General features: G+C 27.3%; 54 protein-coding genes, 3 tRNA genes and 2 pseudogenes (1 of these 59 running past the window's edge). 28 read left to right on the plus strand and 31 right to left on the minus strand.

Features of this window, described 5'->3' with window-relative positions:
* From DB318_RS03380 to DB318_RS03395, 4 genes and pseudogenes are all read right to left on the minus strand, one after another.
* Positions 1 to 1,292: pseudogene (locus DB318_RS03380) on the minus strand (tetratricopeptide repeat protein); the annotation flags it as partial.
* Positions 1,285 to 2,055: a tetratricopeptide repeat protein gene (locus DB318_RS03385; protein WP_151060507.1), complete on the minus strand. Its 771-nt coding sequence runs from the start codon at positions 2,053 to 2,055 to the stop codon at positions 1,285 to 1,287. The pseudogene DB318_RS03380 and the gene DB318_RS03385, both read right to left, overlap by 8 nt.
* Positions 2,056 to 2,080: 25 nt before the next feature.
* A pseudogene (locus DB318_RS03390) lies at positions 2,081 to 3,830 on the minus strand (BB_0208 family protein).
* Positions 3,817 to 4,653, minus strand: a complete 837-nt coding sequence (locus DB318_RS03395) for a UTP--glucose-1-phosphate uridylyltransferase (RefSeq protein WP_151060509.1) — start codon at positions 4,651 to 4,653, stop codon at positions 3,817 to 3,819. The pseudogene DB318_RS03390 and the gene DB318_RS03395 overlap by 14 nt, the downstream one beginning before the upstream one ends.
* A gap of 52 nt (positions 4,654 to 4,705) precedes the next feature.
* On the opposite strand from DB318_RS03395, the gene rsmD reads away from it, so the two are divergent.
* Positions 4,706 to 5,275, plus strand: coding sequence for a 16S rRNA (guanine(966)-N(2))-methyltransferase RsmD (gene rsmD, locus DB318_RS03400; protein WP_151060510.1), 570 nt, complete (start codon positions 4,706 to 4,708; stop codon positions 5,273 to 5,275).
* Here the strand turns inward: rsmD and DB318_RS03405 are convergent.
* The 7 genes from DB318_RS03405 to DB318_RS03435 form a co-directional block, all read right to left on the minus strand.
* Positions 5,253 to 6,830 carry an HD domain-containing phosphohydrolase gene (locus DB318_RS03405; protein WP_151074312.1) on the minus strand — a complete coding sequence of 526 codons (1,578 nt, stop codon included), beginning with the start codon at positions 6,828 to 6,830 and terminating at the stop codon, positions 5,253 to 5,255. The genes rsmD and DB318_RS03405 overlap by 23 nt on opposite strands.
* Before the next feature lie 28 nt (positions 6,831 to 6,858).
* A tRNA-Phe gene (locus tag DB318_RS03410) sits at positions 6,859 to 6,931 on the minus strand.
* A 19-nt stretch (positions 6,932 to 6,950) separates the two neighbouring features.
* Positions 6,951 to 7,023: transfer RNA gene (locus tag DB318_RS03415), tRNA-Phe, on the minus strand.
* A 135-nt stretch (positions 7,024 to 7,158) separates the two neighbouring features.
* A complete protein-coding gene (gene hflC, locus DB318_RS03420; RefSeq protein ID WP_151060512.1) occupies positions 7,159 to 8,130 on the minus strand; it encodes a protease modulator HflC in 972 nt (323 codons plus the stop codon).
* Positions 8,131 to 9,066 (minus strand): FtsH protease activity modulator HflK, encoded by a 936-nt coding sequence (gene hflK, locus DB318_RS03425; RefSeq protein ID WP_151060513.1) that lies wholly within the window; start codon positions 9,064 to 9,066, stop codon positions 8,131 to 8,133.
* 41 nt (positions 9,067 to 9,107) lie between these two features.
* Positions 9,108 to 10,346, minus strand: a complete 1,239-nt coding sequence (locus DB318_RS03430) for a hemolysin family protein (protein ID WP_151060514.1) — start codon at positions 10,344 to 10,346, stop codon at positions 9,108 to 9,110.
* Between the two features lie 86 nt (positions 10,347 to 10,432).
* Positions 10,433 to 10,505, minus strand: a tRNA-Cys gene (locus tag DB318_RS03435).
* A gap of 114 nt (positions 10,506 to 10,619) precedes the next feature.
* On the opposite strand from DB318_RS03435, the gene DB318_RS03440 reads away from it, so the two are divergent.
* Together DB318_RS03440 and DB318_RS03445 are read left to right on the plus strand one after the other, a co-directional pair.
* On the plus strand, positions 10,620 to 12,146 hold the full coding sequence (locus DB318_RS03440) for a UDP-N-acetylmuramoyl-L-alanyl-D-glutamate--2,6-diaminopimelate ligase (RefSeq protein WP_151074313.1): 1,527 nt from the start codon (positions 10,620 to 10,622) through the stop codon (positions 12,144 to 12,146).
* Position 12,147: 1 nt separating this feature from the next.
* Positions 12,148 to 13,233 (plus strand): D-alanine--D-alanine ligase, encoded by a 1,086-nt coding sequence (locus DB318_RS03445; protein WP_151060516.1) that lies wholly within the window; start codon positions 12,148 to 12,150, stop codon positions 13,231 to 13,233.
* Here DB318_RS03445 and DB318_RS03450 read toward each other — a convergent pair.
* From DB318_RS03450 to prfA, 4 genes are read right to left on the minus strand one after another with little or no spacing between them, the layout of a single operon-like run.
* Positions 13,230 to 15,494, minus strand: a complete 2,265-nt coding sequence (locus DB318_RS03450; RefSeq protein ID WP_151073728.1) for a ligand-binding sensor domain-containing protein — start codon at positions 15,492 to 15,494, stop codon at positions 13,230 to 13,232. The two genes, DB318_RS03445 and DB318_RS03450, sit on opposite strands and share 4 nt — an antisense overlap.
* The gene (spoT, locus tag DB318_RS03455; RefSeq protein ID WP_151060518.1) at positions 15,484 to 17,487 is read right to left on the minus strand and encodes a guanosine-3',5'-bis(diphosphate) 3'-pyrophosphohydrolase; all 2,004 of its coding nucleotides are present in this window, start codon (positions 17,485 to 17,487) and stop codon (positions 15,484 to 15,486) included. The genes DB318_RS03450 and spoT overlap by 11 nt, the downstream gene beginning before the upstream one ends.
* Positions 17,471 to 18,304 carry a peptide chain release factor N(5)-glutamine methyltransferase gene (gene prmC, locus DB318_RS03460; RefSeq protein WP_151060519.1) on the minus strand — a complete coding sequence of 278 codons (834 nt, stop codon included), beginning with the start codon at positions 18,302 to 18,304 and terminating at the stop codon, positions 17,471 to 17,473. The genes spoT and prmC overlap by 17 nt, the downstream gene beginning before the upstream one ends.
* Positions 18,304 to 19,380: a peptide chain release factor 1 gene (gene prfA, locus DB318_RS03465; RefSeq protein WP_151060520.1), complete on the minus strand. Its 1,077-nt coding sequence runs from the start codon at positions 19,378 to 19,380 to the stop codon at positions 18,304 to 18,306. Before prfA ends, prmC begins: the two co-directional genes overlap by 1 nt.
* A gap of 339 nt (positions 19,381 to 19,719) precedes the next feature.
* Here prfA and DB318_RS03470 point away from each other — a divergent pair, with 339 nt between their 5' ends.
* Both DB318_RS03470 and DB318_RS03475 read left to right on the plus strand, forming a co-directional pair.
* The gene (locus tag DB318_RS03470) at positions 19,720 to 20,859 is read left to right on the plus strand and encodes a tetratricopeptide repeat protein (protein WP_151073729.1); all 1,140 of its coding nucleotides are present in this window, start codon (positions 19,720 to 19,722) and stop codon (positions 20,857 to 20,859) included.
* Positions 20,856 to 21,665 carry a TatD family hydrolase gene (locus tag DB318_RS03475; RefSeq protein ID WP_151073731.1) on the plus strand — a complete coding sequence of 270 codons (810 nt, stop codon included), beginning with the start codon at positions 20,856 to 20,858 and terminating at the stop codon, positions 21,663 to 21,665. The genes DB318_RS03470 and DB318_RS03475 overlap by 4 nt, the downstream gene beginning before the upstream one ends.
* Before the next feature lie 78 nt (positions 21,666 to 21,743).
* Here DB318_RS03475 and DB318_RS03480 read toward each other — a convergent pair whose 3' ends face one another.
* Both DB318_RS03480 and DB318_RS03485 read right to left on the minus strand, forming a co-directional pair.
* Complete coding sequence (locus tag DB318_RS03480) at positions 21,744 to 22,484, minus strand: hypothetical protein (RefSeq protein WP_151060693.1); 741 nt, start codon at positions 22,482 to 22,484, stop codon at positions 21,744 to 21,746.
* Between the two features lies 1 nt (position 22,485).
* Positions 22,486 to 23,139 (minus strand): hypothetical protein, encoded by a 654-nt coding sequence (locus DB318_RS03485; protein ID WP_172964711.1) that lies wholly within the window; start codon positions 23,137 to 23,139, stop codon positions 22,486 to 22,488.
* A 152-nt stretch (positions 23,140 to 23,291) separates the two neighbouring features.
* Between DB318_RS03485 and infC the strand changes: the two genes are divergently transcribed.
* The 6 genes from infC (at position 23,292) to tsaB (ending at position 25,974) form a co-directional block, all read left to right on the plus strand.
* Positions 23,292 to 23,852 carry a translation initiation factor IF-3 gene (gene infC, locus DB318_RS03490; protein ID WP_151060523.1) on the plus strand — a complete coding sequence of 187 codons (561 nt, stop codon included), beginning with the start codon at positions 23,292 to 23,294 and terminating at the stop codon, positions 23,850 to 23,852.
* A 22-nt stretch (positions 23,853 to 23,874) separates the two neighbouring features.
* Positions 23,875 to 24,075 (plus strand): 50S ribosomal protein L35, encoded by a 201-nt coding sequence (rpmI, locus tag DB318_RS03495; protein ID WP_151060524.1) that lies wholly within the window; start codon positions 23,875 to 23,877, stop codon positions 24,073 to 24,075.
* Positions 24,076 to 24,095: 20 nt separating this feature from the next.
* Positions 24,096 to 24,443, plus strand: coding sequence for a 50S ribosomal protein L20 (rplT, locus tag DB318_RS03500; protein ID WP_151060525.1), 348 nt, complete (start codon positions 24,096 to 24,098; stop codon positions 24,441 to 24,443).
* A gap of 214 nt (positions 24,444 to 24,657) precedes the next feature.
* Complete coding sequence (locus tag DB318_RS03505; RefSeq protein ID WP_151060526.1) at positions 24,658 to 24,918, plus strand: hypothetical protein; 261 nt, start codon at positions 24,658 to 24,660, stop codon at positions 24,916 to 24,918.
* Positions 24,915 to 25,328 carry a tRNA (adenosine(37)-N6)-threonylcarbamoyltransferase complex ATPase subunit type 1 TsaE gene (gene tsaE / locus DB318_RS03510; RefSeq protein WP_151060527.1) on the plus strand — a complete coding sequence of 138 codons (414 nt, stop codon included), beginning with the start codon at positions 24,915 to 24,917 and terminating at the stop codon, positions 25,326 to 25,328. The genes DB318_RS03505 and tsaE overlap by 4 nt, the downstream gene beginning before the upstream one ends.
* Positions 25,321 to 25,974 carry a tRNA (adenosine(37)-N6)-threonylcarbamoyltransferase complex dimerization subunit type 1 TsaB gene (tsaB, locus tag DB318_RS03515; protein ID WP_151073733.1) on the plus strand — a complete coding sequence of 218 codons (654 nt, stop codon included), beginning with the start codon at positions 25,321 to 25,323 and terminating at the stop codon, positions 25,972 to 25,974. The genes tsaE and tsaB overlap by 8 nt, the downstream gene beginning before the upstream one ends.
* Here the strand turns inward: tsaB and csrA are convergent.
* The 5 genes from csrA to DB318_RS03540 are packed head-to-tail and all read right to left on the minus strand — an operon-like array spanning position 25,958 to position 30,266.
* Positions 25,958 to 26,203 (minus strand): carbon storage regulator CsrA, encoded by a 246-nt coding sequence (csrA, locus tag DB318_RS03520; protein ID WP_151060529.1) that lies wholly within the window; start codon positions 26,201 to 26,203, stop codon positions 25,958 to 25,960. The two genes, tsaB and csrA, sit on opposite strands and share 17 nt — an antisense overlap.
* A gap of 2 nt (positions 26,204 to 26,205) precedes the next feature.
* Positions 26,206 to 26,598, minus strand: a complete 393-nt coding sequence (gene fliW, locus DB318_RS03525; protein ID WP_151073735.1) for a flagellar assembly protein FliW — start codon at positions 26,596 to 26,598, stop codon at positions 26,206 to 26,208.
* 1 nt (position 26,599) lies between these two features.
* Positions 26,600 to 27,874, minus strand: a complete 1,275-nt coding sequence (locus tag DB318_RS03530) for a flagellar hook-associated protein 3 (RefSeq protein ID WP_151060531.1) — start codon at positions 27,872 to 27,874, stop codon at positions 26,600 to 26,602.
* Between the two features lie 2 nt (positions 27,875 to 27,876).
* Complete coding sequence (gene flgK / locus DB318_RS03535; RefSeq protein WP_151074314.1) at positions 27,877 to 29,760, minus strand: flagellar hook-associated protein FlgK; 1,884 nt, start codon at positions 29,758 to 29,760, stop codon at positions 27,877 to 27,879.
* A gap of 11 nt (positions 29,761 to 29,771) precedes the next feature.
* Positions 29,772 to 30,266 (minus strand): flagellar protein FlbF, encoded by a 495-nt coding sequence (locus DB318_RS03540; RefSeq protein WP_151060533.1) that lies wholly within the window; start codon positions 30,264 to 30,266, stop codon positions 29,772 to 29,774.
* 82 nt (positions 30,267 to 30,348) lie between these two features.
* On the opposite strand from DB318_RS03540, the gene mnmE reads away from it, so the two are divergent.
* From mnmE to DB318_RS03590, 10 genes are all read left to right on the plus strand, one after another.
* Entirely contained in the window at positions 30,349 to 31,743 is a 1,395-nt protein-coding gene (mnmE, locus tag DB318_RS03545) for a tRNA uridine-5-carboxymethylaminomethyl(34) synthesis GTPase MnmE (protein WP_151074315.1), read from the plus strand.
* A gap of 2 nt (positions 31,744 to 31,745) precedes the next feature.
* A complete protein-coding gene (mnmG, locus tag DB318_RS03550) occupies positions 31,746 to 33,611 on the plus strand; it encodes a tRNA uridine-5-carboxymethylaminomethyl(34) synthesis enzyme MnmG (RefSeq protein ID WP_151074316.1) in 1,866 nt (621 codons plus the stop codon).
* Positions 33,608 to 34,234, plus strand: coding sequence for a 16S rRNA (guanine(527)-N(7))-methyltransferase RsmG (gene rsmG / locus DB318_RS03555; protein ID WP_151060536.1), 627 nt, complete (start codon positions 33,608 to 33,610; stop codon positions 34,232 to 34,234). The genes mnmG and rsmG overlap by 4 nt, the downstream gene beginning before the upstream one ends.
* 65 nt (positions 34,235 to 34,299) lie before the next feature.
* Positions 34,300 to 35,292 carry an AAA family ATPase gene (locus DB318_RS03560; RefSeq protein ID WP_151060537.1) on the plus strand — a complete coding sequence of 331 codons (993 nt, stop codon included), beginning with the start codon at positions 34,300 to 34,302 and terminating at the stop codon, positions 35,290 to 35,292.
* 14 nt (positions 35,293 to 35,306) lie between these two features.
* Entirely contained in the window at positions 35,307 to 36,179 is an 873-nt protein-coding gene (locus DB318_RS03565) for a DUF58 domain-containing protein (protein ID WP_151060538.1), read from the plus strand.
* Between the two features lie 6 nt (positions 36,180 to 36,185).
* On the plus strand, positions 36,186 to 37,085 hold the full coding sequence (locus tag DB318_RS03570) for a hypothetical protein (protein WP_151074317.1): 900 nt from the start codon (positions 36,186 to 36,188) through the stop codon (positions 37,083 to 37,085).
* Complete coding sequence (locus DB318_RS03575; protein WP_151060540.1) at positions 37,072 to 38,073, plus strand: vWA domain-containing protein; 1,002 nt, start codon at positions 37,072 to 37,074, stop codon at positions 38,071 to 38,073. The genes DB318_RS03570 and DB318_RS03575 overlap by 14 nt, the downstream gene beginning before the upstream one ends.
* Entirely contained in the window at positions 38,070 to 39,056 is a 987-nt protein-coding gene (locus tag DB318_RS03580) for a VWA domain-containing protein (RefSeq protein WP_172964866.1), read from the plus strand. The genes DB318_RS03575 and DB318_RS03580 overlap by 4 nt, the downstream gene beginning before the upstream one ends.
* Positions 39,038 to 39,625, plus strand: a complete 588-nt coding sequence (locus DB318_RS03585; protein ID WP_151073746.1) for a tetratricopeptide repeat protein — start codon at positions 39,038 to 39,040, stop codon at positions 39,623 to 39,625. The genes DB318_RS03580 and DB318_RS03585 overlap by 19 nt, the downstream gene beginning before the upstream one ends.
* Positions 39,619 to 41,625, plus strand: a complete 2,007-nt coding sequence (locus DB318_RS03590; protein ID WP_151060694.1) for an SH3 domain-containing protein — start codon at positions 39,619 to 39,621, stop codon at positions 41,623 to 41,625. The genes DB318_RS03585 and DB318_RS03590 overlap by 7 nt, the downstream gene beginning before the upstream one ends.
* Before the next feature lie 45 nt (positions 41,626 to 41,670).
* On the opposite strand, the gene infA is transcribed toward DB318_RS03590, so the two are convergent.
* On the minus strand, positions 41,671 to 41,892 hold the full coding sequence (gene infA, locus DB318_RS03595) for a translation initiation factor IF-1 (RefSeq protein ID WP_006433515.1): 222 nt from the start codon (positions 41,890 to 41,892) through the stop codon (positions 41,671 to 41,673).
* Positions 41,893 to 42,056: 164 nt separating this feature from the next.
* Here infA and DB318_RS03600 point away from each other — a divergent pair, with 164 nt between their 5' ends.
* Entirely contained in the window at positions 42,057 to 42,434 is a 378-nt protein-coding gene (locus tag DB318_RS03600) for a TraR/DksA family transcriptional regulator (RefSeq protein ID WP_151073748.1), read from the plus strand.
* 11 nt (positions 42,435 to 42,445) lie between these two features.
* On the opposite strand, the gene DB318_RS03605 is transcribed toward DB318_RS03600, so the two are convergent.
* Positions 42,446 to 43,615 carry an OmpA family protein gene (locus DB318_RS03605; protein WP_172964707.1) on the minus strand — a complete coding sequence of 390 codons (1,170 nt, stop codon included), beginning with the start codon at positions 43,613 to 43,615 and terminating at the stop codon, positions 42,446 to 42,448.
* 140 nt (positions 43,616 to 43,755) lie between these two features.
* Between DB318_RS03605 and malQ the strand changes: the two genes are divergently transcribed.
* The 4 genes from malQ to DB318_RS03625 all read left to right on the plus strand — a co-directional run bounded on the left by malQ (position 43,756) and on the right by DB318_RS03625 (position 50,092).
* Complete coding sequence (malQ, locus tag DB318_RS03610; RefSeq protein ID WP_151060544.1) at positions 43,756 to 45,276, plus strand: 4-alpha-glucanotransferase; 1,521 nt, start codon at positions 43,756 to 43,758, stop codon at positions 45,274 to 45,276.
* A 125-nt stretch (positions 45,277 to 45,401) separates the two neighbouring features.
* Entirely contained in the window at positions 45,402 to 47,246 is a 1,845-nt protein-coding gene (locus DB318_RS03615; protein WP_151060545.1) for a putative glycoside hydrolase, read from the plus strand.
* Positions 47,247 to 47,273: 27 nt separating this feature from the next.
* Positions 47,274 to 48,260: a calcium/sodium antiporter gene (locus DB318_RS03620; RefSeq protein WP_151074319.1), complete on the plus strand. Its 987-nt coding sequence runs from the start codon at positions 47,274 to 47,276 to the stop codon at positions 48,258 to 48,260.
* Positions 48,261 to 48,340: 80 nt separating this feature from the next.
* Complete coding sequence (locus DB318_RS03625) at positions 48,341 to 50,092, plus strand: hypothetical protein (protein ID WP_151074320.1); 1,752 nt, start codon at positions 48,341 to 48,343, stop codon at positions 50,090 to 50,092.
* 25 nt (positions 50,093 to 50,117) lie between these two features.
* On the opposite strand, the gene DB318_RS03630 is transcribed toward DB318_RS03625, so the two are convergent.
* Positions 50,118 to 50,285: a hypothetical protein gene (locus tag DB318_RS03630; RefSeq protein WP_004791995.1), complete on the minus strand. Its 168-nt coding sequence runs from the start codon at positions 50,283 to 50,285 to the stop codon at positions 50,118 to 50,120.
* A gap of 75 nt (positions 50,286 to 50,360) precedes the next feature.
* Between DB318_RS03630 and DB318_RS03635 the strand changes: the two genes are divergently transcribed.
* Positions 50,361 to 51,962, plus strand: a complete 1,602-nt coding sequence (locus DB318_RS03635; protein ID WP_151074321.1) for a hypothetical protein — start codon at positions 50,361 to 50,363, stop codon at positions 51,960 to 51,962.
* Here DB318_RS03635 and alr read toward each other — a convergent pair.
* The 6 genes from alr to DB318_RS03665 all read right to left on the minus strand — a co-directional run bounded on the left by alr (position 51,954) and on the right by DB318_RS03665 (position 56,769).
* A complete protein-coding gene (gene alr, locus DB318_RS03640) occupies positions 51,954 to 53,072 on the minus strand; it encodes an alanine racemase (RefSeq protein ID WP_151073750.1) in 1,119 nt (372 codons plus the stop codon). The two genes, DB318_RS03635 and alr, sit on opposite strands and share 9 nt — an antisense overlap.
* A 47-nt stretch (positions 53,073 to 53,119) precedes the next feature.
* Positions 53,120 to 53,794: a BB0158 famile outer surface lipoprotein gene (locus tag DB318_RS03645; RefSeq protein ID WP_151060550.1), complete on the minus strand. Its 675-nt coding sequence runs from the start codon at positions 53,792 to 53,794 to the stop codon at positions 53,120 to 53,122.
* 26 nt (positions 53,795 to 53,820) lie between these two features.
* Positions 53,821 to 54,624, minus strand: a complete 804-nt coding sequence (locus tag DB318_RS03650; protein WP_151074322.1) for a S2/P23 family protein — start codon at positions 54,622 to 54,624, stop codon at positions 53,821 to 53,823.
* A gap of 131 nt (positions 54,625 to 54,755) precedes the next feature.
* Complete coding sequence (locus DB318_RS03655; RefSeq protein ID WP_172964375.1) at positions 54,756 to 55,172, minus strand: hypothetical protein; 417 nt, start codon at positions 55,170 to 55,172, stop codon at positions 54,756 to 54,758.
* Positions 55,173 to 55,175: 3 nt separating this feature from the next.
* Positions 55,176 to 55,604, minus strand: a complete 429-nt coding sequence (locus DB318_RS03660; protein ID WP_151073752.1) for a hypothetical protein — start codon at positions 55,602 to 55,604, stop codon at positions 55,176 to 55,178.
* Positions 55,605 to 55,635: 31 nt separating this feature from the next.
* Positions 55,636 to 56,769 (minus strand): LIC_12708 family protein, encoded by a 1,134-nt coding sequence (locus DB318_RS03665; RefSeq protein WP_151073753.1) that lies wholly within the window; start codon positions 56,767 to 56,769, stop codon positions 55,636 to 55,638.
* A 68-nt stretch (positions 56,770 to 56,837) separates the two neighbouring features.
* Between DB318_RS03665 and secA the strand changes: the two genes are divergently transcribed.
* Positions 56,838 to 57,671, plus strand: partial view of a preprotein translocase subunit SecA gene (secA, locus tag DB318_RS03670; RefSeq protein WP_151073754.1) — the start only. It continues 1,866 nt past the right edge of the window; the window shows 834 of its 2,700 coding nt (coding positions 1-834); the start codon lies at positions 56,838 to 56,840; the stop codon falls past the right edge of the window.

Raw genomic sequence — 57,671 nt, forward strand, 5'->3', positions numbered from 1 at the left:
TCCAATTGTTGAATTTTATTAGCTTGGGCTAAAGTGTTAGAGGTATAGCTGTCATTAGGATTTATTGTTAAGAATTCGTTTAGATCTTTAATGGCTTGTTGACGAGTTTTTGGATTTTCAAGATCAGCAGGCTTTATTGAATAAACCTTAGATTTAAGATTTTCCAATTGTTGAATTTTATTGTCTTCTTTATTTAATTGGAAAATGTCTTTTTTGTAAGGATCTTTTGGTATATTAATTAAATTTGGTTCAATATCTTTTTTTATTAAGGTTAATAGTAAATGGGAAGCTTCTTTATTTTTTAAACTTTCAATCAACTCATTTACTTTTTGGAATTTGTTGCTTAACCCTTTTTTGATTAATTCTTTTAATCTGTTTTTTCCAAGTGTGATTCTACCGGTATTAATATTGTCTAATATTTCATAAAGCTCTTTTTTTATTAAATAGCTATATGGCCTATGAATTTTCCCCATTATTGTTTGAGTTTGACCGGACAGAGAAAAATCGCCTTCTTTTTTAGAATTTGAGGGAGTAGCATTATCATTGTTTGAATATTTACTATTTTCTGGGGTTTTTAAAATATTTTCTGCATTTTTTTCTTTGGAAAAATTTGTGGTTTGCTTATCATTTCCTATTTTTTGAGTGTTGTTTAAAGAATTTTTACTATTTGATTTTTCACTTATTTTTTTTTTTAGTTTTTCCAAATTAAATAAATTTTTTTCATCATTAACGTTTAATTTGGGATTTGAAGATTGTATTGCTTGATCTTCTTCTTTTGATATTGTATTTGGGTTTATTTTTTTTGGGATTTTGCTTTTTTTAAATTCAGATATGTCTTCATCTTCAATACCAACATCATCGTTTCTGTCAGAGTAATTTTCTGTTATTGCGCTGTCTTTAATGTATCTATTATTAAATGCGATATCAAAATTTTCGTTTGCATTTGTTTTTGAATTGTCTTGACCTTTAATCTTGTCTAAGATTTTATTTGCAGAATCTCTTTGTAAATCGTTTGATTCAAAAGGACTGCTGTTTGCAATTTCTGCTAGTGTATTTGCAAGCATTACAATGTCTTCATTTTGTGGGTATTTGTCTTGCAGAAGTTTTGCAACAGAGTATGCTTTTTTATAGTTTCGATCTATTACACTATTTTTAACTTCGTTTAGCATTATTTCTCGATTTTTGTCATTTAACTTGCTTTGATATATATAGTAACCAAAGCCTCCAAATGATAAGATAAGTAAGAAAATTAAAAGCAATAATACTGAAAAATTTGTATGTTTTTTATTCATCTATGTGTAACTCCTCTTGCCAATTAAGTTTTTCTAGCTCAATTAAAGAATTTGTTTCTAGATTGTCTTTAAAACCATCTTTAAGTATTTGATTTTTATCTTCTTTAGCATATACAATATGCTCAGTTCGTCCCTTTAAACTTTTGTCAATTTTTTCAAGATTAATTTTTTCATTTCTTAAATAGCTTATTATAAGCAAAATGCTGTCTTTTTTTTCTGTTTTTGATCTAAGGGTAATAAATTGTGAGTAGTCGTGGATAGCCATAGTATATGAGTCCCAAGCCTTTTGATATTCTTTTTCTTTAGATGTTATTTTGCCCTGTTGAACATAAGCATTAGCTCTATTTAGCAGTGCGCTGTCATAATTGGGCTTGCTTTTAATAGAATTAGAATAATATTTTATTGCTAAGGGATAGTAACCCTCTCCTCTGTTAAACATTATGTTACCTAATTCATAATATAGTATGTAATCGATTTCACCGCCTACTGCAATTCCATCGAGTAAGGCTCCTTCTGCTTCTGTTAGTTGGTTATTTTCTCTATATGCTATTGATAAAAAGTAGTAGCCAAGCTGTACTTTTGGATATTTTTTAATAGCATCGCTTAGTGTTTCGATTGCTTGAATGTAATTTTTATTTTTCATTTCTTCTTTGCCGATTCTAATTAGCCTTTGAGAATATGCTAATTTTGAATTAAATATTAAAATTAAAAATAAAATAAAAAATTTACAATTTTTACTTAATAATAATAAATAAATTCTCATTTTTTCCCATTTTATTTAATTTAGATTATATGTCTTTAGCTTTAATAAGCTCTTTTTTAAAATTTATTTTTTGCTTCAATTTTGTTTTGAAAAAAAGAAATAAATTCCAATAAACTACTTTTTTCATTAGATTTTATCTTTCTATTGTTTTTTAATTCTACCAGATTCTCACAATATATTAAATAGCATATTGCAGGTAATAATTTTTTCTCATTTTCATCTTCCAGTTTTTCAATAAGATTAAATTTTATATTCTTTAGAAGAATTTTTAGAATTCTTGATCTTGTTTTTAGTGATTTTATTAAAAGATATGACCTTTGGTAATCTAGTTGGTTTGGATTTATTTTTTGTATTTTTATTATTTTTTTAGGTATTGTAATTTTATTTTCGTCAAGGTAAAGTAGCATATCTGATATAAATTTGAAATGCTTATTTTCAATATTAGGATAAAAAGATAGAAAATATACAAATATTTGATTTTGTATTTCAAAGGTTTTAGTTTTAAAAAATTCTTTCATTTGCTGACAAAAAATTTTTTTATTCTTATTGTCAGCATAAATATAAAATGCAATCCATCCATAAGTTTCTATATTTTGAGAGGTTTTTTCTACATAGTTCATAATGCTTTGTATGAATGCATTTTTAATGTATTTTTCTTTAAATATGGTTGAGCTTTCATAGGGGTTGAAATTTGTTTTATCAAAAGATGTAAAAAAATCCTCTGTTTGAAATTTTGCGCTTATAATTTCTTTGATTTTTTCTTTTATGTTGATTAATTTGTGTTTTTCAATGTATTCAAGTGCATTTATGAAAGATTCCCAATTATTTGATATTTTGTCCTTGAAAAACCAAGTTAAATATTTTTTTGTTATTGTTTTTTCAACTATATATAAATAACATTTTAATGTGTTTTGAAAATCCTTTGGAGTGTATTGTGTAAAATCACTGAAAAAATAATTAAAGTTAATATTTTTGCTTGAACCTTTATAAAAAATTTCATTAAGACTTAAAGTTTTTATTGCACGCAAGTAGTTTAAAATTTCATTGTATTTTAGCGCTAGAATTTCTTCTTCTAAGTATTTGTAATGTTTTATCAAAATTTTAATAAAAATGTTTTTACTCAAACATCCAACCGGCCAATATGTAAGTATTAGCATTCTTTTTAGTTTTATTAGCCTGCTTTCTTTATTAATTAAGCTTGATTTAAAAACTTTTTGATTTTCCAATTGATTTTTTAAATTTTTATTTAATATATTTAATATTTTGATTTTATTTTTGTTTCTTACAGCTATTAGAATGTCTACTGTTTGCTCTAAGTTATTAATGTTAATGTTGCTGGAAAAATTTAATATAATTTGCTTGTAAATATCTTTTTTTTCTTGAGAATAATAAGGGTTATTTTGTATTTCAATTAGTTTTAAAAAGTTGTTGGATTTTAGTTTATATGTTATTCCTAATTTTTTGGTGTTGAAATTAGCTTCTTTGCTTATTTGAGCGAAATTTTTACTTTTTACTATTTCTAATATCCATTTTTTAATTATTTCATTTTGAGTTTTTTTGTAGTAGTATTCCTCGAGTGAAGTGTTTAATGTATTTTGTTCTTTTTCATAATCATTGCTAATTTTTATAAGCTCTATTATTTCGGGTTTTCCTAATTTATAAAGTTGGGAAGAAATACTGTATTTTAAGACTTTTTCTTCTATATGTTTGATTATGTACTTTTTTAATGTAGCAAGGGAATTATAAAATTCTGGATCTTTTTTAATCGTTTTCATGTATTCCTTTTTTTATAATTTCTATTAAATTTTTATCTTTTTTTGCAAAATTTATTATTGCTTCTAAATATCCTTCAAGAGTTCCTGTGTCAATTCTTTTGCCCGTAATATTTTTATATAATACTTTTTTTTGATCCATCAACTTTTTTAAAGCATAAATGTGATAGTATTCACCTTTTTGATGTATTTTAAATCCTTCTTCTAAATGTTCAAAAAACTCATAATTGTATAAAAATCTTCCAATAGATGCTTTATTGCTAGGCTCACTTCCAATTTTCGGTTTTTCAATAATGTTTTTTACATGGATCTCGTCTTTGTAGAGATCTATTACTCCGTATCTGTTTATATTTTCTGGATTTTCAATGATAGATATTATATTTTTTCCAGTTTTTTCATAAAGTTTGATCAATTGTAAGCTTAATGGTGGATTTCCAATGTGAAGATCATCGGGGTAAGCTACAATTACAGGTTCTCTATTTATCCAAGGTTTTGCATAAAGTAGTGCATTTCCTGTGCCTAGCATTTCTTTTTGCCTTATGAAGCTTATGTTAATTTTTTTATTTTTAATCTTTTCTAATTCATTTTTTTTATTTTCTTTTAAAAAAATATTTTCAAGTTCAATTTCTCTGTCAAAATAATCTTCAAGAACTTTTTTCCGTCTTGAGCTTATTAATAAAATGTCTTTTATTCCTGAATCTATAAATTCTTGGATAATATAATCTATGGCTGGTTTGTTTAAAATCGGTAACATTTCTTTTGGAATTGTTTTTGTTATTGGTAAAAATCTTGTTCCATACCCAGCTGCTAGAATGATGCCTTTCATACTTTTCTCTCTTGAGATAAGATTATAGCAAAAATTTAATTTTATATATTCAATGTTTTTTAAAATTATTTTAAAATTTCTACTTATGTATGTAAGTTCGGGTAAATATAAAGGTAGAAAAATTTTGTTTCCCAAGACTGGCGCTGTTCGCCCTGTGATGTCTCTTGTTAGAGAAGCTTTTTTTTCTATTATATTCAAGGATATTATTAACTCAAAGTTTTTGGATGTTTTTGCGGGGACTGGTATAATGTCTGTTGAAGCTCTTAGTAGGGGAGCAAGTCTTGCACATCTTGTTGAATGTAATAAAAAAACTAAGATTACATTAGTAAAAAATTTTAGTTTTGTTGGGGAATTTTATAAATTCTTTTTTCAAAGAGCAGAGGATTTTTTGGGCAAAAAAGATCTTTTTTATGATTTTATTTATCTTGATCCTCCTTTTAATTATAAAAATAAGATTAATTTACTTGAGATTATTTTAAAAGGTAAAATTTTGAATGATAAAGTTAATATCATTATGCATTGTCCTTTCAGTGAAGATTTGAATATAGATACATCAAAATTTTCAGTCTATAATTTGAAAAGGTATGGGGGATCAAAACTTATTTTTTTGAGAATACTGTAGGATTTGGTTTTCTTTCATAGTTAAAGAGAATGAGCTGAATTTCATTTTTATTTAATTCTGGAATGTTGTTTTGTATTACAAAATCGTCCACATTTTTTAGTGGATTTTTTTTGTAATTTCCATCTGTATCTTTTATTAAAATTTCCTTGTTTTCAAAATCCATTATTATTTCTTCTAGCTTGTAAGTCTGGTCTTTTTTGTTCATTATAGATAAATTTGGGACAATGCCCATTTTGTATTCAATAATAGCAGCTTGAAAAAGATTTTCATGAGTGTTTTTTTTATTTATACTTACTATTTGGCCATAATCAAAAGGCGCAAGTATTGTTAAAAAATTTTCTAGCATCTTAATGTCAAATTTTTTGTTTTTTGTTTGCTCGTTTGGTTCTTTTTTGCTCCAATAGTATTGTCCGCTATTTTCCATTAAGAATTTAATAGCCTCTAAAGGGTTGGCGCTTTCTTTTATTATTATTGGATTTACCAATTCATCGTAAGTATCTATTATACAAAAAATTCTAACAAGTTCATGAATAAATTTATTGATTTTTAATTGCGGATATCCAGTAGCATCAAGGTAGTCTTTTTGTCCATTGATTATCATTTTCGTAATAGCTGAAATGTCTTCTCTTATTCTAAACAAATTCTTAGCAATGTTAATATTTTTTTCCAAGTATTCTATTTTTAATTTGTGCTGTTCTTTTGAATTTTTATTTTTAAGGCTTATTTTATTTCCTATATCTTCTAATATTGTTATATGCATCAATCCTATTGAGTGTAGCAATGATCCAAGAGCGGCTTGTAGTATCATGTCTTCTGCGTAAAAAAATTCCGTAAATTCGGTATATTCAGTTTTATCAAGAAAAAATTTAATAGTTGAACGAGGTGCATTTTGTAAAGATCTTATTTTGTTCAAATTTGCAATTGTAATTAGAAAATAAATTGTTGTGTCGACTGAATGTAGGAGTATTGAATCGCCTTCTGTTTTGACTTTTCCTTTAAAAAATTCATAATCTCTTCTAGCAGAATATAAATATAATTTTTTTAAAGTTTTTTTATCTTTAAGGTTTTCTTTTGTTCTAAGCTTTTGAATATCAAAATAATGATATATTTCTAATAAAATTTTTTGCAAAGATATTATTTTATGCCTTGGAAGTATTTTAAAGCTTCCTTCCAATATTTCTTTCCAATAAATTTGATTGGGTTCAGACTCCATTAATGTATTTATTTTCATGAGTGGTTTTTTCCCTTTGGTAAAAAATATTGGGTCGTCTTCTTTAAAGGGTTTATATACGTCTCTTAGATTATCTATTAGCTTTTCTCTTAAGTAGCTAAGTTCATCATTTAAAATTTCTTCATTTATTTTTTTTATCAGGTTCTCATATGACTCATCTTCTTTTTTTTTAAGTACAGGAATGTAAGGGGTATTGCCCTTAGAGAGTATTTTAATAATTTTTTCATTTACTCTTGTGCCAAGTTTTGATAAATTTCCTATTCTTGCAAAAATTACGTCTTGTTCATTTAGATCTTTTATTTGCTTTATTTCTTTAAGTATCACTTTGAGATCCTTTTAATCTTTAAATAAATGTCGCCGAGGAGAATCGAACTCCTGACACAAGGATTTTCAGTCCTATGCTCTACCAACTGAGCTACAGCGACGACTGTATTTCAATTAAGATGCTGCCGAGGAGAATCGAACTCCTGACACAAGGATTTTCAGTCCTATGCTCTACCAACTGAGCTACAGCAGCATTTTTATTTACAATACCTTAATTTTTTCATAAGTATATATGTTTGTCAACTCTTTTTAAATTTTAGCTTTTGAATTTAATTCTAAAAAAATAATTTATAGTAACAGTACCTTGGGATTTATATTTTACAAATTTTTAATCTCTCTTGTGAAGATATTTAAAGAAGTCCATATCCGTTGAGAAAATTTTTCTTTTATCCTTTAATACTGCTTTATAGCTTTCTAATGCTTGCCAAAATTTGTAAAATTCAATATTTTTGCCATATGCGTTTGAATAAATTCTTGCGGCTTCCCGGTCCCCTTCAGCTTTGATTTTTGCAGCAGTGGCTTTTGCTTCGCTTAATAGGCTCAACTTTTCTTTCTCTATGCTTCCAAGAATTTCTGTTTTTTCAGCTAATCCTATGCTTCTTTGTTCTTCTGCTATTTGTTGTCTTTCTGAAATCATTCTGTTGTTTACAGAATCAATAAGGCTTGGATCATAAGTAACTTTTCTTATTAATACGTCTACAATTTCAATCCCAATATCTTTGGTATTGTTGTTTGCTATACGAATTATTTCTTTTTCGATTATTTTTCGCCCTTTTGTTATTTTATAAATACTGTTAATTTTTGTTTCTTGCGGAGTAAGTACTCCATTAGACAAACGTTGAATTGGGTCGTTTGAGCTTCTTATAATTTCAAGCAAAGGATATTTTGCGATAACTCCTCTAACAGCAGGTTCAATTGCTGCATCAATTCTGACGTAAGCTCTATTCATTGTTTTTATTGTTGTGTAAAATTTGTTTATGTCTGCAATTTTCCATCTAGCTGTTGTATCAATCCATATTAATTGCTTTTCTTCTCCGCCTGTTGGAATTCTTTGAGGTTCTCCATCCCATCTAAGAATGATTTTGGGAAATATTTGTACACTTTCAATTAATGGAATTTTATATTTAAGCCCAGCTAAACTTTCAGTTCTTTGAATTTTTCCAAGTCGAGTGGTTATTGAAATTTCATTTTCTTTTAAAATATAAATTGGTTGGAAAATAGACAAAATAGCTAAGCAAACTATTATTGTAAAAGTTATAATTTTTATAGTAGATAATAAAATATTTATTATAAATTTCATTTATTTTACCTCTTTAAATGGTAGAAAATTTTTTAAGTTTTTGTCAATTAATTCAATATTATCTTTGTTCTCAAGTATTTCTTTCATAGTTTCATTGTAAAGTCTTTCTTTTGTAATATCAGGATTTTTTAAATAAGCGTCTAGTATGGCATTAAAAATTTCTGTGTCTGCTAATGCATTATTTATTCTGCTTTCTTTGTATCCTCTAGCTTCTTCAATAATCTTTAATGCTTCACCTTTAATTTTGGGAACTATTTGATTAAATTCTTTTTTCCCTTCGTTTATGTATTTATTTTTGTCTTGAATGGCAATGTTTACATCTTCAAAAGCCTCGTAAACTTTTCCTTTTGGGGGTAGGGCATTTCTAATTTGTACTTGCACTACATCAATGCCTAAATTATAATTATCTATTATTTCATTCATAGAAGATTTCACACCTTCTGTCACTCCTACTCTGTTATCGTTTATTATTTCAAAAATAGTATTGTCCCCAATTAATCTATTCATTGATGACTTTGCAATATCTTTAATTGTTGTCTCAGGGTCTTCTACTTTAAATTTAAATGAGTACGGATCTCTTATTTTGTATTGCACTAACCATTCAATATTTATGATATTTAAATCTCCGGTGATAATCATACTTTCATCGCTTGCATTATCATTTTCTCTAATATCATTTGGAGATATTATAAATCCAAATTTAATTTCTTGGACTATTTTTACGGGCACTATAAATTTTTCTTCAATTAATGGAATTTTAACATGTATTCCTGAATCAAGAGTTCTGTTAAGTTTTCCAAGACGAAGTACAATCGCTTCTTCTGATGGCCCGACTATAAATATATTTGCAATAATTATTATTAATATTAGTATTAAAGTAATAATAATTATTAAATATTCGTAAGTTTTATTAAAAATTTGTTTTATGTTAAACATTTGATTCTCCTCCATTTTTATTTTATAAGCGAATTTTATCGTTACTTTTTAGACTTGATAAAAGTTATTGTTTTTATTTTATTATTCTGAATTTCTTTAATAAAATATTCTCCATCAGTTGTTGTTACGGTTTCGTCTTTTTGTGGTATTTTATCAAGTAGATCTATTAAGTATCCCCCGATTGTATTTGTATACTCTTTATGTTTAATAGATATTCCAATTATCTCTTCAATCTCGTCAAAAGTAGTTTCTCCAAGTATTGAGTAAGTATTGTTGTTGATTTGTGTAATCAGAGGCTTTTCCTCTTTAATGTCGTATTCGTCAGATATTGCTCCAAAAATTTTTTCTACTATGTCTTCTATTGTAAGTATTCCTGAAAAACCGCCATACTCGTCAATTACGATTGCCATTATTTTTTGCTTTTTCCTCATAATATCTAATATGTCTTTTATTTTTTTGTTTTGTTGTACAAATACGGCGGGTTTAATAAATTGAGAAACGCTTTTATTCATATCTTTTTTATTTATCTCTATGAGGTCTTTAGCTATTAAAATTCCAATTATCTGTTCTCTGCTTTGTCTTTTGTATATAGGAATTCTAGAGTATCCTTCCTCTTTGATCAATTTAATTACATCTTTTAGCTTTGATGAGCTTGAGAGTGAGAAAACTTCTGTTCTGTGAGTCATGATCTCAGAAGCTCTTACCAGATCGATATCTAACATTTTTTGCATAAATATTCTAGAATCGTTTTTTAAAATTCCTAAATTTCCTGCTAAAGAGAGCATATTTTTTATGCTCTCTTTAGTCATTTTATAGCTTGTTTTAATTTTAAAGAGATTTAATATTTTTTTTATTATTTTATTTATTATATATATTAGTGGAGTAAATATAAAAATCAATGTTTTTAAAAAAAATGAAGTGGATAGAGCAATGACTTCATTATTTAAAATTGCAATTTGTTTTGGAAGTATTTCTGCAAAAATTAGAACGATTATTGTTATTAGGCCTGTTGATATTGCAAGTGTGCTGTTTCCGTATTTTTCAAGTACAAATTTTGTTGTAAGTGTACTTGCAATTATATTTGATATATTGTTGCCGATAAGAATAGTAGTGATTAATTTTGAAGGAGATTGAACCAAGTTGTACACTGATATTCCAGATTTCCCCTTTTTTCTTATATCTTGTATCTGAAGTACACTTAAGGAAGTGTAAGCTGTTTCAGATGCTGAGAAAATAGCAGATAATATTATAAATAGTAGTATCACAGTTAATTCTAACATATGTATTATTTTAATTTATCTTCAACAAAAATGCTTTAATTTATTACATTCTTAAGCAACAAAAATATTTTTGACTTGACTATAAAAGGCGCTGACCGGAATCGAACCGGCGAATCAAAGTTTTGCAGACTTCTCCCTTAGCCACTTGGGTACAGCGCCTTGTAACATTGCTTAGTTTATTAAAAAAATAGAAAATTGTAAATATAACTTCTATTGAAGCATAATTTCAAATTTCTTAGCTATTTTTATTAGTTTTATGTAAAATTTTAATATATGAATAAAAAACTTAATGACGTTTTATTAAAATTGGATCAAGATTTAATAAAATATATAAAAGGCTCTCTTGATTTAGAAATATCAGGAGTTACTTACAGTTCCAAATTAGTTTTGCCCGGGTTTGCGTTTTTTGCTCTTCCAGGAATTCATTTTGATGGACATGATTTTATTGAAACCGCAATTCAAAAGGGTAGCAATGTTATTGTATATTCGCGAGATTTGGATTTTTACAATCCCAATGTTACTTATATTAAGGTAGATAGCTTTAGCATAAGAAAATTTATGTCTAATTTTTCAAATATTTTTTACGATGAGCCTTCAAAAAAATTAAAAGTTATTGGAGTCACTGGCACTGATGGTAAAAGTTCTGTTTGTTATTATATCTACTTGCTTTTAAAAAGCAAAGGCGTTAAAGTTGGTTTTGTATCGACGGTATTTTTTGATGATGGGAGTGGAAGTTTGATTAAAAATCCTTATAGACAGTCAACTCCTGAATCTACAGAAATACATTTATTTTTAAGCAATATGGTTAAAAATGAGGTTCAATATGCAATTCTTGAATCTACTTCTCATGGGCTTGACCTTGAAACAGCAAGACTTATTGATGTTAATTATTTTGCTGTTGTTTTTACTAATATTGGACATGAGCATCTTGAATTTCATGGTACAATTCAAAATTATTTGAATGTAAAGTTAAGCCTTTTCCAGTCTGTTAGTGATGATGCTGGTTTCGGAGTTGTTAATCTTGATGACTTTTATTCTTCTGACTTTAAGAATGCTATTGAAAAATCTTTTACTTATAGCTTAAAAAGCAATCAAGCAGATTTTTTTGTCAGCTTTATTGATGAGAAAACAGATTCTACCAGTTTTGAATTTTATCATAAAGGGGTTAAATACATTGCTAATGTTAACCTGTTGGGGAGTTTTAATGTTGAGAATGTAATGGCTGCTCTTATTTTAGTTTCCAAAATTTTAAATACTGATATTCAAGACATTATTGAGAAGCTTATTTACATTAAGAGTCTTGATGGGCGTATGGATAATATTAATTTAGGGCAAAATTTTTCTGTAATCATTGATTATGCTCATACCCCCGGTGCTTTTTCTAAACTTTTTCCTATTTTTAAAAGATTTGCTAAAAATAGATTGATTTCTGTTTTTGGTTCTGCAGGAGAAAGAGATGTTGCAAAAAGATTTTTCCAAGGACAAATTTCAGATATTTATTCTGATTTAATTGTACTTTGTGATGAAGATCCAAGAGGCGAGAATAGTATGTGTATAATTAAAGATATTGCAAAAGGAATTGTAAATAAAGTTGTAAATCAGAATTTGTTTTTTATTCCTGATAGAAAGCAGGCTATTGAAAAAGCAATAGGTCTTGCAAGGGCAGGAGACTTAGTTGTAGTTTTAGGAAAAGGACATGAAAGTTCAATAATTTATAAAAATACAGAAGCTTTTTGGAATGAACAAGAGGTGGTTCAAAATGCTATTTTAGGTTTAAAAAAATCAGAAAAGGAGAAGTGATGTGAAAAAAAATCTTATGTTAATATTTGGTGGTGTTTCTTTTGAACATGAAATTTCTTGCAAATCCGCTTATAGCATTTATTTAGCTCTTTTGGATTTAAATAAATATAATATTTATCCTGTTTATATTGACAAGTGCACAGGTATTTGGTACTTATTAGATTCTGTTTCTGATCCCCCAAAGCCCATTAGTGTAGATGTTTTGCCTATTGTCAGCCTATTGCCAGGACTTGGAATTTTTTCAAATAACAAAAATCTTGAGATTGATGTTGTTTTTCCTGTTGTTCATGGAAGAACCGGTGAGGATGGTGCTATTCAAGGGGTTTTAAAAGTTATGGACATTCCTTGTGTTGGTGTTGGCATTATAGGTAGTGCTATTGCTAGCAATAAGTATTTTTGCAAACTTTTGCTTAAAAGCTTTAATATCCCTTTAGTTCCTTTTATTGGATTTAGACAGTATGATTATTTTTTAGATAAAGAGGAAGTAAAAAGAAATGTAAAGGAGGTTTTAGGCTATCCTGTTATTGTTAAGCCTGCAGTACTAGGGTCTTCGATTGGGATAAATGTAGCTTACAGTGAAAATCAGATCGAACCTTTTATTGAGAAAGCTTTAAATTATGACCTTACCATTGTAATAGAGAAATTTATTGAAGCTAGAGAGATAGAATGTTCTATTATTGGGAATGAAAAGATGAAAATATTTTCTCCTGGGGAAGTTGTTGTGCAAGATTTTATATTTTATGATTATGATGCTAAATATTCTGTTATTCCTGGGAATTCTATTGTCTTTAATATTCCTGCACATCTTGAGACAAATCAGTTGTTAACTATTAAGGAATATGCCTTTTTTGTTTATAAGAATTTAGAACTCAGGGGTATGGCAAGAATTGATTTTTTTGTTGAAAAAAAAACAGGAACAATTTATCTTAATGAAATAAACACTATTCCAGGATTTACCGATATATCTATGTTTGCTAAAATGTGTAGTCATGACGGTCTTCAGTTTAAAGACTTGGTGGACAGTTTAATTGATTATGCTTTTCAAAGTTATATTAATAGGAAAAAAAGGATTAATTTTGAAGATTAATTTAATTTTAAAGTTTTTAGATTTTCAATCTCTTTATCATTTTTGAGCTTGAAGTATTCGAGATGTTTATATTTTTCTGCTTTGGGCAATATTCCTGAATATTTTATTTTGTAAGAATAATTTATTTTTATATTTTTTTCTTCTTTATTATTGGCTTTATTGTAGATTTTAACTTCATTTTTTTTAACATGTAGATTTGCAAATGCTTCATATGCTATGTCATCTTGAGATTTAAGAGTAAATGCAATTGTTGTTTTTTTAGAGCTAATGTTTTTAAGTGAAAAAATAATATTATTAGCCAATATTTTATAAGGAGTATTGCTTTGGTAAATTATTAGTTTAGATGCATTTTTAAAATGCAGCTCGATTTGATTTGCAATTTTTTGAGTAACCAAATCGATGCTATAAACAGCTCTTTCTGCTATATCTATTTTTTTAAAATCAATATTCATTAGCTCGTCATCAGCTTTAATGCTAGTTTTTAATGTTTTTTTATTTGCTTGTAAAGTTAGGTTAAATTCATTTGAAATTATTTGGATAGGATTTTTATTGCCCTTTATATATTCAATTTTTATTTTATTTATTTTTTCTGGAAAGCTGGCTATTTGTTCTATTCGTATTATATGCCCTTTTTTATCGATATTTTTAGATATTATGATTGTGGTTATTAAAAAAAAAGTTATAAGGCCAAGTTTTTCGACTTTCTTTAAATTTTGTTTAATTTTTGATAGTTTGGATTTTAAATGCTCTGAGATATTAATAAATATGGTAGAAAAAAGACAAATTGAGATTAGATAGCTTAATGTAAGTGTATTTGTGATTGATGTAGTATTTTGTATTAATGTTATTAATACAAAATTGATTATCCAAATAATTATTACTAATGTTTTTTGAATAATAGTATTTTTATTTGGTTTTATTAATAGCAAAATGCTTTTTATGATAATTATTAAGATAAATTCTACTTTAATAAACATTAATATTATTAGTTCAATAACGGAGGTTGATATTGCCAGATATTTAAGCTGTCTGTAATTTAAGTATATTGTGAAATTATATGTAAAAAGAGACAAAAGATTATGTATGAGCAAAGTTGTAAAAAAAATTATTAGATATTTTGGATTTGTTATACTGTAAATTGCTGTGTTTTCATTACTTACAAATATTTTATTTGTAAGTAATAAGGATAGATACGTGCTTAAAAAAAAAGTAAAAAACAATCTTACTAATTTGTAGTAATTATTTTTTACTTTCTTCATGACCAATCCGGCTTCTTTGAATTTTCTAATAAATACAATGATAATCAAGTTATAACAAATGTAAATTAATGCTATTAAAGCAATTTCATTAATTATTATTTTTTTAAAGGGCGTATCAATTACAATGTAGTGTATTTCGTTAGTATTTTTACTGTTGTACTGGTTGGTTAATGCTTCTTCGATTGATTTGTAAATTTCAAAAATAGTATTTTTATTTTGAGTTAATATAGGATTTAAATTGTTATTTATTATTAAAAAGGGGATAGATTCTTCCCAGTATAAATTATATAAATTGTTTAATTTTTTTTCAGTTATTTTTGTTGTATTAAAATCAAGTTTATTTTTTTCAAAGGTTTTTATAATAGCTTTTAAAAATCCCAAATTTGTTTTTGAATTTGTTATTAAAGATTCATTTTCTAAGTAAAGTTTATTTTTTATTCTATTTTCGTTTAGCATTAAGTATATTGTATTTGTATTTTTTCCTAAATAATTATTGCTAAGTAAAATTCTGCTGCTAATTATTGTGTTTTGTTCTAAAGAATCATCTTCAACAAAAAAAAAATTTATACTGTTTTTAGGGTTAGTATTTTTAAGTTTGTTCAAAAGTTCAATAGCAATCCCAATTGCTAAATTATTTTTTAAATTATTTAGTATTTTAATTGGAATGATTATATTATAAATAGCTGAGCTTTTTCCTTTGATTTTAGAATGTATTATTTTTTGAGAATACCCAATAAAGCCAATTTCTTGTAAAGAATATTCCATATATTTAATATCATTTGTATTGAAATATTTTTTTATATAATTAAAAGTGTTTATGATTTTTTCTTGTTTTTTACTTGGTTGATTAATTTTTTCAATATGCATTTTTATGTTCTTTTCAGTTTCTATGTTTGCAATTTTATTGTTTGAATTAGATATATTTTTCCCCATTTCATTTGGCACAATAGGGGCGCTTGTCAAAGCAATTAATAACAATGATAATAATATTTTAATTGTCATAATTTTTAATGTCTTCTTCTACTTGCATTATTTGTAAGATATTTGAGTTTTCTTTTAAAGCAGAAATAATTTTTTCTATATTTTTAGCATTTGACGAGACTATTATATTTGTTATTCCATGTCCATTTCCACAGTCTTCTATTTTTTCGCTAATAAGTCTTACGTCATTGATTGTGAAAATGTTTTCAAGATAGCTAAATATCCCTTTCAATTCTTTTAAAAGCAAAATAATGTGATGCACTTTTCTAGTTGGTGTTGCCTCCCACTCAACTTCAATCAATTGATTTTTTTTATAGTACTTAAGTTTTTGACAATTTTCATTGTGCACTATTATCTCGTCTTTATGTATTATTCCAATAATATCTTCACCTGTTGTGGGATTGCATTCAGAGTCTATTGCAATTCTTTTTATTTTAGTTTTAGTATAAGCTTTGAATAAACTAAAAAGCCTTCTTTGTTCTTTGTTTGCTCCAACAAGATACGCAATAATATTGTTGTCTACAAAAATTGTATTGTCATTTTTGTTAAGCCATGATCTAATTTTTGATCGGGCTTTTTTTGTTCTTACACTATTTAGCCATATTACATCTGGTTTTGAGTCTTTTGATGTGAATATTTCTACAATTTGTTCGTTTTTAAGCGGTTTTGTGATTGAACTTATTTTTCCATTTATTTTTGCATAAAGAGCTTGGTCTCCAATATCTGTGTGTATTATGTATGCAAAATCAATTGAATTTGATCCAAAAGGAAGCTCTACTACTTCTCCTTCTGGGGTGTAGACATATATAAATGTATTTAACAACTCTTTATGGATATCATTCATTGAATATTGACTTTTGTTAGCCGATTCTTGTTGCCATTTTTTTATTCGGTTTATAAATGAAAGATCATCAGCTTTAAGTGCAATTTGTTCTTTGTATATCCAATGGGCTGCAACCCCATAATTAGCAATTCTGTCCATTTCTTCTGTTCTAATTTGTATTTCAATAAGCTGATTGTCCTCAGGTATTCTTACGGTGGTGTGTAGTGATTGATATTTATTTTCTTTTGGACTTGCAATATAATCTTTAAGTCTTCCTGGAATTGGTTTCCATACTCTGTGAACAATTTCTAAGATCTCATAACATTCTTTTTGTTTTTTACAAATTATTCTTATTCCTAGAGTATCAAAAATTTGAGTAAGCTTATTTGTTCTTGTTTGCATTTTTCTAAATATTGAATAAAAGTGCTTTGATCTTACTGTAATTTCTGCTTCAATTCCGCTTTTTTGAAGTTCTTTTTCTATTGATAATTTACCTTTGTATAGTTTTTTTTCTCTTTCTATTTTTGTTTCAGATAAAAAATTTTTTATCTCTTTATAATCTTTAGGATAAAGATGCTTAAACGAAAGATCTTCAAGATATGTTTTAAGAGATGAGATTCCAAGGCGTTCTGCTATTGGAACATAAGTTGAAAGGCAGTCTTTTGCAATTCTATCTTGCCTGTTTTTAGGTAAATAAGAGAGAGTTGTCATATTATGTAGTTTGTCTGCCAGTTTTATTATTATTATTCTAATGTCGTGTGTCATTGCAAAAAACATTTTTGAAATAGTATTAGCTTCTTTTATGCTTCTTGTTTTATTGTGTAAATCATGAATTTTGGTTACACCATCTATTAAACTTAAAATTTCCTCATCAAATTCTTTTACTATTTCTTCTTTTTCGATATTTGTATCTTCAAGTACGTCATGGAGCAATCCAGCAATAGTTGCTTTAAAATCTAGTTGAAATTTAGCAAGAAATAATGAAACCATTATTGGATGAATAATATAAGGTTCTCCGCTTTCTCTGTATTGGCCATGGTGGAGCTGTTCTGCTATTTCTAGAGCTTTGAATATGCTTTTCTGTTCAAATTCATCTTTATAAGTATTCTCAACAGTTTTTTTGAAAATATTTTTAGCTTTTTCAAGATCATTTATTTTTATTAAGTGTGCAATTTCATATGCTTGTATCATATTCTTGTTCCAATACCAGCGCTCTTGCTCTTTTTTCAAGATCATAAATGGTTTTTAAATGTTTAAATCCCTTTTTGATTGCAAAGTCTTTTAAACTTTTTATTTGCCAAGGAGCCGATTCTATTATTATAAGTCCATTTGGATTAAGTTTTTCTTTTGATTGGCTTAATATTTTTCTAGAAATATTAAGGCCATCTTTTCCAAATCCCAAAAGAGCTTTTGCGGGTTCTTTTTTTATTTTATTTTTTATTTCTAATTCTTCTTTGTTTAAATAAGGAGGATTTGTAATTATTATATCAAACCTTTCCTTTATACAGCTTAGCAAATTAGAGTGGATTATTTCTACAAATTTTTCAAGTTTGAGATTTTTTGTATTTTTTGCTGCCATTTTTAAAGCTTTTATTGAAATATCTGAGAGTATTACTTTTTTTTTCATGTAATAGGCAATAGAAAGCCCTATACATCCGCTGCCACAGCATAAGTCTAATATTTTTTTAAAGTCATTTTGTTGAATTTGAATTAAGGCTTCTTCTACTAAACATTCTGTATCAAATCTTGGAATTAAGACATGTTTGTTTAGGTTAAATTCAATGCCCATAAATTCTTTTTTTTGTAGTATGTAGTGAATAGGAGTTCCTTTTTTTATTTTATCTATTTGATTTAAAAAAAGTTTTTCTTCTCTTTTTGTTAACCTTTTTTTTGTATTTGCAATTATTAACTCTTTTCTGGTTTTTAAAATTAATTCAAGGATTAGTAGTGCTTCTATTGTATCTAAATTTTTATTTTTAGCATAATTTATAACTTCGTTTACATTCATTATTGTGTATTGTTGCTTTTCAATGCTTGTTCTTGAAGTTCTATGATCAAGGGATCAAGAAGCGGATCAAGTTCTCCTTGCATAAATTCTTCTAATTTATAAAGAGTTATGTTTGCTCTGTGGTCTGTTATTCTATTTTGAGGGAAATTATATGTTCTAATTCTTTCAGATCTGTCTCCTGAACCCACTTGTTGTTTTCTATTGCTTGATCTTTGCTCTTGTTTTTTAGAATCTTCAAATTCATAAAGCCTTGCTCTTAATATTTTCATTGCTTGGTCTTTGTTTTTATGTTGGCTTCTTTCATTTTGGCACTGCACAACAATCCCTGTTGGCAGGTGTGTTATTCTGACTGCAGAATCGGTTGTATTAACGTGTTGTCCACCAGCTCCAGATGATCTGTAAACATCAATTCTTAAATCTTTTTCATTAATGTCAATTTCAGTTTCTTCAATGTTAGGTAGGACTGCTACTGTAGCAGCCGAGGTTTGAAGTCTTCCGTTAGACTCTGTTATAGGAATTCTTTGTACTCTGTGGACACCACTTTCATATTTTAATTTTTTAAATACATCTTTTCCTTTAATTTCAAAGATTATTTCTTTAAATCCCCCAAGTTCTGTTTCATTAAAGTTTATGATTTCTGTTTTCCATTTTTTTTTCTCTGAATATTTTATATACATGCTATAAAGATTGTTTGCAAAAAGAGCAGCTTCTTCTCCTCCTGTCCCAGCTCTAATTTCGATTATTATATTTTTGCTATCATTTTCATCTTGAGGTAAAAGTAATATTTTTATTTGATGTTCAAGATCTTCCCTTTTTTTGTCCAGATCAATTAGCTCTTGTTTTATTAGTTCTTTCATTTCTTGTTGCTCTTCTTTTTCTAAGATGTTTTTGTTATCATTGATTTGACTTAGTATTTTTTCGTATTCAATTTTTTTAGTATTTATTTTTTCTAGATATGTATATTCTTTTATTATTTTTGAATATTTTTTTTGATTTTTAATTAGATTTGTATCTTGCAATTTTTCTTCTATCGACTTAATCTTACTTGTCGCTGAATTTAATTTTTCTAAAAGCATTACGATTTCTCCTGAAAGATAGTAATAGTTTATATTAATTTTGGATTTTTTTGGTAGGCTTTTTAGTAAGTTTTGTGTTAAAATTCTATTTTTATGTTTTATTTTAACATTCTTTTTAAAAAACTGCTTTTATTGAACAAATAGAATAATCTTGCGCAAAAAAATCAATTATATTTTTTTATGTTTTTTTATATAATGAATGTTATTAAGTTGGATATTAAAGTTAGATTAGGTTTCGTTGTATTTGTATATAAATTGAGCTTTGCGTATTCTTATTTGTGGTATGTTCAAGATAGTTAAAAGTTATATCTTTGATAAACCGATTTAAAAGGGGTATTTATGTTGAATGAAAAAATTTTGGATGCTTTAGAGAATCTCTCAAGCATTCCTGATGGTCAACTTCTTGATGTCACCGAAAAATCAAAAAGAGGATATCAGTTGATCAAAGAAGAAAGACTTTCTGAAGCAGAAAGCTTGTTTTCTGATATCCTTGAAAAGGATAATGAGAATAATTATGCTCTTGTTGGGCTTGGAGATATTGAAAGGAAGAAAAATAATTACAATAAAGCAATAGTTTATTATCAAAGATGTCTTGTAAAGCACCCAAACAATAATTATGCTCTTTTTGGGCTTGGAGATTGTTACAGAAGTTTGGATGATTATAAAAAAGCTACAGACATATGGGAAGAGTATTTAAAATATGATCCTGAGAATATAACGGTTTTAACAAGAGTTGCTTCATCTTACAGGAAACTAAAAAATTTTCAAAAGTCTAAGCAAACGTATCTTAAGGTAATGGAATTAATTCCTGAAAATGATTATGCGCTTGTAGGGATTGGTCATTTATATTACGACTTTAAAGAATATAAAGAGGCTTTAAAGTATTGGCTTAAAATGTATGAGTTAAATCAATCTAAAGTTGATGTTAGGGTATTGACTTCAATTGGTAATTGTTATCGCAAGCTAAGGGAATTTACTAGAGGAATTTATTTTTTTAAAAAGGCTTTAGAAATTTCACCTAATAATTTTTATGCTCTTTTTGGACTTGCTGATTGTTATAGGGGAAATAAAGAATATAAAGAGGCTTTAAAATATTGGCTTGATATTATCGAAAAAGATCCAAAAAATAATTTGGTTCTTACAAGGGTAGGAGATGCTTATCGCTATTTGAATGATTATGAAAATTCTCAGATTTATTATAAAAAAGCTCTTGATGTTGATTTTGATATGTTTGCTATACTTGGACTTGCTCTTCTTCAAAAAGAACAAGGTAAATATAACGAAGCGTTAATAGCTATTAAAAGTTTAATTAAAAATAATCCTAAAAATTCAGTATTATATGTTAGTGCTGCTGAATGTTATGAAGCATTAGGGCAGATTGAAAGTGCTGTTGATATTTTATCAAGTTTTTTGCATCTTGGTATGAAAAATATTGTTGTTATTGACTACCTTGCGGCTCTTAGGAAAAAAATGGAATGATGGAACGCTTACTTGAAACTGAAAAATCTATTTTTTTTGATAAATTAATAGACACACATGTTCATTTTTATGAATTAAAGAAAAGATCTTTAGATGTTAACTATATTATTAATGAATGTTTTAAAAACGGCTTTTCTTATTTTCTTGATGTTGGTTTACATCCTAGTGATTTTAATGATAGAAAAAATCTTTTAAGCTGTTATTCTAATGTGTTTTTAACAGCAGGTATTCATCCTTTAAATTTAGGTGATAATTTTAAAGATGACATTAAACAGCTTGAAAAAATTTTGATTAGCGAAAATGTTGTTGCCATTGGTGAGATGGGTCTTGATTATTTGAAGGCAGATAACAAGGGATTTCAAATTAAAGCTTTTGAAGAGCAATTGTATTTGGCTGGTAGATATAAAAAGCCAGTTATTTTACATATAAGAGATGCCTATGATGATGCTTATAATATTGTAAGGTCTTTAAATTTTTTAAATAGGGGTATATTACATTGTTATTCAGGAACTTATGAGTATGCTAAAAAATTTATTGATTTAGGATTCAAAGTTTCTTTTTCAGGAAATATAACTTTTAAAAATGCAGAACCTTTAAGGATTGTTGTTAGCAAGTTAAATGCTAATGATATTTTAATAGAAACGGACAGTCCTTTTTTAGCTCCAGTGCCATTAAGAGGTAAAGTAAATTCGCCCTTGTTTTTAGGATATGTATGTCTTGAGATTGCAAGGATTAAAAATTGCTCTGTTAATGATATTGCTATTGCTGTATTTAATAGTTTTAAAGATATTTTATTGTTGCATTAAAATGTTTATTTATAGCTACTTTTTTACATGTTTTATTATTATTATTTGCAAATTTAATCATTTTTATTGTAATCATTTTTATTGTTTATAAATGTTAAACTCGTATTGAAAATTTTTTTCAACGTTTTTTACTATTTCTATTAAATCAGATTCTTTAAGGGTGATTACATATTTTAGCTTAATAATTTTTAAGTCTTTTCTTGTATTACCAATTAATACAAATTTTATATTTTTCAAAAAAGGCGAATTCGACATCTTTTTTAAAACAATAATATTATCTCTTAAAGAGAATAATATTATTGTTTTAACTTGGGGAGTAATAAATGTTTTTACATAGGATATGTTTTGGTCGTTTATTAGGGTAATATTAATATTTTTTTCTTTACCCTTTTTTTCCAAGTATTCAAGGTCTTCGTTATTCAGAGATTTGTCTCTAAATAGTAATGCTTTTTGGAGATCTATTGATTTTCCATCAAGCAGGAAATCAATAGATTTTTTTAAAGAAAATTTTATTTTTGATAGATGAAAAATTTTATCTTTTAGCATTTCGTTATTTAGTATTTCGTTATTTGATTTATGGGTTAATAGTATTTTTTTTATTGTTTTAAGTTTGTCTTTTACAATTTCTAAATTTTTGTCATTTATAAATAGTATTTTATTTTTTATAAATGGAGTTTTTTGAATTTCAAAAAAATATTCGGTTGCATCTGAAAAAATTATTGCATAATTAAATTGATTTTCAACAACGGAAGATTCTTTGCACCCTTGTGTTAAGATTGCTAAGAGCACTATTATAACGAGTTTTTTTGGGAGAGATATACTATTTTTTAGCATACTTATTATTAATTGCTATAAATATTAAAGCTGATGCAAATATTATGAAGGCATAGAGGCTCATATTAGTTAGAATTAATGTTTTTAAGGTTGTAATAAATAATCCTAAAAATAAAATAGGAGAAAGAATAATTTTGTATGCTTTTGCTGAATATTTTTGGCCTTTTTCAATTTTCTTTTCAAAGATTATGGATGAAACTATTAGCTCTATTGCATTAAGTATTGGTAATTCAATATATTCATAGATTCCAAAAATTTTGCTATTTAGGATTGCTATTTCTAGGTTTTTAGAAAATATTAGTCCGAATGTGAAATATATAAGAATTGTTGAGTTTTTTTTAAATGAAGAATTTTCATTTAGGGTGAAAAAAAACATAAATATTAATAGTGGGAATATATAGTAGTATAAATGCTCTTTTATAAATATTGTAATTCCTAGACTTATTCTTGATGTGTAGTTTAAATCAAATGATCTGTATAAAATAAATTCTTGAGTTAAATAAAGAAAAGAAAAAATTGTTATTGCAAAAAATATTGCTAAAACATGGGCTTGAGTATTTTTTGCTTTACTTTCTTTTAACTGAGTATTCATATATATTTTTAATATTAGTGGTAGACTCGTTAATAAAAATAAACTCATTGTAAGTATAATTCTACTTTTAAACATTTTTTAAATCAATGTTTTTTAAATCAATCGATTGACCAAATCTTAGAATTTACTTTTTAGTGAATGTATATTAAAATTAATTATTAATTAATTAATTAATTAATTAAGGAGTACATATTTTTTAGATGATAAATAGAAATGCCAATAGAGATAGGGATAGATCCAGATCAAATGACAAGGAATTGAAAATTAATTATAGAATTAAGGCTCGTGAGGTAAGAGTTATTTTCGAAAATGGAACACAAGAGGTCTTGTCAATTGAAGATGCCATTAAAAAGGCAAAAGAAGCTGGGCTTGATTTGGTTGAAGTTTCTCCTAATGTATCTCCCCCGGTTTGCAAGATTATTGACTATGGGAAATATAAATTTCATCAAGAAAAGCGTCAAAAAGAACAAAAAAAGAATCAAAAAGTAATTAAGCTTAAAGAAGTCAGAATGCAGCCCAAGATAGATACTCATGACCTTGATTTTAAATCAAAAAACATTTTAAGTTTTCTCAAAGATGGTAATAAGGTTAAAGTTACAATAAGATTTAGAGGTCGTGAACTTGCTCATACATATTTAGGATATGGTATCTTAAATAGTATTCTTGAAAAAGTAGGTGATATGAATTATGTTTTGGAGTCTGCGGCTAAAATGGAAGGTAAGACAATGTTTTTGATTGTAGCGCCTAAGTTTAAAAAATAAATATTAAATTAAAGGGGATAAAATGGCAAACAAAATGAAAACGCGTAAAAGTGCAAAAAAAAGATATTCTTTTACTGTAAGTGGTAAAGTTAAATATAAAAAACAAAATTTAAGGCATATTTTGACAAAAAAATCTTCTAAACGTAAGAGAAATTTAAGGAAATTGGGCAATCTTTCTTGTTTTGAAGTTAAAAGAATTAAAACTTTATTACCTTATGGTTAAAATAATTTTAGGAGATAGATATGGCTAGGGCTAAAAACGGCACAGTTCACGTTGCAAGGCGTAAGCGAATTTTAAAAAAGACAAAAGGGTTTTGGGGGACAAAAAAGAGTAATTATAAAAAAGCTAAGGATACCCTGAGAAAGGGTATGATGTATGCTACAAGAGATAGAAAGGCTAGAAAAAGAGATTTTAGACGCTTGTGGATTTCAAGAATTTCTGCCGCTTTAAGTGGTACTGGGGTTAGTTATTCAAGATTTATTGAGGGTTTATTAAAGTCTAATATAAAAATTAATAGAAAAATTTTGTCTAATTTGGCGATTGAAGATGCTGAAGCTTTTAAAAAAATTGTTTTAGAAATAAGAAGATGAAAAATCAAAGCTCCTGGAGGGTTTAATTTTAAGAATTAGAGTTATTTTTTTGCGACATCTCATTAAATTTAGGAATTTGAGGATTTTTAGTCAATGATTAGTTAAAAGCAATTCAGAGGTTAAGAATAAAAATTCCGCCTTGAAAAATAGCGCTAAATAAAAGTATTCTTATGTTGGCTTTTTGGGAGTTTACTTTATTTTAAGGATTATTATTGTGCAGCTTATTTCTCTTAGTAATATTGAAAAGCAAGAAAGTTTTATTTATTACAGAAATGTATATTTTGCCGATGTTGTTTATAAGTATAACGACACCCTAGAGATCAAAAAAGTAAAGTTTGTAATTGAGGCTACACCCTTAGGAGAAAAGCATGTCACTATTGATTTTATAGATCTTTTGAATTATCCTGTTTTAAAGTTAATGGTTGCAATTAAAAGACGTGTAATTGATTTGGAGTTTAAAGGTAAGCTTCCTTGATTTTAGAATTTAAATCAGAAAAAAAAATGATAAATTTTTCTAAATCCTTTTTTTATCCTTTGCCAATTGGTAAAATATTTGTTTTAAGTGGTGATATGGGGTCTGGAAAAACTAGTTTTTTAAAGGGACTTGCCCTTAATCTTGGAATTTCTTATTTTACAAGTCCAACTTATAATATTGTTAATGTTTATGATTTTATAGATTTTAAGTTTTATCATATTGATTTATATAGGGTGTTTTCTTTGGAAGAATTTGAACTTATTGGAGGATTGGAAATACTTTTGGATCTTAACTCAATTATTGCTATCGAATGGCCACAAATTGCTTTAAGTGTTCTTCCAAAAGACAGATTATTTTTTTTAACTTTTAAAATAGTCGGTTCAGGTAGGGTTATAGAATTTGATGATTAATACGCTTGCATTTGAATTTTCATATAAAGCATTAATAGTTTATTGCAAAATTAACAATAAGGATTTTTCATTATTTGAACTTAAATCAAATTTTAATTTTAGTATTCCAAAAATTTTCAATGATTTTGTAACTAAAAATAACATTGATCTTAATCAAATTAAATTAATTATAAATTCCTATGGACCCGGTTCTTTTACTGGGCTTAGAATTAGTTTAAGCTTTGTCAAAGGTCTTGCTTTGGGTCTTTCTATTCCTTTTGTTAATATTTCTACATTAGATGTTTTTGCAAATTTAGCTAAAAACAGTTCCAGTGTAATTGTGTTAACTTTTACTGCTGGTAAATATTTTCTTGGGTATTATAAAAATTGTGAATTGATGGGGAAGATTTTGTGTTTTTCTAAGGAAGATTTGTTTGAGTATCTAAATCAGATTGATCCAGATTCAGTGCTTATTGGAAATAATCTAGAGAGTGTTTCTAGGGAATTCAATTGTAAATTTAAAATCATTGAAAATTTAAGTTCGTTTGGAAGAATTTTAACAGAACTTGGAATAGCTAAATACTTAAAAAATAGTAAAAGTGATGATATTTTATCAGGACCGCTTTATATAAGACAAAGTGATGCAGAGGTTAATTTTCATTCTTAAAATAATGATTAAATAGACTTTTAATTTTGCTTATGTTGTGTCCGCCTTTTAGTATTGATTTTTTATTTTCTTCGATAATAAATTCATAAATTTCAGATCTAAATATTTTAATGTTTTCAGGAGCCTTGATTGCTATTTTAACAGTATCTTTTTTTATTTCTAATATTAAAACTTCAATATTAGAGTTTATTTTAATACTTTCATTTACTTTTCTTGACAATACTAGCATTTTTATTCCTTGAAAACTTTATGGCGTAGTGAATATTTTTCATTTGTGCATATAGCTTGTTTTCCGAGTAATTTTTTTTTATTGATTATGATTGGTGCTTTTAGGTTAGCTGTAATGTCTTTATAATCATTAACATGCATATTGATTATGCATAGTATAATTTTTTCATTTTCTGTTTTTGCTTTAATGTCCAACCAATCTTTTTTCTTGATATTTGGTAAGTATTCACTTAAAAAATTAAAAGGAGATGTTACTAAAAAACTTACGTCTTTATTAATGGATTGCATAATAGAAAAAGGCTTATATTTAGAGTCCTTTATTATAAATTTTTTAATGTTTTCAAATCCAAGTATTCCTTCAGGAAAATCAAATTCTATGCTTTTTTCATTTATCATGTTACTTTATAAAATCTAATAATGTTGTTTGCATTATTTTAGCAGAGATTCCTAAAGATACTTGATAAGCTAAGCTTGCCATATTTAAATTAGTTATTGCTTTTGTTACATCAATATCGGTGTATTGGACCATATCTTCTTTCATGTCCGCAGTCTCTTTACTTATTCTTTCGTAGCTTCTGTCAAGTCTATTCTCTTTTGCTCCAAGATCCGCAATGGATATAAACAATCTTTTTAGGCTTCCATCAATTTCTGCTAGGCTTCTACTTCCAATAAGCTCTTCTTTATTATTGTAAAGTGTGTCTCTAAGATCAATAAGCGCATCGAAAATAGATCTACTTCTAACTTCTGTACTGCTAGAAAGGTTATAAGGAGGTAGTTTAGTATCATTGTTCTTAGTAAGTATTCCAAGCGTTTGTAAAACATTTGATTCTTTTGCTTCTGTTATCCAAATTTGGTGTGGAGTTGTAGTTTTAATAGATAATGAGTTTAAAACGGGATCAATGCTTGCTTCAACAGGTGCTGAGGATTCATTGATTTTTGCAACAATATCAAGAGCAGTATCTCCTATTGTTAATCCTATTTCAATATTATCAATATAAATTTTTGTATTTTCTTTTACGGCAAATCCATTAGTGTTTATTGATGAGATAATATTTTGGTTTTGCAAGAAAAATATTTTATTTCCAGGGTAATTATTTGACATATGTACTTCATTATATACTTCTGTTTTCTTTTCAGCTTGATTGCCGTTGTATTCTACTTTAATTATTTGCGGGCCTTCACCATCTTTGCTTATTTTGCTTATTTTGTTCTCTCTAGTTACTTTAAATGCTTCGCTATCAATTTTGGTCCCTGAGAATATACTGTATCCATCAGGTCCTTTAGCGTTTGCTATTGCAATGGCATCTTCGAGTAGGGCATTTACTTCTTTTGATATCATTTTTTTGTCATCTGCCTCGTAAGTTCCGCTTGCTCCTTGAATGGCAATTTCTTTAGCCCGTGTTAAAATATTTGCAAGAGATTGTAAGTATCCCTCTGCATATCTAAGGTTACTTTTAGAAGTGCCAATATTTTTTATGTATACGTTTAGCTTAAATATGTCGCTATCTAGTCTTATTGCGTGAGTAACGCCTGTTGGATCGTTTCTTAGTTTTACAATCCTTTTGCCGCCTTTGTATAAGTTTTCTAAAAGTCTTGTAATTTTAGATTCTTGTTCTGCTGCAGAGGTTTTTAAATTTTCATATGTTAATGGATGGCTTACTCTATTTATCATGCTTATACTCCCATTTTATTTATTACTGTGTCTATTAGTTCAGTAGAAACAGCAATAAATTTACTTGCTGCAATAAATGCTTGCTGAAATTCGATCATGTTTGCAAGTTCTTCATCTTTATTTACCCCAGAAATAGACATTCTTAGATCTGTTAAATCTTTTAATATTTGAGATTGGCTTTCTTTTGTAATTTCCGATATTTGTCCTTTTATTGCTATGTTTGATGCCGTATTTGCAAAGTAATCATTTAGTGTTAAATTTTTGCCAATCATAATCTGAGAATTTCCAAAAGAAGAGATTCTCAGCGCTGCTTGGTTATCCCCAATAGATATTTCATTTGTTGGATTTTTGATTCCCGCTGCTATTTTTGAAGGATCTGAGTCTATTGTGTCTGCAACTTTTATCCATGCTGCAGGATTTTTTAGAGGTGAGATTGAATAAGTAGATTTAGGTGTTAATTTGTCTGTTGTGTCAATATTCTTATAATCATAAGCTCCCTCAGGCCCAGATGCATTTAATATTCCTGTATATTTTGTTAGAAATAATCCAGAATCTTCTATATGTTTGATTCTAAATGTTATGTTCTCATTTTCTTGTTCTTTAACGGCTTTGATTTCAAGCTTGCCTTCTGAGTTAATTCTTGCTGTAACTTGTGCATTGGAATTGTTTATTCTATTTAGTACATCTCGAACTGTATCTGGAGCATTGTAAGGTATTTCTATAATCTCATTACCATTAGTAGCTTCAAATTTAAGAATTCCGTAAAATCCCAATTTCTCTTCTGGGAATACTTCGTTTGTGCTATTAATTTTGAAGATATGAACGGAATCAAATTGGCCATTTCCGTTAGTATCATACCTACCACGATCATCAGTTAATTTTAATTCTTGAGAAAAAAAGCTTCTTCCGCTTTTTTTGTCCATTCCATGCCCTGTTTCATGTATTTCATTAACAAGCTCTACAATGTTGGCAGCCAAATTATTCAGCTCATCAATTTCATTTTTAATCTCTTTATCTCTTATGTTAAGCAAAGATCCCAGTTTTCCCGTTTTAAGGTGAACTTTATCATTATTTGCCCATAAAATGTTCCATCTAGTTCTAGTAGGTCCGTTTGTAGCTTCTAGCTTGAATTCATTAGCAATTGAACCTTGTACAAGGTGCCTTCCTTCTGAGTGAATTAAAAATTCATTAGGATCTTGTTTGTTTTCAATTGATATACTCATTAAATTGCCTAATTTTTCAACCATTAAATCCCTTGCATCCATTAAATCATTTGGATTGTCTTTCATTGCTTGAGATTTTGCAATTTGTTTATTAAGATTTGCAATGTTTTTAATATAATTATTTGCCTCATCTGTTGTAATTTTTATTTCATCATTTGCCATTACGTAAATTCTTTCAAGAGAATGGAATCTACTTCTCATTACTTCGCAAAAAGATTTACCCCTTTCTAGAATTATCTTTCTTTCTGCTAAACCTTGTGGTTGATTTGCTAGATCTTGCCAACTTTCCCAAAAATCATTTAATCTTTTTCTTATTGATTGATCTTCAGGTTCATTATAAACATCTTCTAGCATTGATATAAACTTATCTTGCGAAGTCCAGTACCCTAGTAGGTGTGATTCTTCAACGATCCTTGTGTTAAGTAGCTCGTCTTTTACTCTGTCTATAGATTGAACTACAATTCCTTGACCCAATTGCCCTTGTTTTTTAGCTCTGTTTATTTGTGGAGCATAAAGCGGAATTTCGGTTTTCATTGTTACTCTTTGTCTTGAATATCCAGGCTTTGTAGCATTGGATAAATTATGCCCAACTGTATTCATTGCATCTTTATTTGCAAATAAGCTTCTTTTGCCAATTTCTATTCCTGAGAATGTTGAATCCACTCTAAACTCCTTTAAAGTTTTTTATTTATTAAAACGGAAGCTTCGTTTGAGCGTCCAATTTTTGGCCCGTAAGGGTTTTTGTAAGTTACATTTTCTACACTTTCTTGGATATCTTGAAATATTATTGCCAACATGTCAAGGGATGTGTTTACATAGTTTTGTATTATGCAGTTTAAATTTTTGATATTTAGTATTCCAATTTTCAATTTGTGTATATAGTCGTATATTTCTTTTTTATGAATTGTAGTTAATTTTTCTACAGCTTCGTAAGTTGATTTAAAGTTTTCATTTTTGGTAAATTTTTTCCAAATTTCGTCTCTTTTACTTTCAATTTTTTTAAAACTTTCAAGTGATATTTTTGTTTCGTTTACGATCTCTTTAAGTTCGATTTCATTTTTATTGTCGATATTTTCTTTTATTTTTAAGTATGACTTATATACTTCTTCTACCAAGAGAAGTTCTTTTTTCAAGACATCTCTTAGTTCAATTTCAAGTTTTGCTTTCATTTTTATAAAATTAATTATAAGCCATTATAAATATATTTACAAATCAACTTTGTTTTTTTATTATGTTATAATACATTAAGGTATGAGTAAGCTTTTTGAAAAAGATGATGACATTGTAGCTCTTGCAACTCCCCTTTTAAGTAGTGCTTTATGTGTGATACGTAGCAGTGGTGCTTTTTCTATTTCTAAATTTTCTAAAATCTTTTCAAATCATGCAGCTCTTAATTCAGCATCTGGGAATACGATTCATTATGGTTATATATTAGATAATGAGAACAATTGCAAGGTAGATGAAGTTATTGTATGTTTGTATCGAGCACCAAAGAGCTTTACGGGGCAAGATTCTATTGAAGTTATAGCTCATGGTTCTGTGATTGGAATTAAAAAGATTATAGATTTGTTTTTAAAAAGTGGGTTTAGGATGGCTGAGCCTGGTGAATTTACTTTACGCGCATTTCTTGCTAAAAAAATTGATCTTACAAGAGCAGAAGCAATTAATGAGATTGTTTTTGCCAAGACTAATAAAACTTATTCTCTTGCAGTTAATAAACTTTCTGGAGCTTTATTTGTTAAAATAGATGCAATAAAAAAATGTATTTTAAATTTTCTCTCGGCTGTTAGTGTTTATCTTGATTATGAGGTTGATGATTATGAGATTAACATTCCTTTTGACTTGATTTTAAATAGCAAGGCTGAGCTTAAAAAATTAATTAATTCTTATAGAGTTTATGAAAAAATTGATTGTGGTGTTACCTTGGTTTTAGCAGGTTCTGTTAATGCTGGCAAGTCTTCGTTATTTAATTTGTTTCTCAAAAAAGATAGATCAATTGTCTCTTCAGATCCTGGTACTACAAGAGATTATATTGAAGCAAGTTTTGAGCTTGATGGTATTTTATTTAATCTTTTTGATACAGCAGGTCTTAGAGATGCTGATAATTTTGTTGAGAGATTAGGAATTGAAAAAAGTAATTCTTTAATAAAGGAAGCATCTTTAGTAATTTATGTTATTGATGTTAGTTCAGATTTAACAAGAGATGATTTTTTATTTATTGATTCAAACAAATCTAATATTAAAGTATTATTTGTTTTAAATAAGATAGATTTAAAGATAAATAAATCTACTGAGGGATTTGTTCGTTCGAGTGTGTTAAATTCTTCAAATTTAATAATGATTAGTACTAAAAATTTAGAAGGAATAGATATTCTTTATGACAAAATAAAGGAATTAATTTCTTATGAGAGAGTAGAGCTTAGTGTTGATGATGTAATAATATCGTCAAGACGGCAGATGCAACTTTTAGAGAAAGCTTATGCTTTGATTTTAGATTTATTGAGTAAAATTGAGCGTCAAGTGAGTTATGATATGTTAGCATTTGATGCTTATGAAGTTGTCAACTGTTTGGGTGAAATAACAGGAGAAATTAGTAGTGAAGATGTTCTTGACAATATGTTTAAGAATTTTTGTTTGGGAAAATAAATATGGATTTTGACGCAATTGTTATTGGAGGAGGTCATGCGGGAATTGAAGCTGCGCTTGCTCTTTCAAGATTGAATTTTAAAACTTTAATGATTACTCAAAATTTAGATACAATCGGAAAGCTTTCTTGCAATCCCGCTATTGGTGGGCTTGCTAAGGGTAATATGGTTAGAGAAATCGATGCTCTTGGCGGAGAAATGGGTCGTATTATTGATTTTAGCATGATTCAGTTTAGAGTTTTAAACAAAAGTCGTGGTCCTGCAGTTCAAGCTCCACGCGCCCAAGCTGATAAATTAATGTACCAAACCAAGGCTAAAGAAACTTTAGAGCGTCAAGATAATCTTGATCTTTTCCAAGATACAGTTGTTGATTTTCTTCTTAATTCTATGAGAAATGAAATCGAAGGTGTTGTTACAGAGAGGGGTAATAAGTTTAAATCAAGAGTTGTTGTGCTTACAACAGGGACGTTTCTTCGAGGTAAAATATTTATTGGTGAGTATAGAGCTGATATGGGCAGGCTTGCTGAATTTTCTGCTTATGGGCTTGACAAAACCTTGCTTAGCCTTGGATTTGAAATGGGTAGGCTTAAAACAGGCACTCCAGCTAGAATTCATAAAAAAAGTGTGGATTTTTCAAAAACTGAGGTTCAATTTGGAGATTCAGACATCATACCTTTCTCTTTTTCAAATGGCAAGTTAGATAAATCTCAGCTCTCATGTTATGTAACTTATACTAATAAAAGAACTCACGAAATAATTAGTGAAAATATGCATTTATCACCTCTTTATTCTGGCGAGATTGTGGGTAATGGTCCAAGATATTGTCCTTCTATTGAGGATAAGATAGTAAAATTTAAAGATAAAGACAGACATCAAATTTTTATTGAGCCTGAAGGGTTTAATACGGAAGAAATGTATCTTAATGGCCTTAGTTCTTCTTTGCCTGAGAATATTCAACAAAAATTGATTAACAGCATTGAAGGTCTTGAGCATGCTATTATTACAAGGCCTGGTTATGCTGTTGAGTATGACTATATAAATCCAATTGAACTTTATCCAAATCTTGAGAGTAAAAGAGTTAAGGGTCTTTTTATAGCAGGTCAGACCAATGGCTCTTCAGGATATGAAGAAGCAGCAGCTCAAGGTTTAATGGCTGGAATTAATGCGGCTCTTAGACTTCAAAATAAAGAGCCAATGGTTTTAACAAGAACCAGTTCTTATATTGGAGTTCTTATTGATGATCTTGTTACTAAAGGTACTAAAGAGCCTTACAGAATGTTTACTTCTAGGGCTGAGCACAGACTTAATTTAAGGCACGATACTAGTGATAAGCGCTTGATTAAGATTGGATATGATCTTGGACTTGTTGATGAGGAGAGATATTCACAGTATCTTTTTAAGAAAAGGAGAGTTGAAGAGATAAAAGAGCTTTTAAAGCAAAGGCGTCTTAGCTTAAAAGATGTTGTTGATGAGCAATTTAAAAAACATGTTAGTAAAGATTTTTACCATATTTTAAAAGATCCTTCTATTAGTTTAGATAATTTGATAAAGATTGATCCAAGTTTAAGTGATTCAAAAGTAATTTTAGAGCAAGTTGAATTAGATATTAAATATGAAGGCTATATTAATAGACAAAAAGATTTGATTAAAAAACTTCATAATCTTGAGCTTGTTAAGCTTCCATTGGATTTTAATTACGAGATTATTGAGGGTCTCTCAAGAGAAGCTAGAGAAAAATTTTCTAAGGTTCAACCAGCTACTCTTGCTCAAGCAAGTCGAATTCCTGGAATAAGAAATACGGATATTACTGTTTTGTTTATATATTTTTCAAATCCTAAAAATAAGGTAGTTTTAAATTTTTCTTTATGATAAGTAATATTAAATTTGCCTTATCAGAACATAATTTTCAGTTTACTTATAAAGATCTTCAGAAAATAAATTTATATATAAAGAGAATTTTACTTTTAAATACCAGATTTAATTTAATTTCAAAGAGCAATAGTAACTTCAATTCTATTCTTAATCTACATGTTATAGATTCTCTTTTAGGATTGCCCACTATTAAAGCGATTAATCCTTCTGAAATTCTTGATATTGGAAGTGGTGCTGGATTTCCAGGTATTATTTTGGCTATTTTTGATACTTCTAGAAAGTATTATCTTTTAGAGAGAAGTAAAAAAAAGTCTACTTTTTTGAAAATGATAAAATTAGAACTTGATTTAGAAAATGTAAAAATTTTAGAATATGAGATTGAAAGAGAAAAAAAGAAGTATGAATTTATTACAATTCGAGCTTTTAGAAGCATGAATGAATATGCGTTAGTTTTAAAGAATCTTTTAAAGAATGGGGGCTTAATTATGGCATATAAAGGTAAATTTGATAAAATTAACCTTGAAGTCAATCAAATTAAAGACTTATTTAGTAAAATAGAAGTAAAGTCTTTAAATTCAAAATTAAGCTTAGACAGAAATTTGGTTTTGCTTTACAGATAAACAGATAATATTATTATCTGTTTAGGTTCAATTTATATTTTAGAGTGATTTTGACTAGGAGTATTATGAAAAGTAGTTTTCAAATAGATTCAGAAGTAGAAAATGCATTACATTTGATAAATAAATTTAGAAGAGAGGTTGCAAGTAGGGTTCTTGGTCAAAAAGAGATGATTGATGCTATTTTAATGGGGCTTTTAACAGAGGGGCATGTTTTGCTTGAAGGGGTTCCAGGTCTTGCCAAGACTCTTGCAATTCAAACTGTATCTGATGTTCTTGATCTTGAGTTTAAGCGTATACAGTTTACCCCAGATCTTTTGCCGTCCGATCTTACGGGTAATATGGTTTATAAAAGTGCTACAGGGACTTTTAAAGTTAGAAAAGGCCCAGTATTTTCAAATGTTATTTTAGCAGATGAAATTAATAGGGCTCCTGCAAAAGTTCAGTCTGCTCTTCTTGAGGCTATGGGAGAAAGACAAGTAACTCTTGGGGATGAAACCCATAGACTTCCAGATCCGTTTTTTGTTCTTGCTACTCAAAATCCAATAGAACAAGAAGGGACTTATAATTTGCCAGAATCTCAACTTGATAGATTTCTATTAAAAGTTAATGTTAATTATCCATCAGTGCAAGATGAAGTAAGGCTTTTGAAAATATTCTCAGTAGATGGGCGTCTTGAAAATATTAAAGTTGCAAAGGTTATGAATGCTTATTCGTTGGCTGACATTAAGAGAACGGTCGGCAGGGTAAAAGTTGATGACAAAATAATGCTTTATATTGTTACTTTAATTTCGGCATCTCGCGAGAGAGATAAAAAAACTTATCCGTTTGCTAAATATATTGAATTTGGCGCATCTCCCAGGGCTTCTCTTAGTTTGTTAAAGTGTGCTCGTGTTAATGCTCTTTATGAGGGGCGAATATTTGTTTTGCCAGAAGATGTCAAAGCTGTAGCTTACAGTGTGTTAAGGCACAGAATTACTCCATCTTATGAGGCAGAGGTAGAGGAAATGAGTATTGATGATATTATTAGAATGCTTCTTTCTGCTGTAGCTCTTCCTTAGGAAATAATTTTTAAATGATGCAAGATAACGAGTTAAATAGTAGTACTAAAACCAGGATAAAAGCTTTAAAGTTCTTTTCAAGGAAAATGCTTTCTGAGCTTAATTTTGGCGGCTATCGTTCAATTTTTAAAGGACTTGGTCTTGAGTTTCATGAATTTAGACCTTATGAGGATTCTGATGATGCTAGATTTATTGATTGGAATGTGAGCTCAAAAGCCGATAGTATTTTTTCAAAGGTTTTCAAAGAAGACAGAGGAATGAATCTTCATCTTCTAGTTGATAATTCTCTTTCTATGAGCTTAGGAGATAAAGTAAATAAAAAAGATGTTCAGGATTTGTTGGTTTCTATTTTTGCACATATGGCATTTTTTAATAATGATAAAATAGGTGTTACTTTTTTTTCAAGCGGAACAGACAAGTTTATACCTTCTAGCAAAGGCCATTCACACTTGGGATTGATTTTAAGTGAAACAATCAATAGAAATCTTAAGCCGGGTAGCAGCCTAGCTTATATTTTTAAAAATACAGCAGAATATTATAAAAAAAGATCTTTAGTTATAATTATTTCTGATTTTAAGGCGAATGCTTATTTTAAATCTTTAAATGTTTTGAGTAAGAGACATAATGTTGTTGCTATAAGAATTTCAGATTTTTTTGATGAAAATTTTCCTAAAATTGGAACTTTGATTTGTGAGGACATTGAAACTGGAGAAAATTTTTTAGTTTCAGGGTTTAGCAAGTTAACATTAAGTGGTTATAAAAACTATTGGACACTTGATAAAATAAAATGGAAAAAAGAGTGTATTAAAAAAAATATTAGTTTTATTGAAATTGATACTAAAGAAGATGTTTTTAAGAAACTTAAAATTCTTCTTAAAAAGGGATAATAGATTTTGAAGAGAATTATTTCAAATCTTTTTCTTTTTTTAACTTTATTTTTACATTCTTATGAAATAAAGAATGAAATATTTATGCCAACTCGTTATTATGTGGGTGATTCTGTTGATTTTAAAGTTTCATTAATTTTAAATGATGATGAAGAGTTTTTTCCTGTTGATTTTAAAGAGATTAAAGATGAATTTGTTGAAGTAAATTCAATTAGCTTTAATGATGTAACAAATGAAATAATAGTTAATTTTGTCTCTTTTTATATTGGAAGTAGTTCTCTTCCTTCTCTTTATATTGGGGATGTAATTAGCAATGGTAAGAAAAAAAAGGTTGTTTTAGAGAATATAAAAATCAATACAGATAAACTAGTATCTAATAATTCTGATTTTAAAATTAAAAATATAGAAGGCGTTTTATTTATTCCTGGAACAAGTGCTTATTTGTTTTTATTTATTTTTGCGTTGTTTTTGATTCCTTATTTGATTATTAAGCTTTTAAAGCTTTTAAATCGGCTTTTAATTTACTTGATAGTTAAGCATGGACTTAGAAAGCCTTATAAAGTATTGCAGAAACAGTTTGTTATTTTGTCTAAATATGTTAAAGAAGGTGGAGATCAGAGTACATTTTATAATTTAATAAATTCTTCTTTAAGAGTTTATTTGTCTAAAAAAACAGGTTTTGATTTTAATGCGATTACTACAACAGAAATTTCTGTAATTTTGCAAGATCTTAAGGTTCCTTACGAGATTCGTTCAACTTTTATTAATACTTTAAGGCTTTCTGATTTTAGTAAATTTAGTGGTGTTGATTTAGTATTTGATAGTTTGTCGTTTGTTTTAGATGATTTAAGAACTGCAGCATCGAATTTTGAAGAATTTAATAGAGGTTCTAATGCTAACATTTAATGAGCCCTTGTATTTGTTTTTATTAGTAATTTTTCCTTTAATAATTTATTTTAATCATTTTTTTAAAAATAGAGGGGGTAAGATAAAGTTTCCAATATCACTTTATGGTAATTTTAATTCTTTAAAGCTTAAGGATTATAAATTAAATTTGATGTATTTTTTTACTTATTCTTTTTTGTATTTAGCCGCAATGGCTATGGTGTTTGCTTTAGCAGGTCCTTCGGTTTCAAAAAAAAAGATGATACATCTTAGCGCTGGCGCTGACATTGTCATTGTTCTTGACATATCGCCTAGTATGGGAGCTGTTGAGTTTTCTTCTAAGAATAGACTTGAGTTTTCAAAAGAATTGATTAAACGTTTTGTTTCTCAACGCGAAAATGATAATATTGGCTTGGTAGCTTTTGCAAAAGATGCTTCAATAGTAGTGCCTATAACAACGGATAGGGATTTTTTTAATAAAAAGCTAGATGATATTTATATTATGGATCTTGGCAATGGATCTGCTTTAGGATTGGGTATTTCTATTGCGTTGTCTCATTTAAAGCATTCTGAAGCTTTCAAAAGATCGATAGTGGTTTTAACAGATGGGGTTGTCAATTCAGATGAGATCTATAAAGATCAAGTGATTAACCTTGCTCAAGGTTTAAATGTTAAGATTTATTCTATTGGTATTGGAAGTTCTGAAGAATTTAGTGTTGAGTTTAAATTAAGATCTGGAAAATTTTATCAAGGAAGTCTTAAAGAGGTTTATGATCCTAGTATGCTTGTTGAGATTTCAAATAAAACGGGAGGTCTTTTCTATTCGGTTAATGATGATTTTTCTTTTCAATTTGCAATTCAAGATTTTTCAAAAAAAGAAAGTTTAGAGAGAAAAATTAAAATAGCCGTGGACAATAAAGATATTTATAAAGAATTTTTAGTTTTAGCGTTTTGTTTATTGCTTATTTATTTTATTTTTTCAAAAATTTTCTTAAAAGAGATACTATGAGTATAAATAATTATAGTGCTTTATACTTTTTTTTAATTTTAATGTGGATTTTTTTTATATGTGTGCTTGATTTTAAACGAAATATTCCGTTTTTTAAAACCTTAAGCTTTATGTATAGAGACAATTCTTATATGCAAAATTACTACATTAAAAAAGTTCTCATGATAATGTTTTTTATTTTTAGCTTAATTTTTTTAATTTTATCTATCTTAGATATTTCTTGGGGACAAAGAGCTGTTGAGGATGAAAGGAGTAAATTGAGAATTTCTTTTATTTTTGATATTTCTCGTAGTATGTTAAGTATAGATGAAGGTAAAATTATTAATAGACTTGAGAGTGCTAAAAATATGATTAGTTTAATTTTAAGTAATTTTGAGAATGCAGAATATTCTCTTACTATTTTTAAAGGCAATTCTTTATTGGTTTTGCCTTTTTCTAAAGATAAGGCCAGTTTAAACAAGATGTTAAATTATATAGAGCCTGATTTAATAAGTTCTCCTGGAAGTTTTTTAGGAGATGCTGTTTTTAGTGTAATTTCTAATATGATGGATGATTCTTATTATAATTTTTTAGTTATTTTAACAGATGGTGATGATTGGGGAGAAAGTAATTATTATAGGTTTTCTAAATTTGTCAATAATTTAAAGTTGGAAAGTTTTATAGTTGGAATTGGGGGGAGTAATCCGGTTTTATTTGATCAAAACTCAATTATTAAAGATAAAAATGGGAATCCTGTTAAAACTGTAATAAATGAAGAAAATTTACTTCTTCTTACCTCTTCTCTTAAAGGATCATATTATAACTTATATTTAAAAGGGATTAACTTTGTTGTCGATGATATAAGAAATGGTATAATAAGAAAAACATCAAATGATATTATACTCGTTGATGTATCAAGGTATAAAATTTTTTTAGTTATTTCGTTGTTGTTTATTTTTATGTATTTATTTGTCAGGATGATAAAGTGGGACGAAACTTTTTAGCAGTTTTATATGCTTACTTTTTGTGTTTAGGTTTTTTGTCTTGTTCGAATGTTAAGTCTATGTCTTTAATGGCTATTGGGAATTACGAATATGTTAGAGGAAATTATCAAAATGCAATTTCAAATTATTATAATCTTGTAGAGGATAAAAAATATTCTGCTTGGGGATATTACAATCTTGGTATTGTATACTATTCTTTAGGCGAATATGAAAGTTCTCTTAGGATATTATCTTATGCAAAGAAGACTAATGATATTTTTTTAAATTTTAATGTCAATTATAACGAGGGGATAATATACTATAATCAAGGGCTTTATCATAAGGCTGAGATGGCTTTTAAGGAGGCTTTAAAAATTGATCCTAGTAGTTATAATGCTAAGTATAATCTTGAACTTACAATAATAAAAAAACGAACAGTGCGTGATAGTTTTAATTCTTTAAGTGTAGAAAAAAGTAAAAATTTCGTTGAAAGTAATGAAAATTTTTTAAGGTATATTGAAAATCTTGAGAGGGTTGTATGGTTGAGAAAAATAGACGAGAGCCTAGTTGTTTCAAAAGAAGATTGGTAATATTTTTTATTTATTTTTTTTCAATCTCAAGACTTTATTCACTTACGGGTATTGATTTTATTACTAATATTAAAGTTTTAAAGGGTGACAAATTTATTCAGATTGTAAAGCTTAACAATCCTTTACAAGATATTGATATAAGTTTGCTAAAAGTTGAAATAAATAAAGAAGTTAAATCCAATTCTAATGTTTTATCAATATCCAGGATAACTGATAATAATAACCTTTCTTTTGTTGAGATTAAAGTTGAATATCTTTTTGAGAGTCTAGGATTTATTAAGATTCCACCATTAAAAGTAATTTATAAAGGTGATTTTTATTTATCCTCAGAGGTTGAAGTTAGCGTGCTAAGATCTGATGAAATAAATTCTTTTGGTTTGCCAGTTGATTTATATTGGGATTTTGATAAAAAAGAGGTTTATGAATATCAAAGCATTGGGCTTGTTTTGCGTTCAAATTGGCTTTCAGATAGTAATTCTAATGAAATGTCTGGATTTTTGCCTGCTATTAAGGATGCAATGATTGAAAAGATGCCTATATTTGGAGATATTAAATATAGAACTTTCCATAATAAAGAAATTCTAGATGTACCTTTTTATAACTTTGTACTGACTCCTCTTAAGGGCTCAAAAAGCGTTTTGATTCCCAGTTTTCCTTTTAATATTGATTCTGGCCTTGTTAGGGAAACCCCCGAGCTTTTATTAAAAGTTAAACCGATTCCCAAAGAGGTTAAATCTTTAGCGGTGGGAACTTTTAGAATTGATTATGAGACTCCGACTTATTCAGCAATTGAGCAAGATATATTTACTATTTTAATAAAGATTACAGGTCAGGGGAATTTTCCACATTTTTACTTTCCAGAGATTGAGACTTATAATTCTAAAATTCTTAATAAAAAGAAAAATTATAATTTTAAGCCTACTAAAAGCGGGTATAAGGGCAGTATTTCTCAAATTTATACAGTTAAGCCTGGTACTAAAGGCAGTGTATTTTTGAATATTGGCGATTTTAATTATTTAAATCCCGATAATGGGACAGTTTATACTCTTAAAGGAAAAAAATTGAAGTACGAATACTCAGGGGAGTTTAATAGCGTAAACAAAATTCAAAATAATGTAGATTCTGATTTTAAGCTGTTATCTTATTCTGATATTTTGAATTACAAAAATAAAACTTTTTTATTTTTTGTTCCATACTATTATTTACTTTTGATTCCAGGATTTTTATTATCTTTAGCCATTTTAATTAACTATAAAAAATTTTTTGCAGCATCAAGTTTTGGATTGGCTATTTTAATATTGGCTGCTGGCATTAGTTTAAATGCTGTAGATGATGGTTTATTGTCAGAAAGAAATATAAATGATTTGATTGAAAACTATAATACTAAAAATTATGATGCTTCACTTATCAAGATTGATAATATTCTTAAAAAATATCCAAATTATTCAGGGCTTTGGTTAAATAGAGCTCTTGTTTTAAGTAAAATGGATAGAGATTTTGATGCTATTTATTCAGCTTATAAAGCATTTTTGGCTTCTCCAAATAATGATGCCCCCTATAAGGTTATTGATTTGATTGAAACTAAAAATGGAATTACGGATAATATTCGTAACAATAGTTTTATCTTTTCTAATATTTTTTTTATTATTAGCTTATTTTTAATAAATTTTTTAGTCGTATCTATTTCTTATAGATTTTGGGCAAAAAATTTAAAAAAAATAATTATATTTTTACTTTTTTCTGCGGTTTGTTTTACTATATTTGAAACATACTATTTTTATTCTGAGCAACAATCTGAGGTAGGAATAATTAAAGGTGATTTAGTTTCTCTTTATAAAGTTCCTGACAACTTTTCAAGAAGTTGGAGATTTTTAAAAGGAAATGCTAGTGTTTATATCCTTGACAGCAAAGACAATTTTGTTCTTATTGAAACAAGCTATGGACTTCAAGGCTGGATTCATAAAAATTTTATTGTGTCATTAAAAGATGATTTAATTTAAAAATAAATATTTACAATGATTTTAATCTTTTTAAAGGGTTTAATTTTATTTTTCCCTGTATACTATTCTACCTTTTGTAAGATCATAAGGGGAAAGTTCAACTTTTACTTTATCACCGGGAACTATTTTTATGAAATGTTTTCGCATCTTGCCAGATAGATGGGCAAGTACAATATGTTTGTTTTTAAGTTCTACTCTAAACATGGTATTTGGAAGGGATTCTTTTACAACTCCTTCTGTTTCAATAGCTTCTTCTTTAATATTCAAGACAACCTCCGTATTTTCTCTAATAGGATAAATTTTACATGATTAAACATATCATTTCAATTGTTCTTTTTAAGAATAAAAGCATTATTGTTTGTTTACATTATAAGAAATTGTGTATATAATTACACGAAGTTTTTTAAAAATGTAATTTATAGGGAGGTATCATGCAAAAAGCTAGTTCTGAGCATGAATTTATTGAAGAGATAAAGAAATTTCTTTCAGCAGAAAAAAGAGAGATATTAGATTCTATTAAGTCTGTAGAAAATAGCAAAAAGGAAATAATCAATAATGATATGTATCCAAAGGATGTTGTTGATATTGCTTTTGATAATATGGATGGAAATAATCTTGAAGCATTAGGCTTTGTTGAAAAGAGAAAGTTGAATTTAATAAATCAAGCTCTTTATAGAATTTCTCAAAATTCTTATGGTAAGTGCTTGGCTTGTGAAAAAGAAATTGCTAGGGAGAGACTTTTGGCAATTCCTTATGCTTTTTTATGTATTAGTTGTCAGACAAAAAAAGAAAAAAAGAGCAGAAGATGAGGCATTTTAAGTTAGTTATTTAATATTGTAATTTCTACTCGTCTATTTTTAGCCTTTAATGGGGATGATTTAGGATATTTTGGTTTTTGAGATCCCCATCCTTTAAATAGTATTTGGTCTTTATTTTTTACTTTCATTTTTATTAAATAATTTCCAATTGCACGAGCTCTTTTTTCAGAGAGTTCGTGCATCTCTTCTTCCAATCCAAATTGCTCAGTATGTCCTTCTATTAGTATGTTATTTTTTTTAAATTTTTCAAGAAGTTTAGCTATAAGGTCAAGTTTTTTGTATTCTTTTTGCAGTATTTGAAATGAGTCAGGATAAAATTCAATATCTAAGCTTAAATTAATTCCTTTATTATTTTTTTCAACACTAATAGTTTTTATTTTTTTTTCTTGTATGTAATTTTCAACTTCAGTTTCAATGAAATTGTCATCTGGAAGCTCAATTGAAACTACTCTGCCAAAAGAGTTTCCAATCATTTTAAAATGTTGGTTGTTGTTTTGCTTTATTTCAAATGTATATTCATCATTGTATTTATACGTATTGCCAATTTCATTGTCAAAATAAATTTTTTGGGTTACTTTTTGATAAAAAAATATGTTTTTTATATTGTATTGTGATTCATAATCCGAGAGGATTATGTGGTAATTTTTTCCGTTGTGCTCTTCTTTGCCTTTATATTCATAGTTAACATTAAATTTTACAATAAAATCTTTTATACTTTTGTCTATTTTTGAAGCTTCTATGTATTCTTCTGCAGGATATGTCCATTTTTCATTTATTTTAATAGGTGTTTTTGGAAATCTTGGTATGCCTCTAACAGAGGGTCTTTTTTGATTTGCTCCTATTATATATTCTCCTTGATTATTTATGCTGAAAATTTCTTCAAACTCTTCATTTAATAGGTAAGGATCATTAATATTTTCTCTTTTTAAGATTCTAAAGAAAGCTTTAATGTTTGCAAATTTTTCTTTTATGTTTGTTATTTCGCTTGAAATTTGAATATTGGTTGTATAATTTGAATTATAATGTCCATTTAAATATATTTTTTGATTATCTGTACCTTCTAGTCTGAACTTTGCACCTTTAATGTATTTGAATTCAAAGATTTCAGAAGACAAAGCTACACTTTGAACTAAAAATAATAGCAACAATATCATGGTTGCTTTGGTATTCATTAATAAATTTTATCATAAAAGTATTTAATTTTTAAATTTGTCTTCAAATTACTATTTGATATTTTGTTATAATCCAATATTGATTATAATTTATAGCACAGTGGGTAATTTTTTAAATTATTAATTAATAGGGGTTTTATATGAAATATAAAAAAATAAGATTTAATTTAAATTTGAAAAGAAAAAGTGGTGTTTTGCTTAACATAAGTTCTTTGCCATCTAAATATGGTATTGGAGATTTGGGTAAAGGTGCTTATAAATTTATAGATTTTTTGTTTGCATCTTCGCAGAGTTATTGGCAAATGTTTTCTTATTCTCCTGTTGATTTTACAAGATCTCCCCCTTATTCAATTTTTTCGGCTTTTGCTGGTAATGTTTATTATATTGATTTAGAAGCTATTGGCAAATTTATAGATTCAGATTTGAATCTATTAAAGGAAAATGAAACCAGGTACTCTGATTTAAAAAAATTAAGTTTTAAAGATAAATTCCTTAAAGAAGCTGCTTTAAATTTTATTAGTAGAGCTTCGGTCAATGAGGTTAAAAGCTTTGAAAAGTTTAAAAAAAAGTCTTCTTATTGGCTTTTGGATTTTGCAAGTTTTGTTGCATTTAAAGAATATTTTTTTAAAGAATCAAAGGATGCTTTTAACGTTCTTTTTGATAGAGGAATTCTTAAAAGAAATGAAAAAGATTTATTTAAATTGAGAAATATCCTCTCAAAAGAGATTAAAGTTCAAGAGGTATTGCAGTATTTCTTTTTTTCACAGTTTCAAGCTTTAAAGCGTTATGCAAATGATAAGGGAATTGAGTTAGTTATGAACGTGCCTCTTTTTATAGCTTATGATTCTGCTGATGTTTGGGCACATCAAAAATATTTTAAGTTGAGATTTGATGCAAGCAAAGATAAGGTCGCAGGAATTTCTCCAGATTATTTTTTAGAACAAGAGCAAGCTTGGGATAGTCCAGCTTATAGCTGGAATGTTTTAAAGAAATTTAAGTATGAATGGTGGGCAAAAAGGATTGAGATTTTAAGAAAGTATGTAGATGTAATTAAAATTGATCATTTCAGAGGTTTTGTTTCTACTTGGGAAGTTAGCGTGGATGAGGCTTATGCTTTTAATGGGTTGTGGGTAAAGTCACCAGGACGAGATTTTTTTAATTTTATTTTAAATGAAATTAAAGATTTAAAAATTTGGGTTGAAGATTTTCAAAACGATCTTGAAGATGTTTCAAGGCTAAAAGATTTTTTTAATTTTCCAGGAATGAGAATAATGAATCTTGCTTTTGATTTTGATTCAGGTAATCAGAATCTTCCTCATAATTATATTAAAAATTGTATAGTTTACACAGGAGTTGGTGATAATGGTACAATACGAGAATTTATTAACTCTTTAGATGATTTACATAAAAAGTATATTTTTGATTATTTAAATACAAATGAAGATTTTGTTGTTTGGGATATGATAAGAAGTGCTATGAGTAGTGTTTCTGATAATGTAATAGTTCCAATGCAAGATTATATTAATTTAGAAGATGAATTTAAGGCAAATATTCCAAAAAGTACTTTAGATAATTGGATTTTTAGATTATTAGAAAGTGATTTAGATGATACTTTGAGTAAAAATATAGGTTTTATTACAAGGCTTTATGGTAGGGCGTAAGATTTTTAAGAAGAAGAAGAAATTTGCTATAATGTTTTGATATTTTTAAATTTAATTGAGATTTAATGTGTCAAATGAAAATCATTGTTATTTAATATTTTTTGATTTGCAAGTATTATTTATTAATGTATATGAAGATTTTTATCTATTGGGCATTTATTTTCTTCTTTTTTGTTTTTAAAGTTTTTAGTATATATTCATTAACCGATGAAGATTTTTTTAAAAAATATAATTTATTTTTTGTTCATAAAGGATTTTTGAGTAAAAGTGTTAATGGAAAAATAACCAAAGTTCAAGTTAGCGGGATAGATTCCAGGTGGATTTACCCTTTTGATAAGCTTGTTCCTAGTCGAATTACCTCTATTTATGAAGATGTTTATTCTTCAAGTTCATTTTTGACCACAAGTGATAATCTTTACGTTTCTTATGATTATTCAAAAAATTTTAGAAAATTAGTTGGAATTAATAAATTTAACAGTAGTGCGTATATTACATCAAGCGCCTTTTCTCAAGGAGAGTATAAGCGTATTGCTATTGGAACTGCGATTCACGGCATTTATCTGAGTGTTAATGGAGCTGTTAGTTTTAAAAATTTAAATCGTTTAATGCCACAGATTTATCTAGGTACGGGGTATTACGACGTTATTAGTGCTATTGAATTTTCAAAAGAAGATATAAATAATTTGTATTTTTCTTCTGGAGTTTATGGAGATATTTTTTTAATTAATCAAGAAAGTGGATTTATTAAAAAAATTTCTTTTCCTTTTAAAAAGCAAATAATACGTATTTTAGATTTATCTAACAAGAATGTAGAAAAAATTTTAGTTAGAACATATGACAATCATTTTTATTCTTATATTAATGGGCAATGGGTATTTATTGGAAAATTATCTTTGCAAGATCAGGATTTTGTTGAGAAATCACAAAGGATGCAGCTTGCTAAAAATAAAGGGTCTATTTATTTAACAGCATATACATTGCGTAATAACAAGGCAGTTGATGAAAGATTTAAATTTATTAAAGATTTAGGTATGAATGCTGTTGTAATTGACTTTAAAGATGATAATGGCAATTTAACTTATTCTAGTAAGCTTTCTTTGCCCAATAAGTTGAGATCTGTTAAAAACTTGATTGATGTTTCTTATATTCTTAAAAAAGCTAGAGAACTTGGAATTTATGTTATTGCTAGATGTGTTGTATTTAAAGATGCAAAATTGTATCATTATAATAATTTTAAACATGCTCTTTGGAACAAAAGGGTTAATAAACCCTGGGCGCATTTTATTAAAAAAGTTGATTCTGGAGGTCTTGTTAAATATTCGCAAGTAGAGCATTGGGTAGATATTTTTTCTCCTGCTACTTGGGAGTATAATATTTCTATTGCAAAAGAAATACAATCTTTTGGAGTTGATGAGATACAGTTTGATTATATTAGATTTCCATCAGATGGCCCTGTATCTCTTGCAGGTTCAAGGATGAATAAGTATGAGATGAGGCCTGTTGATGCTCTTGAATCTTTTTTGATTATGGCAAGAGAGCAGCTTTATATTCCTATTTCTGTTGATATTTATGGATACAACGGCTGGTTTCCTACTAATAGTATTGGGCAAAATATTGCAATGTTATCAGATTATGTTGATGTTATATCTCCTATGTTTTATCCCTCACATTATACTGATGATTTTTTGTCAAGCAATTCTTATTATACAAAAAGAGCTTATAAGATTTATAAAGAGGGGAGCGATAGAGCATTTATGTTTTCTTTGGATAGGGTTGTCATTAGGCCTTATGTTCAAGCTTTTTTGTTAGGAAAAGAAAGGGTTGTGGATGATGAGATTTATTTAAAATATTTAAAGTTTCAGCTTAAAGGAGTCAAAGAGTCATTTGGTAGTGGTTTTAGCCTTTGGAATGCATCTAATGTGTATTATATGGTTAAAAGCAGTTTAAAAGAGTATTTAGATTCTTTTTAATTTTTATTTCTTACAAAGGAGATTTATTTGGAACATTTAATTCAATTTTTTTATGTAGGATTTGGTATTTTTTTATTATATCTTGGCGGTAATTTACTTTTAAAAAGTTCAGTTAGCATTGCTACTTATTTGAAAGTTCCAACACTTTTAATAGGAGTTACAATAGTATCTTTTTCAACAAGCGCTCCAGAGCTTTTTACAAGTCTATTGGCGGCTTTTAAGGGTAAAAATGAAATTGTTGTTTCTAATGTTATTGGTAGCAATATTATTAATATGTTGCTTGCGCTACCTTTAGCGGGATTCTTTTTAAGAATTAAGGCGGATTTTAAAAGACTTAAGCTTTCTTTTATGTTTCTGTTTTTATTAATGGTTCTTCTTTTATTGCTTTCATTTGATTTTAGATCTTACTCTTTTTTTACAGCACCTTATAATCGTTTTAGCTCATTGAGCATCTTAATTTTGTTTTTATCCTATCTGTTCTTCTTTTACAAAGAAGAAAAAGCGCATTTTAGATTAGAAAATTCTTCTCAAGAAGGTGTAAGCAATTTAAATCAGAGTTTAAATTTTATATTTTTTAATGTGTTAAGCTTTTTTATTAGCATGTATTTTCTTTATTTGGGATCGAAATTATTGGTAGATGGGGCTCTTTATATTGCCAATAATGTTTTTAATGTTAGTGAAAAGTTGATTGGAATTATAGTTGTGGCTTTTGGGACAAGTGTTCCTGAGCTTGTTGTATCTCTTTTTGCAATAATCAGAAAAGAATCAGACATTGCATTTGGAAATATTGTTGGTAGCAATATTTTTAATATTGGCTTTATTTTAGCTAGTAGTAGTTTTTTAAGACCCATTTTGTTGCAAGATATTTATATTTTAGATTTTAGTATAATGGTGTTTATAACCTTAGTTTTATTTTTAGTGGTTAAATTTAAAGGGGTTTTTAGCAGGGGCATTTCTTTAATTTTTTTGCTTTTATATATTTTGTATAATTTAATGTTATTTAACTTTTATTGATTATGTAATTTTAATTTTAGATTGTTAATATATTTTTAATGTAATATGCTTTATTATTTTAATGTAATATAAGGGACAATATGAAAAAATTACCAGAAATTTTTTATATGAGTAGCAAAGAAGTAGATATTTTGATTTCTCAGCTAGGAATATCTTCTGATGCCCAAAAATTAATTTTGAAAACTATTTTATCTTATAAAAAGAATGCTATAGATTATGCTTCTTTTATAGAAGAGCATTCTGTAAGAATACGGGGTTTAAAAGGGGAGCTTGATTTTTTATTTCGTAAACTTTATGAAGTTAAAAGAGGAATAGTCACTAATAAAATAGCAACGGATGGAGAATTTTTACCAGATAGCATAATTTTAACTGATGAGGCCAGTTATGATTTTTATTATTATTCTATTGACGATTTATTTTTAAAAACTTATATAGGAATAGATCTTTTTAGTTCTTTGCTTACTGTTAAAAATATAGAATCTAGCTTGTTGGTTTTTCAGAATGAATTTATAGCTATTACAGATTCAGATATTAACTACAAATTTTTTGAAACAAAATCACAACTCAAAGAAATATTGGTTTGGAAATCATTGATAATTCCATCGAGCAGGGCTTTATACTTTATTGAGTTTGTTAAAAAAATATTTTTTAATATTGCTTCTAATAATATTGTAAAAGATGTTTTCGTTAGAGTAAAAGGATTAAAGCTTGGTGATTATGAGAGAGCCTTAGAAGAGGGTAAGAATATGATTGGAGCTGTTTTCAAGATTCTCTCCGGCATCCTTGAAATTAAGGATGAAGTTCTTGGCAAGAAAGGAATCACTTTTTCAAAAAATTATTTTGTTTTTTTAGATTTCCTTAATCTTTTTATTAAAAATGAAAAAGATTTAGAAGAGCTTAAGGCTATAGAAGCTATTAAAATTGATGAATCTTTAAAAGCAATTGAAAAAACTTTGGAGTTTAAAAAAGGTGCAATTGATACAGAAGAGTTTTCTAGTATTCTAAAAGTTTATTCAGAAGGTCTAAACGATCCTGAAAATTTTTTATTAGTTGCTAATATGTACTTTTTTGAATCTAAAATTCAGGATATTTTGCCAAAAATATTTCAAGTAAAAGAAAATTTTTATTTGTACAAACCTTTTGCATATGAGCTTTTTTTAGAAGAATACGAAAAGGTTTTGCAATTTCTCAATAGTGAGTTGAGGACTAGTATATTTAAAATTCTTAGTTTTGGGGATGATCCTTCTTCTATTTTTACAGAAGAAGGCTTAGAAGAAGTTATTAATAGATTGGTGTCTTCTGGGTATATTATGAATGAGTATTGTTTAAAAAATAAAGTTAAATTTCTTGACCTTATTGTTTCTCATTATAGAAGAATTTATAAAACACAAAGTGTTCAAGTTCATCTTAAAGATTTGATTAAAGTTGAAGCGGCAAAATATTTTAAGAATAGTAATGAACTATTGCCTTTATACAAAATATATAAACTTGATTTGTATTCGCTTTTGAATGCTGCTTATAAAGATTTAAGCTTGTTTAAAAGAATTCTTTTATTTTTGACAGGCAAGCATCAAAGCTATAAAGAGGCTTTGTCTAGATTGGATTTTAGAGCTGGCTTGAATAAAAGTGGAGGCGGTCTTTTTGATTCAGATGAAAGAGTTAAAAGACAATTGGAAAAAATTAGAAAACAAAGAGAGGAAATAAAAGCTCAAGTTAGAAAATCTTTTCCTAAAAAGGGGACAACATCTAAGCAATCAGTAAATAAGAACTACACAAAACAAGAGCAAGATGAAGCATGGGTCAAATTTAGTGATAGGATACAAAAAAAATAGCATTATAAGTGAGTGGATTTATTTGTTAAAATAAATCCCTCGGCTTTCTTGCTGTATTTTTTGAAGTTTGACATTCTGCATAATGCCTTATTTTTCCATTTTCAAATTTTGATTTCATTACAATTTTCCCCCCCCATCGGCTTATTAGTTCTTTTGAACCTACTCTTTGAGCGTTTTTAGAAATTTTTGCCATTTTAAGCTCCTTTTGACAGATTTATTGTATAATAAAATCTATCAAAATAAGGTTGATTTATCAAGGAATTTATTCATGTTATTTATAATATTTTTTATGAGTGCTTCTCTTTTTTCAAAAGAAGTTTACTATAGGTTTGCAGATTATTCTGTTAATTACAACATAGTAGGTAAATATGAGATTACAAAAGAAGAGTCTGAGGAAGAGTATGGATATAAATTTACTTATGATCGCAATAATAATCTTATTTTGGTTGATTATATTGGTAAGCTTAGCATTTTAATGCCTTCTTTTTTTAGTGCAAGTCAAATTAAAATAGAAAGAACCAAGCATAGTGAAAGGCGCGTATTTCTAAATAGGGGACTTGCATTTAAAAATAATAATGGTGTTTACATTGAATATATAGAGTATATGAATGATGGTAGGATTAAAAATATTTTTAATTACAATAGATCTAATGAAATGGTTAGAGATAAATATAATGTTTCTTATTATCATTTTTTATACGACAATGAGAGAGATTTTAGTGTTTACAGATTTAATGAATCAGGGATTCAAATTAAAGATTTAAATAATGTATATTTTACAAAGATTAGTTATGATCATTCTAAATTTGTTAAAACGGTTTTGTATTACGATGAGAATGGTTATATTGTAAGATCAAAAAATGGTACTTGTGGATTTAGATTAACCTATGATGCTAATAATAATCTTATTAAAGAAGAATATCTTGATAAATCAGCTCATATTGTTTCAAATCCATTTTCTGTAGCTACTAAAATATATCATTATGATGTTGATGGAAAAGTTATTGAGATTTTAAATTATGATATTAATAATAATTTGACTCCTGATGAAAATAATGTAGCAATTTATCGTTATGAATATTATTTTAAAGAGAAAGATTGTTATTACAAAGAATATAGCTATGACAATAATAATAATTTAACAATCAGTCAAAATGGTTATGCCATGAAAAAGACCATTTTTTATATTCAAAATAATGAAAAAAGAATAATAAACTATAGTAATAAAATCAATAAAAACTATAATAGAGATATTCCGACTGTTTATGAGGAAAAGTATGAAATAGTGGATGATTTTAAAGGAATTGCTATTTATAGTTATAAATATGATGACAAGTTTTATTTAATAGAAAATATTTTTTTTGATAAAAATTTTAATTTGATAGCTGATGCTAAAGGTGTGATGATTTACAGATATTCTTACGACAAAGACGGATTTTTAATTGCTCAAGAACATTTTGGTGGAGATTTTGTTAATCCAATAGATGATTTTGAAGGAGTTTCAAAGTATAAATTTAGTTATGATTCTAATGGCAATATGATTTCAAAGAAAAATTATTCCAAGGATGGAGTTTTGGTTGCTGATTGTAATTTTGTTTTTGAATATTTATATGAATATGATAAACAAAATAGGCTTATTTCTCAAAAAAATTTTGGCAGCTTAGGACAATTGCAGGACGATATTCATGGAGTTAGTGTTTATAAATATGAATACAATAAATTTGGGAAAATATCAAAACAGTCTAATCATGGTCCAGATTTAAGATTAAGAGATGATGTTGGAGGATTTTCAATTTATAAGTGGATTTACGATGCTAGAGGTAATTTAATAGATTTTCAAAAATTTGATTCTTTGGGTAATTTAATCTAAGTATTTTCTCTTTTCATATTTTCCTATATTACATAGTAATTCATAATGACTTCTTTTAGAAAATTCGCTCATTTTATCTATACTTAATTTTTCTGATACAATTTCTACTTTTGAGCCCGTTTTAATCTTTAAGTCTTTAGGAATTTCTATTATTGTTATATTCATACAAACCCTCCCCCTTATTTTACATTTTTTATTTTTTATTAAAAAATAAAAATTGTTATTTATATTTTGAGGTATTCCATCAAAATATCCAATTGGAATAATTCCTATTTTCATATCTTCTTTGGCTTGGAATGTGCCTGAATATGAAATTTTTTCACCCTTTTTTACATTTTTGATAAATATTACTTTTGAGAATAAATTTAATACAGGTTTAAAATTTAGGGTAGTTTTTTTGTTTTTTAGGGGGGAATAGTAACCATAAAGAATAAGGCCCGGTCTTACCATATTAAATTGTGGGCTTAGTTTGTAGTTCATAATGTGTCCCGAATTAGAAATATGGACAAATTTTGGATTTATATTTTTTTGTTTAAGTGTTTCTAAAAAAGATAAGAATTGCTCTATTTGTTTTTGTGTGGTTTTAAAGTTTTCTGTTGTTGGAAGATGTGAGCAGACCCCTTCTAGTTCTAGAAATTTTGAACTTTGAATATATGTGGCTATTTCAAGGGCATTATCTATTTTTATTCCATATCTATTCATGCCAATATCAATTTTTAAGTGGACTTTTATTTTCTTTTTTTGTAATGCACATTCTTTTTCTATTAAAAATAGATATTCAAAATCAGCAACAAATGGTAATAAATCGAGTTTAATCAAATTTTTAATTTCTTTTTTATCTACTTTAATGTACATCAATATTTTTATATTTTTATCAATCTTTTTAAGTGTTTTAGCATCTTCAATATTAGAAAGTCCAAAGTAATTTATTTTTTTTGCTTTAAAAAATTTAAAAATATTTATAAGTCCGTGACCATATGCGTCGCCTTTTAAGGTAGCTACTATTTCTTTTTCACCAATTTTTTTTTTAATTAAATTTAAGTTATGCTCTAAATTATTTAAATTTATTATTATTGTTTTGTTACTGCCCATTGTTTTATTATCATATATTTAGCTTTTTTAGAGAAGTAAGAATCTTTTTTCTATTAATTTGTGATTTATTCTATAATGGGTATTGGGAATTTTTTTAATTTGTTGCCTTTAAAATGTAATCTCAAATTTTTTTGGAAATCATTATATATTTTAGGGTTAATTCTAATTTCATATCTTTTAGTTTCTTTATTTATATTATTTTCTACTGTTATTGCGGCCAAAATATAATGCCATTTGTTATTCTTGTAATATTCTGCAATCGTTTTTGAAAGAGATTCGGTTTTTAATGTGCCAAATGAATAAGCGTCTTTTGAAAGCTCTTTTTTTGATTGCTGCTTCCCACTAGTGAGGCTGCTTAGATTATTAATAAAATTTCCTTTATCTGGACTTAAAAATTCTAATTTTGTGATTTTGTATTTCTCAGAAGCTTCGTTTGATAGGTCAAACGAAATAATAGCAGAAGATCCAATTTTTGAAAATACATTTATAAATGAATAGCTGACTTCAGTAAGTTCTTTTATTGGTTCTCCATGCAAATCTACTAATTCTATGTAAGGCTGGGTAACGGCAATATCAACAGATGCAAGTAAAAAGCTTTGTTTTAGTTTTTTAATTTTTGTTTTTATATTTTCTTTTACAATATAATTGTTATCTTCGAAAATATTAATTTCGTTTTTAGAGAAAATATTTTCAGCTAAAGAAAGAATTATTACAGTTAAAATAAATTTTTTAAGGCTCATAAAATATTTCCTTTTATTTATATTTATTATAAATCTTCAAATAGATCTCCGTTTTTGTCTTTTAAAATAGAATTTTCTTTTAGTATTTCTTTTAAAAATTCAATAACTAATTTTGAATTAAGAGAAATTTTATAAATTTTAGACTCTTGAGCAAGTTTGTTTTTGACGGTTAAATTTGCAAGCATATAATTCCAATGACCATTTTGATATGTTGTCTTAAAAGCATCTTTAAGTTCCTTACTCATTAATATTCCAAATGGGTATGCAGTAATATATCCTTTTTCTTGTGAATTTTCAACAACTAAAAAAGGATTTTTAAGCTTTAAGTTAGAACCAGCTGTTATAAATTTAATATCTTCAATCTCATATTCTTTATCTCCATTTTTAGTTGTTTCAAAGAGTATTAATAGTGATGCTAGGCTACTATATTTATCGTCTATTTTTATAGGGGATAGTATATAAGAATACCCAAATTTGTTTTTAAATTCTGGTATTGCTTTTCCATATTCATCTAGGATTGCCATTGTTTTTGTTTTTATCCAATTTACGTTGTGATTGCTATTTATGATTGGCAATTTTTTATTCAAAATTTTTCCTGATATTAAATGTAATTTTCCATCGTTTAAAGGCAAATTTTCATCGTCTATTTTTTCGGTATTGCTGTCTTGTTGTGCAGATTGTGCTTTTTTTAAAAAAGGTAAATTTTCATCGCTTATTGGTTTTCCAATATTTCCGTCTTGTTGAACAGGTTGCGGTTTTTTAAAAAAAGCGCAAGCTAACATTAACATAAGTATCGCCATTAATTTTAAATGTTTAAATGCTCTAAACATTGTATCTTCTTCCTTTGTACCATTTATGGTTTTTATTGAGTGGTAATTAAAATTATGCCACGCTAAACTCTAATAGTATAGAATACTTATGTCAAAGTCAAGTTATGTTTTAGCAGTTTTATTTTTAATTCTTACAATAAAGGTATTTCTGCTGCTAAGAAATGAATTATTCCTATAATGATTGACATAATTCCAATTAACTGCTGATTGTTCTCAAGTATTGATTGGAATTTTCCATATTTGTTATTATTTTGAATCTCTGTAGGTAGCTTTTGTTTTAAAAACAAGATAAATCCAATTAAAAACAAACTTATAGCTGGAATCAAATTTCCAATTATTGGTAATTTGTAAGGCTTAATTATTTCAAAAGCACTAGTTATTAAAAATAATAATCCAAAAATGCTTTTTACCTTTTTGTTATCGTTTATTAAATTTACAAAATCTTCAAAAATTTTAAAAAATTTTATTTTTTCTATTAACATTGGGAATGCAAGTATGATTCCCCCTAAGATGTTAAACAAAACAGACATAAAGTATATTTGCATCATATTTTATCCTCTAGGTTTTATTCTTTTGTTATAAAAAATATTGTTATTATCATTGCTCTTTAGTATTATACTTAATAAGCTTTCATTTTGATAGATTATATTGGCATATGATGTAAAGTTTTTGCTGCTTATATAAAGCATATTGCTTTCTATCAATCTATTATCCAGATAAATATCTAGCTTAGCTTTTCCTAGGTTAGAGATTTTTTTTGTTTTTATGTTTATTTTTAGCAATAATTTGTTTTTTTCTTGTTTATAGCTTATTATCATTTTGATATTGTTTTTATTGTTTTTGTGATTTTGAATCTTTGGAATTAGTAAAATTTTAAAAAATAAAAGAATTATAACAAAGATTGTTCCAACAATGATATGTTTTTTCAATTTTTTTTGGTATTCAATTTCTAGTTGTTGATTGTAGTTAATCTTTTTCATTATTTTTACAAATTTAACCTTTTTATGATTATTATTTTAATAATGTATTTAAATTCCACCAGTAAACACTAACACCAGTTTTTCCGCCGTAAAGTATGCTAAGTATTCCGTCTTTAGATAAACTCTCAGAGAGGAATGTTAAATTGGGGGGCTCAATTAAAGCTATTTGTTCTTTAATTGAGCCTTTGTTGTCTAATTTCCATATTAAATTGTTAGATAAATTTTTCATGTTCGTAGATGCTATTATTTTATCTTTTTGTATTTTTATAATATTGATAAAGCTTTCTTGTTTATCATCTAATAAGTTTTTAGGAAGAGCAATTTTACTTATTACTTCAAATTCTTTGTTTTTTTTTAAACTCATTTTATAGATATATTGATCTTTAATTTTAATTCCAAGATCGTTTATATTTTCATTGTCTCCAATGTTTTCATAGTAAGTGGTTTTTATATAAAGAATTTTTTTGTTAACTTCAAAAAAAACCTTGTCTATTGAAATGTTGTATTTTTTCTTTTGATTGTCTATTATTTTTAATAGGTTTTTATTGACGTAAATTTTATAAAGCGGAGAAAATTCTTTATTATAAGAATATATTATATAGCCTTCGCTATATATTGATATTATTGCAATGTTGCCATTCTCATCAACGTTAACATCGTAAATTTGTGGAAATGGTGTGCCGTTTAAACCTTCTTGCCCTAAAATTTCTACAGTCGAGTTTTTATTTAATATTAGTATTCTCATAAAGTATGCAATATTTTCTTTTTGATTGAATGTTGATTTTTTATTATTTAGTTTATCTGCAACAATAATGTAATTTTTTAGTGGATATATTGCTTGAATCCCTTCAAAATCTATTTTTTTTATTTTTAAATCGGGATTTGTTTTAAATATTCCATTTTGATAAGTTTGTATTAGTTTTCCGTATGAGTTAAAAATCATCAATTTATTTGTTTTTATTTCTGCAATGTAAACCAGTCCATTATACGTTTTGATATCAAATTTTGAATTTGTAAATCTGTTATCTAAGGGCATTATTGCACCAGGAAGTGTTCCAAATGGTATTTTAAATTGTTCTTCTCCTAGTTCATTTAAAGTTTTAGTATTACATGATATAATTGCAAAAAGCAAGCTTAATATAAAAGCTTTATAGTGTTTTTTCATATTTTTATATTATCATTTAAAATGAAAAATGACTTTAAGTCAATTATTTAGGAGAATTAATACCTAGCATGTTAAAAGCGGTACTTGAGGCAACTATTGGCTCAAAAAGTAAAAGAGATTTAAAAGATTATCTTCCAACTTTAAGAAATATTAATAAGCTTGAGCGTTGGGCATTATCGTTAGCAGATGAAGATTTTTCAAAAGAGACACAAAAGTTTAAAGATGAATTAAAATCGGGCAATTCTTTAGAAGGTGTTTTAGAGCGAGCTTTTACTCTATCTAGAGAAGCTGCTAGAAGGCGTCTTAAAGAAAGGCCTTATGATGTGCAAATCATTGCAGGTCTTGCTCTACATAAAGGTAAAATAATAGAGATGAAAACAGGAGAAGGAAAAACCCTCTCGTCAGTTCAAGCAGCTTATTTGAATAGTTTGACAGGGGATGGGGTTATTATTGTTACTGTTAATGACTATCTTGCGGAGCGTGATTCTAATTGGATGAAACCAGTTTTTGATCTTTTAGGTGTTAGTGTAGGGGTTGTTTTATCTAATATGGATTATGAGTTAAGAAAAGCTCAATATGCCAAAGATATTACTTATGTTACAAATAATGAACTTGGATTTGACTACTTAAGAGATAATATGCGTTATGACTTGAATGAAAAATCTTTAAGAAAATTCAATTATTGTATTATTGATGAGATCGATTCTATTTTGATTGATGAGGCAAGAACCCCCTTGATTATTTCAGGGCCTACTGAGGGCAATACAAATGCTTATCTTGAGGTTAATTCTCTTGTCTCTTTTTTAAAAGAATGTTCCAAGGATTCTAAAACAGGTGATTATCCTTTAGAAATAGATGATCTTGATGGTGATTATACTGTTGATGAAAAAGCCAAAAGAATT

The sequence above is a fragment of the [Borrelia] turdi genome (assembly GCF_008828755.2).
Lineage (GTDB): Bacteria > Spirochaetota > Spirochaetia > Borreliales > Borreliaceae > Borreliella > Borreliella turdi.

What these genes read in the sequence shown, in the direction of transcription:
- DB318_RS03385 (WP_151060507.1), bottom strand. Translation starts at nt 2,055, where the DNA reads ATGAGAATTTATTTATTATTATTAAGTAAAAATTGTAAATTTTTTATT.
- DB318_RS03395 (WP_151060509.1), bottom strand. Translation starts at nt 4,653, where the DNA reads ATGAAAGGCATCATTCTAGCAGCTGGGTATGGAACAAGATTTTTACCA.
- rsmD (WP_151060510.1), top strand. Translation starts at nt 4,706, where the DNA reads ATGTTTTTTAAAATTATTTTAAAATTTCTACTTATGTATGTAAGTTCG.
- hflC (WP_151060512.1), bottom strand. Translation starts at nt 8,130, where the DNA reads ATGAAATTTATAATAAATATTTTATTATCTACTATAAAAATTATAACT.
- hflK (WP_151060513.1), bottom strand. Translation starts at nt 9,066, where the DNA reads ATGTTTAACATAAAACAAATTTTTAATAAAACTTACGAATATTTAATA.
- DB318_RS03430 (WP_151060514.1), bottom strand. Translation starts at nt 10,346, where the DNA reads ATGTTAGAATTAACTGTGATACTACTATTTATAATATTATCTGCTATT.
- DB318_RS03440 (WP_151074313.1), top strand. Translation starts at nt 10,620, where the DNA reads ATGAATAAAAAACTTAATGACGTTTTATTAAAATTGGATCAAGATTTA.
- DB318_RS03450 (WP_151073728.1), bottom strand. Translation starts at nt 15,494, where the DNA reads ATGACAATTAAAATATTATTATCATTGTTATTAATTGCTTTGACAAGC.
- spoT (WP_151060518.1), bottom strand. Translation starts at nt 17,487, where the DNA reads ATGATACAAGCATATGAAATTGCACACTTAATAAAAATAAATGATCTT.
- prmC (WP_151060519.1), bottom strand. Translation starts at nt 18,304, where the DNA reads ATGAATGTAAACGAAGTTATAAATTATGCTAAAAATAAAAATTTAGAT.
- prfA (WP_151060520.1), bottom strand. Translation starts at nt 19,380, where the DNA reads ATGCTTTTAGAAAAATTAAATTCAGCGACAAGTAAGATTAAGTCGATA.
- DB318_RS03470 (WP_151073729.1), top strand. Translation starts at nt 19,720, where the DNA reads ATGTTGAATGAAAAAATTTTGGATGCTTTAGAGAATCTCTCAAGCATT.
- DB318_RS03475 (WP_151073731.1), top strand. Translation starts at nt 20,856, where the DNA reads ATGATGGAACGCTTACTTGAAACTGAAAAATCTATTTTTTTTGATAAA.
- DB318_RS03485 (WP_172964711.1), bottom strand. Translation starts at nt 23,139, where the DNA reads ATGAGTTTATTTTTATTAACGAGTCTACCACTAATATTAAAAATATAT.
- infC (WP_151060523.1), top strand. Translation starts at nt 23,292, where the DNA reads ATGATAAATAGAAATGCCAATAGAGATAGGGATAGATCCAGATCAAAT.
- rpmI (WP_151060524.1), top strand. Translation starts at nt 23,875, where the DNA reads ATGGCAAACAAAATGAAAACGCGTAAAAGTGCAAAAAAAAGATATTCT.
- rplT (WP_151060525.1), top strand. Translation starts at nt 24,096, where the DNA reads ATGGCTAGGGCTAAAAACGGCACAGTTCACGTTGCAAGGCGTAAGCGA.
- tsaB (WP_151073733.1), top strand. Translation starts at nt 25,321, where the DNA reads ATGATTAATACGCTTGCATTTGAATTTTCATATAAAGCATTAATAGTT.
- csrA (WP_151060529.1), bottom strand. Translation starts at nt 26,203, where the DNA reads ATGCTAGTATTGTCAAGAAAAGTAAATGAAAGTATTAAAATAAACTCT.
- fliW (WP_151073735.1), bottom strand. Translation starts at nt 26,598, where the DNA reads ATGATAAATGAAAAAAGCATAGAATTTGATTTTCCTGAAGGAATACTT.
- DB318_RS03530 (WP_151060531.1), bottom strand. Translation starts at nt 27,874, where the DNA reads ATGATAAATAGAGTAAGCCATCCATTAACATATGAAAATTTAAAAACC.
- DB318_RS03540 (WP_151060533.1), bottom strand. Translation starts at nt 30,266, where the DNA reads ATGAAAGCAAAACTTGAAATTGAACTAAGAGATGTCTTGAAAAAAGAA.
- mnmE (WP_151074315.1), top strand. Translation starts at nt 30,349, where the DNA reads ATGAGTAAGCTTTTTGAAAAAGATGATGACATTGTAGCTCTTGCAACT.
- mnmG (WP_151074316.1), top strand. Translation starts at nt 31,746, where the DNA reads ATGGATTTTGACGCAATTGTTATTGGAGGAGGTCATGCGGGAATTGAA.
- rsmG (WP_151060536.1), top strand. Translation starts at nt 33,608, where the DNA reads ATGATAAGTAATATTAAATTTGCCTTATCAGAACATAATTTTCAGTTT.
- DB318_RS03560 (WP_151060537.1), top strand. Translation starts at nt 34,300, where the DNA reads ATGAAAAGTAGTTTTCAAATAGATTCAGAAGTAGAAAATGCATTACAT.
- DB318_RS03565 (WP_151060538.1), top strand. Translation starts at nt 35,307, where the DNA reads ATGATGCAAGATAACGAGTTAAATAGTAGTACTAAAACCAGGATAAAA.
- DB318_RS03575 (WP_151060540.1), top strand. Translation starts at nt 37,072, where the DNA reads ATGCTAACATTTAATGAGCCCTTGTATTTGTTTTTATTAGTAATTTTT.
- DB318_RS03580 (WP_172964866.1), top strand. Translation starts at nt 38,070, where the DNA reads ATGAGTATAAATAATTATAGTGCTTTATACTTTTTTTTAATTTTAATG.
- DB318_RS03600 (WP_151073748.1), top strand. Translation starts at nt 42,057, where the DNA reads ATGCAAAAAGCTAGTTCTGAGCATGAATTTATTGAAGAGATAAAGAAA.
- DB318_RS03605 (WP_172964707.1), bottom strand. Translation starts at nt 43,615, where the DNA reads ATGAATACCAAAGCAACCATGATATTGTTGCTATTATTTTTAGTTCAA.
- malQ (WP_151060544.1), top strand. Translation starts at nt 43,756, where the DNA reads ATGAAATATAAAAAAATAAGATTTAATTTAAATTTGAAAAGAAAAAGT.
- DB318_RS03615 (WP_151060545.1), top strand. Translation starts at nt 45,402, where the DNA reads ATGTATATGAAGATTTTTATCTATTGGGCATTTATTTTCTTCTTTTTT.
- DB318_RS03625 (WP_151074320.1), top strand. Translation starts at nt 48,341, where the DNA reads ATGAAAAAATTACCAGAAATTTTTTATATGAGTAGCAAAGAAGTAGAT.
- DB318_RS03630 (WP_004791995.1), bottom strand. Translation starts at nt 50,285, where the DNA reads ATGGCAAAAATTTCTAAAAACGCTCAAAGAGTAGGTTCAAAAGAACTA.
- DB318_RS03635 (WP_151074321.1), top strand. Translation starts at nt 50,361, where the DNA reads ATGTTATTTATAATATTTTTTATGAGTGCTTCTCTTTTTTCAAAAGAA.
- DB318_RS03645 (WP_151060550.1), bottom strand. Translation starts at nt 53,794, where the DNA reads ATGAGCCTTAAAAAATTTATTTTAACTGTAATAATTCTTTCTTTAGCT.
- DB318_RS03650 (WP_151074322.1), bottom strand. Translation starts at nt 54,624, where the DNA reads ATGTTTAGAGCATTTAAACATTTAAAATTAATGGCGATACTTATGTTA.
- DB318_RS03655 (WP_172964375.1), bottom strand. Translation starts at nt 55,172, where the DNA reads ATGATGCAAATATACTTTATGTCTGTTTTGTTTAACATCTTAGGGGGA.
- DB318_RS03660 (WP_151073752.1), bottom strand. Translation starts at nt 55,604, where the DNA reads ATGAAAAAGATTAACTACAATCAACAACTAGAAATTGAATACCAAAAA.
- DB318_RS03665 (WP_151073753.1), bottom strand. Translation starts at nt 56,769, where the DNA reads ATGAAAAAACACTATAAAGCTTTTATATTAAGCTTGCTTTTTGCAATT.